Genomic DNA, 57,671 nt, shown 5'->3' with positions numbered 1-57,671 from the left:
GGTACGACCGAGTGGATTCGAACCACCGACCTCTACCATGTCAAGGTAGCGCTCTAACCAACTGAGCTACGGTCGTACTGGGATGTTAAAATCAAGATTGGTACAACCGAGTGGATTCGAACCACCGACCTTTGGACCGGGCCGTTAAGAGTGGTAGTGCTCTTTCCTTTGGTTATACCTAAATCGTGGTACAACCGAGTGGATTCGAACCACCGACCCCTACCATGTCAAGGTAGTGCTCTAACCAACTGAGCTACGGTTGTATTTTGATTTAAAACTGTTGTTAGCGTGGCTAATCAACGGAGGCTAATATATAGCGACTGGTTGTGTGAATCAAGCAGCTTTAGCTATTTTTATGCTAAATGCTGGTTTTTTATTCATAACGGACTAATTTCGCACGTTCTGTAAAAACCTTGCCACCAAGTGACATGGCTTTTAGCAGAGCGCTTAAGACTTTGTAAAATTGCGGCATTACTGTCGCTATCTACAAACTGGGCCATTTCGGTGTCATGCCATATTTGCTGGTAAAGAGGTTGTAGGGTTTCTAATCGACCCACTAAGAATGATTGATAGGGCTGTAATTGCTCTAAATAAAACTTTTTAAACACATTACTTAGCGTTTGTGCCTTTTGTTTATTCTTGTTCGCAGGGCAGAGCTCCTCTTTTGAGTACTGCTTGAGCAGCGCTGTTATTTGTTGATTGTAATGTGTTTGCACCCTTGCCGCAGAAATGAGTAGCTTGTTGTATTTAAAACGGTTTAATACTTCGAGTTGGTTGATGATTTGCTCAGGGTCTACAGCGTTTATTTTGCCGTTATTAATATGGTTGTTTAATTTAGCAATTTGCTCCATCGCGCTCACGGTTTCGCTAAAACCTGCGGTGTTTTCATCAATGTGAGTCGAACTTAGCTGCCAGCTTTGCTTAAACTCGCTTTCGTTGAACAGCATAGCTTTAAAGTAGTTAGGAAGGTTTGCTTGCTTTTGTACTGCGGTGAGTTTTATTTTTTCAAACAGATCATCCTGATCTTCAAAGCTTTCTAAGCACTCATTTGCGCTTTGAATAAACTTAATTTGATAACTAAGAATGTTAGCAGGCGTTGCTGTTTTGCCGAGCTGATTATTGTGCTCAGCAATAAGAGTTGCGAGTTTACATTGGCGTAATTGGGCAAGCTCGATCATGCCAATGGTTGCTTTATCTTCAGTATTTTCAGTGAAGTGGTTAACAGCTAGTGTACTTGGTTTAGAGAGTTTAAAACTTTCAGTTTTAAGCACGTTTTCTAATCGTTGCGCGTAGGTGTGATTTACATCACCCGAAGAGGGCGTGCAGGCAATAAGTGCCACGCACGCTGTTGCGATGATAGAGTTTAAAAGGCTATTGGTTTTGCAAAAAAGGTGCATGTTTAAATCGCCTATGAACCGTGAACATCAACATAATTGCTGCGGCACTTAACCCCACAATAATGCCTATCCAAAAGCCATGAGGGCCCATTGCTGGAACAATTAAATCTGTACGAGCAAGTACGAAGCCAAGCGCAAAGCCGATCAACCAATACGATACAAAGGTGATATAACCAATCGGTGCCGTGTATTTTAATCCCCGTAAAATACCATTGGCTGAAACTTGCAGGGCATCTGGTAACTGGTAGATACAAGCCAGTACCATGATTGAAGAAGCTAGCGCCAATACTTCAGGGTTGTCAGAATACAATTGGCTTATTATATCTCGAGCAAAAAAGGTCACACTTGCCAGTAAAAAAGCAATAATTGCCGCGAGAATATAACTCGTTTTAACGGCATTTTTTAACTGCTGATAATGTTGTTGGCCAAACAAATTGCCTATTCGAATGCTAATGGCAATTGAGAGGCTCAACGGCATCATAAACAATAGTGTCGTTACACTGGCCGCAATTTGGTGACCCGCAACGGCAACTGCACCTAAGTGCGCTATAAACAAAGGAATACAAGCAAATAGCGTGACTTCAAAAAAGGTAGCTAATGAAATTGGAATACCCACTTTGGTGATAGTCCATAAAGTAGCGGGCTTTGGCGCTTCGAAATTTGCTAATAATGCTTTGGCATCAATCTTTTTATTAAAGTGGCAATAAATAACCTGAGTTAACGCCATTGCAGTAAATACAAGTGCGGTGGCAATACCACAGCCCGCGCCACCGTATGCTTGAAAACCTAATTTACCATGTATAAATACGTAGTTGGCTGGAATATTGACCGCTAAGCCAATTAAGCTAATGTAAAAAGCAGGTTTGGTCATTCCCATACCTTCAGTGATATTGCGATACACACTGAAAAGTAAAAAACCAAAAATACCCCATTTAACAAAATGAATGTATTGCTCAGCTAAGTGGGTAATAGACTGTGAGGTGTCTAATTGACTAAGCACAGTATCAGCAAGGCTTGCCAGCCCTAAACCGATTATGGCAAGTACTAACGCCAGATACAGGCCCTGTTGAAAATAATGACTAATACCTTGTTTATCGTTTGAACCAGCAAACTGCGCTATGATACCCGTCAACGCCAATAATATGCCTTGCAATGCAAGCATTAACGGATTCCAAATACCCGTTGCAATAGAAAGTGCTGCCAAGTCTGTTGCACTCACTTGGCCTGCCATCACGGTATCTACAACCGTCATTAAAATAAGGGTTACCTGTGCCAAAAAAACAGGAATGGCTAACGAAATTAACCTTTTGGCTTCCCAACTACAAAAAGACATAAATTACACGACTAAATAAACAGACAGCCATTGTAATCTATTCATAGATCAATAAAAATCGCAGTTATCTATTTAATAAAGAAAAGAGAAAGCGATGTTCACTGGAATTGTGCAAACGCAAGCCGTTGTGGTTGACGCTACTAACCAAGGCGGTGTATTGAGGCTAGCTTTAAAAGTAGAGCAGCAATATGCTGAAAACTTGAATATCGGCGCGAGCATAGCCATTAATGGTTGTTGTTTAACCGTGGTGAAGTTTGCATCAGACACTCAAGGGTGCTGTGTTATAAATTTTGATGTGATTGATGAAACATTGAAGTTAACCAACCTAGGTATGCTGGCTGTCAATGATACGGTAAATTTTGAACGTTCAGTGACTTTTGGTACTGAACTAGGTGGGCATATCGTGTCGGGTCACATTCATTGTATGGCCGAGATACTTTCAATTAACCATTTTCAAGATAACTGTAAGATGCAATTAGCATTAGCAAAAGAGTGGCAAAAATACGTTTTGTATAAGGGATTTGTGAGCGTTAACGGGGCAAGCCTCACTGTAGGTGAAGTTGATGAGCAGGGCTTTTGGCTACACCTGATCCCTGAAACACTCTCTATTACCAATCTCGATAACTACCGCGAAGGTGATAAGTTAAATATCGAAGTTGATCAGCAAACTTATACCATTATCAACACGGTCGAAAATTATCTTTCGCAACAAGCAAAATAAATACATCAAACGAGCAAATTAAAAAATTTGCTCGTCGTCACTATCGACATGTAATTCGAGTTTGTTATGTGCGTAATCTATATGCATATTTAAATGAATGGGATTGCAACATGCTGCGCAATCTTCATAGTAATCTTGGTCACCGTCGCTTGCATCAAGTGCAACATGAATGTGGTGGCCACAGTGAGGGCATGAAATCCGTTGTGTGTATTGGTCTTTCATCAGCTTTTACCTTAATCAGGCATGCCTGAGTTCGTTAAATTGCAATCTTCGTTAAACTCTAACTCATCAAAAATGAATCTAGATTTAATTAGATTGATATAACTCACTAACCGAATAGATGTAAGCGTAGTGCTACCAATTCGGTTAGCATCTTTATTAATACGCTTTATAAGCTAAATATAGCTGTGTTTAGCGGTTTGTGACATTCCTTTTACAGTGAATTCTTGCTTATTTCAGTAGCTGATCAATTTGTTGTTTTGCTTCAGTAAGATAGTGCCCTGCAAAGATATTGGCATTATTGAGCATAGGGTATAGTTGATAGATGGCTCTACGTTGCTCGTAACCTACCTGCAATGGGTAGATATCGTTATAGGCATCATAAAAGCTATCAGGCAATGGCGCATAAAGCTCACTCATTGCTATATCGCATTCCCGATCACCATAATAACAAGCAGGGTCAAATACACTGGGTACATTATTATAAAAGCCCATATTTCGACGCCAAAAATCACCGTGCAATAACGAAGGCTCTACAACATGGCTATGCAGTGCGTCTTTAACAAAAGTGATGAAGGAGTCTTGGTTGACAAGCTCAATACCTTTTTCTTGTAATAATTGTAATTGCCAACCAATGCGCTCTTCAGCAAAAAATACATCCCATTTTTTGTGCCAACGATTTGGTTGTAGAGTAGGGCCAAGGAAGTTGTCGTTATCTAAGCCGAACATAGCTTGGGTATGCTTTTGGTGTAAATGGGCAAGGTGCTCCCCCATTTCATGCCAATTGGTATGGGGCTGTTTATCAAGCTCTAACCATTCAAGCACGATAAATGAAAACTCAATATTGCAACCTGTGGTGATGCAATCTGGGATCATAAATAAGCTTTCTTGGGTTAATAGCTCAAGATTAAAGGCTTCGCACTCTAGGCGCTCAAGATCACTCAAGTGAGCAACTTTCACAAAGAAGTGGTGTAGATCATCACCAATTTGGAAGTATTTGTCGTTATTGGGTGATTGTAATTGGCGCTTAAAGGTATGCTTAAAATCAAAGTGCATCGCTTGGCTAATCTGTTCATTCACCGAATTCCACATAATTTTGTTCACCTTTTAACCATATAATTAAACTATGGCAAAAAGACGATGAATTAACAAACCCATAGCGTTAATATTGTTAAAGTTTATCGAAGTATTTATGAGGGGTCAGATGAATAAAAGTCTCATTACTAATTTAGTGGCGCTTGCCTTAGTATTAGTCGGATTTTTATTTGAACAAGCAATTGTGCTTTCTGTTGGTTTATTTGCGTTATCGGGCGCAGTAACTAACTGGCTTGCTATTCACATGCTATTCGAAAAAGTACCATTTTTATACGGCTCTGGGGTTATAACTTTAAAGTTTGCGTCTTTTAAGGTGGCTATTCGTAACTTGGTAATGACCGAGTTCTTCGCCGAAGAGAAAATAGATCAGGTTATGGCGCTCGCTAAGCCAAATATTGATTTAGATCCAGTGATCAGTGAAGTTAATTTAAGTCCGGCTTATGATTCATTAATTGAGGTTATCGAAAACTCACAATTTGGTGGCATGTTGTCGATGTTTGGTGGCCGTGATGCGCTTGAGCCGATGCGTGAACCTTTCATTGAAAAAATGAAAGCAGCGGTGATTGATATTTCAAAGAGCGACGAATTTAAAACGATTCTAGATGAAAAGCTATTTGCCAACTCTCATCTTGGTGGCTCATTGCACAGTACTGTTGAGCGTTTAGTTGATGAGCGTTTGAATGAGCTTACGCCAACCATGGTGAAAGATATTATTCAAACCATGATCAAAGAACATTTAGGTTGGTTAGTGATTTGGGGCGGAGTATTTGGTGGCCTATTTGGCCTGATCGCTGCGCTAGTTTAACGAAGAAGGAATTTGTAGCAGGCCTTTAAAGACCTGCTACAGTGAATTCATCATTATTTAGAACCAGCAATAACAATCACTGTGTCATTAGATACTTTAGCAATATCTTGAATACTTGTTTTTGTTGCTGTTTCAAAATTTAAGTATTTCGCAGAGTTATGAAAACCATAAGTGCTTGCAAACTTATCAGTCGTCATATCATTGCAAAGTAGTTTTTCTGTCATTACTCGTTTGCTTAAGCGTAGATCGCGCATTGTGCTTGATACGTTTAATGGTTTGTTAGAAGCAATGGCCATGCAAGCTTGCGTGCCTACAGAGTCATCTGCTGCGACAAATTGTGCTGCAGTTGCATCAGTTGCTGCTAATGAAGAACCTAAAATTAATGCTGTACCTAGTGCTGTAGTTAACGTATTCATCTTTCTCTCCAGTTGTTGTCCGTATTACGTTTAGTATGTGCGACCTCGCTTTTATGGATACTTCACACTTCCTGTTTGCTGGGCACATTTAAAGTATTACGCTAAACAAGAACAATTGCTGTTAATGAAAATCGACAAGATGTAAGTAAGTATGTAGATGTGAACAAGTAAAACTAACCGCTTGATAAGTGCTATTTTAAAGTGTGAATTTTGACACAAATAGGCTGAATTTTTTTTCATTTATTTTTTTAAAACATGTTTTGGCTCGTATTAAAGGCTTAATTTTTACGTAGCTGTTACATTTAAGTATTAACTCTAGCTTTTCTTAAAAAGGCTAATCAGAGTATAAGGAGCATGAGTGACCACAAAATTAGCAGGCTATTATCAACAAGCCTATGCATCTGAATCAAAACACTTTAATCAATGTTTTTATTGTGGTTGTGAAGCAACTGAGCGAGATTTTTGTCCGCCACTGCATATGCTGCAAAGCATTATAGATTTAGGCGAAGAGGCTGAATTTATATCAATTCCAGCATGTTATGAGTGCTTTGCATTACTGCATAACGAACGAGTGCTGACTATTGATGGGCGAGTTACAAAGCTTAAAAAGAAACTTTCAACAAAGTATGCAAAAGCGCTGAGAATTTATCACATGTGGCATGAGAGTGAACTTCACGATATGAGTGATGAGTTTGTGCACAGTATTAAAGCAGGCATGAAGTTAGGTGCAGAGGCAGCAGAGCGAGTAGCATTTCAAGGTTATAGCTATGCAACTGAAGATGCCAGTGTCACTATTCGTGAGAAGCGTGCCGAATTTGATGTGCAAGGCAAAGTCTTTTATGACTTTAAAGACGCGCTTAATTACTGCATTAATGATTTACAAGTCGACAGAACAGAATTCTATAAGCTGGTGGTAGAAGATTACAATGGCGATTTTAACCGTGCATTGAGTCAATACCGCCATCGACACGAAAAAGTAACCGCAGCAAACGATGCAGATTCACTAATTAAAAGTTTTGCCAAGCAGCATAAGCAAAACTCAGACTTTGTAACTCGAACTGTGAAACATTTTATCAACAAAGATCCGAGCTTAACGACCGAAGGTGCGTTAGAGCAGCTATATAACAACTATATAAAGAAATAGTGCTCTATGAGGCTGGTTGTTCGTCTTGAATATTGGTGACTGGCCTCGTTTACTCGCATTAGAATTAACAATTAGTTAAAGTAATTAAATAATAAAAAAGAGGAACGTAAGAATGCAAAAATTTGCACCATCCTTGTTGGTTATGGCGCTTGGTGTCGCGTTAGCGGGTTGCCAAGACAATGGCCCACAAGATCCAAAAGTCTCAATTAACAAAAACCCATACCCAAGCACTTATCAACCACTTGCATCACAAAGTACGTTAATCACTAATGCCACTGTTTTAACCGGCACAGGCGAGCGTTTAGATGACGCAGATGTATTCTTTGTTGATGGCAAAGTACAACAAGTAGGTAAAGACCTTTCTGTACAAGCTGATAAAACAATTGATGCACAAGGCAAATGGGTAACACCGGGTATTATTGACGTGCACTCACATTTAGGTGCATACCCAACTCCATCGGTGGCATCTCACCAAGATGGTAACGAAATGACCAGCCCAGTGACTGCAGAAGTATGGGTTGAGCATTCAGTATGGCCACAAGACCCTGGCTTTAACCGCGCTCGTGAGGGCGGCATTACGTCATTACAAATTCTACCAGGTTCAGCAAACTTAATTGGTGGCCGTGGTGTAACGCTTAAAAACATTCCTTCGCACACGATGCAAGGTATGAAGTTTCCTGAAGCACCGTATGGTTTAAAAATGGCATGTGGTGAAAACCCTAAACGTGTTTATGGCCGTAAAGGTGTTTTACCATCAACACGTATGGGTAACATGGCGGGCTATCGCACAGCTTGGATTGAAGCGACTGAGTACAAACGCGAGTGGGATAAATACGAAAGTGATTATGCCGCGGGTAAAAACCCTGCAGCACCTCATCGCGACATTAAGCTAGATACGCTAGCTGGTGTGTTAGAAGGTGACATTTTAATCCATAACCACTGTTATAAAGCAGAAGAAATGGCCATGATGATCGACCTTGGTAAAGAGTTCGGTTATCACTCAGGTACTTTCCATCACGGTGTTGAAGCATACAAAATTGCTGACTTACTTGCCCAGAACGGTAACTGTGCGGCACTTTGGCCAGATTGGTGGGGCTTTAAAATGGAAGCCTACGACATGGTTCAAGAGAACGTAGCAATTGTAGATGCTGTTAAAAATTCATGTGCCGTTGTTCACTCTGATTCAGATACAACTATCCAACGCTTAAACCAAGAAGCCGGTAAAGTTATGTATCGCGCGAATGATGTGGGCTATGACATCTCTGAGCAACACGCAATCAAGTGGATCACTTCAAACGCGGCTAAATCGCTAGGTATTGATGATAAAACAGGTTCACTTGAAGCAGGTAAGCAAGCTGATGTGGTTATTTGGAACCAAAACCCATTCAGTGTTTATGCGAAAGCTGAACAAGTATTTATCGATGGTGCCAAAGTTTATGATCGTAACGATGATAAATACCAAGCACAAAGTGATTTCATGCTAGGTCAAAAATAGGAGTAACATTGATGACAAAATTAACTAAATCATTAAAGCTGTCACTTGTTGCTGCTGGCTTATTTTCTGCGACAGCAAGTGCTGCATCGGTAGCGATTGTAAATGCAACACTACACACTTCAACAGAGCAAGGCGTACTTGAAGGCGCAAGCGTTGTTATTGAAGATGGCAAAATTGTTGCTATTAACCCAGCGTCTATCAACGCGGATACAACCATTGATGCAAAAGGCCAAATCGTGACTGCTGGCTTTATTGGTACTATGAACCAATTAGGCTTAGTCGAAGTGGGTGCTGTTGCAGGGTCACGCGATGGTGGTGACGACAAAGCGGGCATTGATTTTGATCCAAGCCTTGCATTCAACCCACGCAGTAGCTTAATTCCTTATGCTCGCAAAGGCGGCATTACTCAAGACGTGATTGTACCAAACGGCGGTGACAGTATCTTTGCGGGTCTTGCATCTGTAGTTGATCTATCAGGTAGCTTTGAAAGCGTAAATAAAAAGCAAGTTGCACTTGTTGTTCATTTAGGTGAAAAGAGTAAAGGCTCACGTGCTATGTCGATGAAAACACTTATCGACAAGCTTGAAGGCGAAAAGTCAGCTAAAAAAGATGACAAAAAAGAGCCATCAACAGAGCAAAAAGTTTTAGCAGCTGTTCTTGCTGGTGATATGCCACTGATTGCGAGTGTTCAACGCGCATCTGACATCTATGAACTTGTTAAGTTAAAAGAAACCTATGGCATCAATTTAGTGATTCATGGCGGTGATGATGCTGTTGTGGTTGCGGATGCTCTAGCTAAAGCGGATGTTCCTGTGATCATCAGCTCGATGGCTAACTTACCGGGTAGCTTTGACTCATTACATGCAAACCTTGCTAACGCAGGTAAGCTTGAAAAAGCCGGTGTAAAAGTCATTATTGGTGTTGCTGGTGATTCAAGCCACAATGTATACCAATTACGTTTTGATGCAGGTAATGCTGTGTCATACGGTATGAGCCAACAAGGTGCACTTAGCGCAGTAACTAGCAATATTGCTGAAGTTTTTGGTTTAAACTCAGGCGCAATTGCCAAAGGTAAACGTGCAAACCTAGTTATGTGGTCTGCAGATCCATTTGAGCTTAACTCACACGTAAGCAAAATGTGGATCAACGGTGAAGAGGTTTCAACCGAAGCGCGTCAAGACAAACTACGCGACCGTTATACAACTGATTCAGCAATGCCACGCGCTTATACTAAATAAGCGTTTAAGCATTAAAAAGGCCGCAAATTTGCGGCCTTTATTTTCAAACTAAAAGCTAAAAAATTAGATTGCTTAGTTTATAAAGGCTAAGGCCAAATATAAGCAGTATTACTGGCACAATTACAAGGTTAAGTAAAAGCGAATTAGTGTAGCCTTTCATCACCGATTTTTGATTTACCAACCAAACAAGGTAACAGGTTACAATTGGAAGTAATAAACCATTGGCAGCTTGCGCAAAGATGATGACCGCAACCGGGTCAAGCCCAAGTGATGCGACCAGTGCACCAAAAACAAGGATAGTGATAGCAACCAGTTTAAAACGTGTATCACTCATTTGTGTTGACCAACCAAGCATGCCGCAAACAGCGTAAGCACCCGCAAGAGGTGCAGTTATTGCGCTAGTAAGCCCGGCAGCACATAAACCGATAGCAAAGAAATAATGAGCCATACCACCTAGAAGTGGCTCAAGCTGCACAGCCATATTGGCCGCTGAAATTTTACCTGCATCAGTACCGTAAAATGCCACAGAGGCTGTTGATAAGATAGCTAACGTGATTATGCCACCTAAAGTTATCGAAATACCGGTATCAAGGTTTGTTTCTTTGATTACTTTGTCGATATTTTTTGAACTATCGTGTTTTTCTGCAAGTACCCCGGAGTGTAAAAACAGGTTGTAGGGCACAATTGTTGTGCCTATCAATGCAAGTACCGTGGTAATTGAATTATCAGGTAAGCTAGGTATAAATCCTTTTAGCACTTCACCAAGTGGCGGAGCTGCCATCACCAGCGTTGAAATAAACACTAAACTCATCAACACCACTAAAACAATTAACGCACCCTCAATGACTTTATGTTTGCCAGTGTACAAAAGTACTGCACTTAAAATTGCAATAAGGGGAGTCCAGAGTAGTGGGCTTACAGAAGGTAGTATTTCTTGCAGTCCTAAACTTGCACCAGTCAGATTGCCTGCTTCATAAGCTGCACTGCCAATGCCAATCGCACTTATTACTAATATTACAGCCAGGGCTTTAAATACCGGTGTTTGAATGGTGGTTCTAAGTGCTGAGGCTAAATCTAGCCCTGTAGCCACACCAAGACGAGCTGCCATAGATTGCAACAAAATAGTCGCTATGACAGAGAACAATAAAGTCCAAATAAGAGCAAAGCCAAAATTAGCACCAGCAACACTTGCCGTGGTGATGGTACCTGGGCCAATAAAAGCAGCGGTGACCAGAAGTCCGGGACCTAAACGCATAAAAAACCTTTATTATTAGAGTTTTAGTATTTTTGTGGGGAAATATTATTCATACCACAAAATGATCAATAGGTAAGGGTAAAGGCTCTTAAGGCTGCGGTAAAGTAGAAATAGCAACAAGGCTAACCTGAATCGAAATTTAAGAAAGTTGAATAATGCTAATTGCAAGTAAATCTTATTTAAGTTATTTTGTTGTATATGCAACTATATGTGGTGAACGCTTTTGGAAAACAATAAACACCAATTAGAAGTGCCTTTAACGGTCTCTATGGGACATTTAACAGGTTTAGCGAGCCGTTTATTTAATCGGCTTTTAACTTCTCGGTTTAAGCAGGCAGGTATAAATATCACTGCGGAACAATGGGGAGTGATCTTAACTTTAAAGCAATATGGCTCCATATCACAGAGCCAAATCTGTGACATTTTGTATCTTGAAAAATCAAGCGTAAGCCGCTCAGTAGAAGTATTAGAGAAAAATGGCTGGATTGTGCGAGTTAAGTCGGAAGCAGATAGCCGTACTAAATTGGTTAACCTGACAGAGCAGTCACTCGATGTTGTAAGCGAATGCACAAAAATTGCTCAGGGTGTATTAGATGATTCTCAAAATCATATTGATCTTAAAGGTTTAAATGAATCGCAAGAGCTATTAGTTAAGGTTGTCTCAAATCTTCGATCTTTGCTCAAATCTTAAATTATATTTTTTATTAATAAGGAATTAGTATGTCTAAAAGAAATGCATTAATTACAGGTGGTGCGCGTGGTATTGGTGCAGCTTGCGCAAAGGCGTTGGCTGCTGAGGGTTACCGAGTATTTATTAATTATGTAAATAGTTCAGAAGTTGCAAACAAGCTTGCTGATGAAATTATCGAAAATGGTGGTGAGGCTTTTGCTGTTAAAGCAGACGTCCGAGATCCGCTTCAAGTTGAAGAAATGATCAACAATATTAGCCAGCATGGCGGAGTTGATGCACTTATCTCAAATGCGAATATGAGTTTTACTTCTAAGCCATTTCTTGATCAAACTTGGCAAGAATTTTCTCAAAAATTAAATGATGAAATGTTTGCGGCTTACAACACAGCTCAACTTGCAGCTAAAGTAATGAAAGAAAAGCAGTTTGGTCGATTAATATTTATTTCAAGTACTTTATCAGAAATGCCAGCACCCGCTTTTATTGCTCACGGTACTGCAAAAGGCGCGCTTGATAGTTTCAATAAATATTTGGCTCAAGAGCTTGGCCCTTATGGGATCACTTCAAATATTGTCGCGCCTGGTCTTGTAGAAACAGATGCAACAAAAGAAGCGCCAGAAGAGTTTAAAGAAATGATTAGGCAACACACTCCAACTCAAAAAATTGCTCAACCTGAAGATGTTGCGAATACAGTACGCTATTTTGCAAGCGAGAAAAGTGGCCATATCACAGGCACTTACAACCCTGTTTGTGGTGGTGCTTATATTCAATAATTTGAATAAACGTACAGCAAAACTAACGGTGCTTTTTAAAGCACCGTCTTAGTTTAGCGACCTGTTAAAATAAATTTAGTTTTCTTAAGTTTCAAATAATACTCACATTTATTATTACTTCATAAATTGCTCAGCAACGCTGTAAAATTTATACACTTTGCGAACAATTGGTACTGCAAAAGCTAAATCATATAAATAACCAATTATAAATCAGTGCTTTAAATTGGTTGGTTTTTTGCAAGGAATAGGCATTCATGTTGTTATAGAAAAGGAAATGAAGATGCCTGAACTTACTTTTTCAGCTTATGCGGCTGTGTATGTTTTTCTAATTATGCTTACTATTCAGTGGATAGTTGCAGCTGTCACAAAAGCCAAACAACCCAATGCGGTGCCTGGTAAACTCGATAATTCATTAAGTCATGACAGCTTTGTGTTTCGTTCACATCGCACATTTATGAATACCTTAGAAAATAGCCCGTTATTTTTAGGTACCGTATTTCTGGGGTTCTTTTTAAACTTGAACAGCAGCGCATTTGCACTGTGTATTTGGATGTATGTGATAGCCAGAATCATTCATATGCTGCTGTATTATGGTGTGGCTACTGAGAAGAACCCAAGCCCACGCAGCTATTTCTTTTTAATCGCTGCTTTGGCAAATATTGTGATGCTCATTCTGATTGGTTTACGTTTGATTTAAACAGCATTGCTAACAATAAAAAAGGCATTGAACGAAAATTCATTCAATGCCTTTTTTAATAATGAAAACCTAGCTACTCAACGCCGATAAAGCCACCGGTTTGATGTGACCACAGGGCAGCATAGATGCCACCTTGTGCGATTAATTGCTCATGAGAGCCTTGTTCAACCACGCCACCTTCATCAAGTACAATGAGCCTATCCATTTGCGCAATAGTTGATAAACGGTGTGCAATGGCAATTACAGTTTTGCCAGTCATTAAATCGTCTAGGCTAGTTTGAATCGCGGCTTCAACTTCAGAATCAAGAGCACTGGTTGCTTCATCCAATATAAGAATTGGCGCATCTTTTAGAAGGACTCGTGCAATAGCAATACGTTGACGTTGACCACCAGAAAGCTTCACACCGCGTTCACCAACTTGTGCGGCAAAGCCTTTATTGCCTTTGCTGTCTTCAAGGTCTTCGATGAACTCAATTGCTTCTGCTTGCTTTGCGGCCGCAAGCATTTCATCTTCAGTTGCATCGGGTCTACCATAAAGAATGTTATCTTTTACTGAGCGGTGTAACAGTGAGGTATCTTGCGTCACCATCGCAATGTGCTTACGTAAGCTTTCTTGGCTTACCTCAGCGATGTTTTGACCATCAATACGAATTGTGCCCGAGTCAACATCATAAAAACGCAGTAATAAATTCACTAAGGTAGATTTACCCGCACCAGAGCGACCCACTAAACCTATTTTTTCACCCGGTTTGATGTCTAGATTTAAGCCATTGATAACAGGGCCGCGATGGGTCTCGTTGGCAGCTTTACCATAGTTAAATTGCACATTCTCAAAGCTTATCGACCCTTCATTAACTGCAAGGGTACTCGCATTTTCTTTATCATCCACTTCAATCGGCGTTGATAGTGTTTTCATACCATCAGCAACAGTACCAATGTTTTCAAATAGGCTACTTATCTCCCACATGATCCACTGTGCCATACCGTTTAATCTCAGTGATAAACTCACCGCAATGGCGATAGCACCAACACTGATGGCGCTAATTGACCATAGATATAAAGAGAGGGCAGCAATACTAAATACCAATAAGTAATTTAGCGTGTTGATAGAGAAGTTTAGGCTAGTAACTAAGCGCATTTGCTTATATACCGGTTGTAAAAACACATCCATGCTGTCTTTTGCATATTGTTCTTCTCGCTGTGTGTAGGAGAACAATTTGATAGTAGAAATGTTAGTGTAGCTATCAACTACACGTCCGGTCATTTCTGAGCGTGCATCAGCTTGCGAGCTGGCTACTTTTTTTAGCTTAGGAACAAAATACATTTGAATTACTGCGTATAAAACTAGCCAAATCAATAATGGCAACATCAAACGCCAGTCAGATTCTGCGACCAAAAACACCATGGCGCCAAAGTAGACAACGATATACATTAATACATCGAGCAATTTCATCACTGATTCACGAACAGCTAATGAGGTTTGCATGACTTTTGTCGCAATACGGCCGGCAAATTCGTTTTGATAAAAACTAACACTCTGACGAAGCAAATAACGGTGTGCTAACCAACGGATAGACATAGGATAGTTGCCAAGCAGCGCTTGATGTAACACCGCTGAGTGAAAGAACACGACAATAGGTAACACCACCAGCAACATAACCGCCATTTTTGTAAGCTCAGCCTGCTGTTCAACAAACAAGGTATCTGGGGTGTATTGACCAAGCCAATCGACCAGTTGCCCCATGTAACTAAATAGCGATACTTCTAAAATTGCGAGTGCAGCGGCGCTTAACGACATCAGCAGCAATGAAAGCTCCATGCCACGGGTGTAATGACGGCAAAAAGCAAATAAGCTATTAGGTGGCTGAGAGGGTTGTTCTTTAGGAAACGGATTAGTCATCCGCTCAAATAAACGATACATAGACGACGCTTTTTAAAAATCAAAGTGGCGTTACTATACCATTTGAGTGGTTTTTTATCAGTTCATTTAATTTAAAAACTAAGATTAAAATCTATCAACTATTCAGTTATTTACATCTAGTGTGAGAAATGAAAATATAATAAGAAAAAGGAATTAATGATGAAAAAGTTGCTTTGTACGCTGTCCCTCGTTTTTAGCTTACCGCTTTGTGCCTACCAAACCGACACCCACATATTTAAGGGCAAAAAAACCGCCATCGAGAAACCTGTAACGGTGACATTACCTGATGGCTATCAGGACTCAAAAAAGTACAATGTTATCTATGTATTACATGGCTATAGTGGAAATCACAGCGATTGGACTAAGCTGACAAACATTGAAAAACTGGCAGACCAATATGATGTCATCATTGTTAACCCTGATGGCAATTTTGGTTCGTGGTATCTCGATTCTGATATCGACAAAAGCTCGCAATACGAAACCTACATCGCAGACGATTTACTAAATTATATTGATTCTAAATATTCGACCAATCGGTCTAAAAGTGGCCGTGCAATCACAGGCTTATCAATGGGGGGCTTTGGTGCCTTGCACATTGCAATAAATCACCCAAACCTGTTTGCAGCAGTTTCAGGAATATCTGCTGGGGTTGATGTTAGGCCCTTTAGTGCAGAGTTTGACCTTGCAAAAGTACTCGGCAGTTACGCTGAAAACAAAGAAAAATGGGATAGCATTGCCATTATTAATAACCTTCATAAAATTGCTGCTGGCAATACGGCATGGAAAAAAGGCGCTGATACTTTACCGATTATGCTTGATATAGGCGTTGATGACTTTTTTATTGAGCAAAACCGAGCGCTACATCAGGCGATGTTGAAAATGCGCATCCGCCATGATTATGTTGAACGTCCGGGCATTCATGACTGGCACTATTGGAATAAAGTGATTGCCTATCAATTTTTATTTTTAACCTCTCATATGGCGCCATAAAAGATGTTTCAACGTATTCTTGTGTTAATTGCTATCGGCTTTTTTGGTTTTATTGGTTGGGTTATCTATCTTGCCAATACTGGGCAAAAGTCGGTGTTTTTCGAACTCGTTGCGGCAATTCCTTACGGTGATAAGTTGGGGCATTTTTGCTTATTTGGACTACTTACGCTATTCATCAACCTTGCCTTTAAGTTTAAAACAATGAACGTTGCTGGGCGGCCTATTTATTTAGCTGTGCTGATTGTTAGTACATTTGTGATTTTAGAAGAGCTAAGCCAGTATTTTGTAGAATCTCGAACGCTAGACTTTGTCGATTTAATTGCTGACTTTGCGGGTATTGCGGTATTTAGCGCTATTTCAGCTTGGCTTTGCAAAAAGTTATATCCAATTAAGGTCTAAACTTTCAGTGACTTGTTAGGTTTCGTCTATAATCAGTGTAGACCTAGCTTAAAAGTTGCGTATGAACAAAGATACCTCGGATTACTTGTCAGACATTATTGAGCTTCTACTCGATGCAGTATGCGTAGTTGATGCCAAAGGCACGTTACTTTTTACTAATCCAGCCTTTGAAACAATTTTCGGATACGCGCCAGAAGAAGCCATCAATAGAAACATGCTCGACTTTGTCTACCCAGAAGACAGAGCCAAAACCATCAATGCCATTAATCAAATTGTGGTCAATGATCAGCACCCACGATTTGAAAACCGCTGGGTTAGAAAAGATGGCAGAGTAGTGCATGTTTTGTGGTCTGTTTATTGGTCAAAAGAAAAGCAAGTTAGAGTAGCTATTGCTTATGACATTACAGAGCAAAAAAAGCTCGAACAAAAACTGATTTATATGGCAGGGCATGACCCTCTGACCGATCTTCCCAACCGCAGTTTCTTAACCACCCAGCTCGAGGAATCATTGTCAATTGCGAACACCATTTCAACCGTGATTGCAGTACTGTTTATCGATATTGATGGCTTTAAGCAAGTAAATGATATTCATGGTCATGGCGCTGGCGACAAGCTCTTAAAAACTATTGCTATGCGTATTCGTCATGTCTTAAAAAAAGAAGACAGTGTAGGGCGCTTAGGGGGCGATGAATTTGTGGTGATCCTCAATAGCATTAAACACAAAAAAGACGTCATCGAAATGGTTGATGAATTGATAGCAGAGATTTGCCAACCCTTAATTTATAACGATGCAGAGCTTATTTACTCGCCAAGTATTGGGGCCGTATTGTTCCCCGAGCATTATGGTGACGCAGAATATCTCATTCAGTGTGCCGATAAAGCCATGTACAAAGCAAAGTATGAAGGGGGTAATCGCATGGTGTTTTATAATGAAGGAATAAAGTTACCCGGCGCTAAAAGCACAGGGTAACTTTGGAGTGAACGCAGTGTTATTTACAATAAGTACTTGGCACGCAGGATTTGAATGTCTTCATCGCTTACGTCTAATTCAGCTTGAATGTAATTAAGTACACTTCCGTGTTGCTGCTCCATGCTCTCAATTGCAGATTCAAGTAAAGGCTGAGTGACCCCTTTAAGTGGCATCGCTACTTCTTTTGGTAGGCTGGCAAAAAACTGCATCATTGCTGCATATTTTGGGTCCATTTTGCCAGTGTCTTTAGCCAGCATATTTTCAAAATCGAGGTAGTCGTTTGATGCAAGATAGTCATTCATAATTGTCTGTTGCTCAACGCCTAGAACAGTTAAAATCAATGCAGCACTGATACCTGTACGGTCTTTTCCTGCCGTACAATGGAACAATAAACCGCCGTCTTTATTTACTAAGCGGTCGAACATTTGTGTGTAGTTTTGCTTTTGGTCTTCTACAATTCGCGGGTACATTTGTACCATCACATTTTCGAGCTTTTCACGGCTTAGGTTAGGGTCACGAAGCACTTTGCCGATTTGTCCCATATCAAAGTCCATTTCGTAATCACGGTCGATGATTTCAACCTTATCAGCAGCCCACACTGTGACTTCTGAATCTCGCTCTGAATTAGCACGAAAATCAACAAGGGTATCGATATTTAAGCTATTGATAAGCGCATAGTCGTCGTTTGTTAGATTCGCTAAAACCCCAGAACGGTAAATTTTTCCCCATTTTACAGTGCGGCCATCTTGGGTTTTGTAGCCGCCTAAGTCGCGGAAGTTACGGCCACCTTCAAGTGGAATTAGTCGCGTTGTGGTCATAGTTACTTCACCATTTTCTGGTTTTACAAAAAAGTAATAACGCTGATGCTTATCACTTGGTGACCAATTAAATACATTGGTAGTAATATCATCAGCAATGAGTGTTGCATTCGTTAAATCTGGTGTTGTTGATACCAGAACATCAACAGCTGCAGGGACATCTTGCTGCCAGCTAATTTGGTAGTTTTCATTATTAAAATTAGTTTGTGCAGATTCAATAGCGACTTTAGGCGCAGTTGCTGTGCAAGCTGCAAGTGTTGATGAGACTAAAGCAGCAATGGCAATCTTTTTAAATATTGTTTTCATGGTTATTCCTTAGTTATTACTCGGCTCAGAGCGATTAAACTCTGAGCGGTAAATTCAAAAGTAAGTTAGAAGTTGATGCGAACACCCGCCATATAGCGGCGACCATAGCGTTCAATTTGGTTAGGAGTGGCTTCTGTGCCGATGTAACGCACGTCAATTTCATCGGTAAGGTTGTTGATGTTGGCGTAAAAACTCACATCTGAGCCATACACAGGCTCTGCTAATGTGTAACTCAGTGAAAGGTCTAAACGGGTTTGTGCAGCCCAATATTCACCCATGCTGTCGTTTTCTGTGGTTGATAACCAATCATCACGATACTGATAATTTAATCGCGCGGAGAATAGGTCGTTTTCATAGTAAACAGAGCTGTTGAAAATCATGTCTGATGTGCCTGGTAAACTAAAGCTGCTACCTGAAAGCGTGGTAAATTCACTGTCTAAGAGGGTTAGGTTGGCAGAGAAACCAAAACCATCCCAACTCTCAGAAATAAAATCGCTGGCTTGGCCAATAAAGTTAAGCTCGATACCTTGGAAGTGACCTTCGTCACCATTGATAAACCCCGTGTATTTCCATTGTTCGCCGGCAAATTCACTGACGTAGTTACCTGCATCTACATAGGTCGTATCCGCATAAATGACATCATCAATGTGTCGGTAGAAAGCGCCTACTGCAACAAGGCTTGCATCGCCTGCATACCACTCTAATGACATATCAGCACCACATGAAGACTCTGCCTCTAAGAACGGATTACCCCCTGAGATGGTTTGCTCTGTGGTATCAATCGATGCTGATGCGCGCCATTCATTGTAAGTAGGGCGGCTCATACCCGTTGAAAGTGCGGCTCTGAATTTAACTTGATCAGATAAATCAATATTTAAATTCACACTCGGTAATACTTCGGTGAAGGTATCAGAATGTTCTCCTTCTGGACCACTGCTGGTGTAGTCAGTACTTTCAATACGTACCCCACTGACTAAAGAACCCCATTTGAATTGATTGGTCACCATGGCATAGGCGGTAGTGATGTTTTCATCAATATTTATTTTGCTGGCGTTATCTGGGGTGACTGCAAGTCCACCTGATGCGCTTTCTAAATCTGCTCTAAGCTGTTTATTGTCGAAGTAAGTGCCGTTAATGCTGTTTGTGAAATCCGTATGCCACGCTTGATCAGTTACATAGTCACTTGGATTGATCCCATATAGTGATCCCATGCCACCATTTGTGCCATAGCCCTGTGCTTCACGCTGGTCATGGCCTAGCCCCATTTTAAAGGTGTTGTTAAGCCCTGCGAAAGCAAAGTCAGTTTCTGCGTCTAGCTTAAATTGCAGGCTATCAATCGATAACGCACTGCCGTAAACCAGCAGCATTTCATAGCCATAGTCTATATCGTTAAGTGAAGTGCCTGGTGCAAGTGTGACAAGAGGGTCGTTAATATCGGATACATCGTAGCTTGCGACCGCTGCGCCATATAAACTATAAGGCAGGGGTAAAAACACATCGTTTTCGGTTTTTGTGAAGTTTGTACGCGCTTCTAAAAACCAATCACCTAACTGGAGATCAGCACCAAGTGTGTTGGTCCATGTTGAGTTCTCATACAAACCATACTCTAAAGAGCGGCTTACCATGGCAAGGCCTGTGCCTGTTTCACCTGCAGCTAGGTTGCTGCCCGCAGCTTCTGCACCGCCTGCAAAATCAAACACATACTGGTTGCGCTCTTCATGATCTTGGAATTTACTGTATAGCGTGCTGAAGAAAAAACGGTTCATTGAATCGCTCGGACGATATTCAAATCGGCCACCATAGGCTTCGTCTTCACGTTTTACTTTATAGCTACGCATATCAAGTTCGTTAACTAGAAGCTCTGAATCCACTTGTTCTAAGTCGAATTCGCGGTTATCCGTGATTTGTTCACGGCTGTTTTGTGATGCGAATAAACTAATGCCTACATTTTCGCCTGACCATGACGTTCGCACTGAAAACTTACTAATATCACCATCCCCTAATGCTTGATTACCTAAACCTACATCAGTGGCTAGTGAGAAACCTTCAACATCAAACGGGTTAAAAGTTTCGATATTAATAAAACCAGCAATCGATTCGCCTGGCATATCAGGCATAATTGCTTTATTGGCAGATAAACGACTAGTAATAACGGACGGGAAGCTGTCAAAACGCGGAATACGGCCATTTTCAGCGCCAGGAATGGTCATGCCATCAATTGCAATTGTCGTGTAACGAAATGGTGCACCGCGAAAGTTTATATAGCGTGCTTGGCCTTGATCGCGTTCGATAGCAAGGCCCGGAACGCGACCTAATGAATCTGCTAAGTTTTGGTCAGGAAAGCGGCCAATGGTATCAGCAGCAACAATATCAACAAAGTTAGAGGCAGATTGCTTTGCCATAATAGCTGCTTTTTGGCTGTCTTTGATAGGGGATGCAACAGCAACGACTTCTTCTATTTCGTTATAGTCGTTTGTTTGTGCTGCATAACTATACGACGATGAACAGGCAAGTACTACGCAAGCCGCTAATCGATTTCGAGCAAATGGTGTCACTTGAATACTCCGGGTTATTTTGGATGTTTTAAAAAGTTGGGCAAAGAATGGAATAGAAATATTGCAGTTTGGTTAAACCGTCATCGATATAAAATACAGGGATATCTTTTAAATTTTTGTGCTTATTAAACAATGAGTTGGTAATTTTTAGAGATGTCTTTTTGATTAATTTACTTAACCAAATAAGGGGACATGAAAAGTTAAATTTGATGTTTTTATGACAAATAAACTAACCCAAACGCTTTTCATAAGTTTGTAATACAAATGCTATAAATTAGTCATTTAAAAGACACTTTTAACAATAAAAAATGCCACGTAATTTTGTTTTCACTATTTTAAGATTGCTTATTGCCACACTGGTTTTATTGCCTGCCATGGTGTTTTTAAGCCAGCAAACAATTGAACCTGTGGTTTTAAAAGAGCAATACAGTTACAGCTGCAAAGTAAAAAATACGAGCGGTAAAAAGCATTTTCATATTTATATGCCGACTAATTGGCAGGTTGAAGAGTTTGCGCAGACCTTATGCGATGCGTTGCTCGCTAAGCAGAGTTTTGAAACTGTCAATGTGTCTTGGCAACCCAGAGAAATGCTAAGTACAGAACAATTACTCAGTGACAATTATGCGCTTTTTCTAAATCGTGATTATGCCTTAAGTGGTCTACTGCCAAATTGGGATGATTTTTACACAGCAATATTAAGCTTGCCTAGTTATCAGATTTCGTGGTTTTCACATCAAGACAATATGCAGCTTTCTGCAAATTCATTAAAAAATAAACGAATAGGTTTACTCGAAGACAAGCGCAGTGAGTCTGGTTATTTAGCCCCAATGAGTGAATTAAAAGAGTTTGGTCACGGGCTTGAAAATGCGCAATTGGTTTTTTACCCGAATAGAGAAAGTTTGGTTAATGATTTCTTGGCAGAAAAACTCGATATTATTCCGAGTGTCGGTCACCATGGGCAATTAAAGCGTTGGCCAGCCTCAAAAACACAACCTTTACAGCATGTTTCATCAACCTTATCTTGGTACCTTAATGATCAATATGCTGATTTAACGCCGTCGCTTGTAACCTATTTACAGCAATATCAGTCAAGGTTATTAAAGGTTCATACCACGCATCCGTATAGTCTTGATAAGGGGTTAAGATGAATTACTTTAAAGCCCTTGTATTATTTTTACTTATTTTTGTTGGGCTGATTTATTTATCTGGCCAAAATGCTAAACAGCAACTAATGATGACACTTGCAGAGCAGCTTCCTCAGGTTGTTAACCCTTCACTCAATAATGCCATAGATGAAAGCCAAGAACTTTCGCGCATGAGCCACTCACTATTAGATGATTTGCATGACATTACTTTTGTATCAAAGCTACCGGTTGACTTAGTGGCCTCTTTGACTGTGACTGAATTAAACCTAAGTAAAATACAGCTCTCAGGAAGTGACACACTTAACTGGCAATTTGGTAATCACGCACTCTATGCAAGCATTGATAGTTCAGTTAACTTTAACTATTGGCTGGTGGCTTTTTGGGCATGCGCATTTACTGCAGTAGGTCTACTTATTGATTATTTGTTCAAGTTTATATTCAAGCTCCAGACTAACAGGCAAAAAGTACCTATACCCGATCAATTAATGACTGCGGAAGATAAGTTAAGCACTGCTATTGAAGAGTTACGCTGGTTTGATGGTTTAAAGCAACAGGGTTTAATAAAGGGTTTAACGGCACAGCAAGAATTACAATTGGCATCGCTTAAAGAGCAGCAACAATGTTGGTTTAGCATAGCCCTAAAGCAAGGTTTAAACATTGAACAAGCATTAAAAGCAGCAGAGGCTGATGATGCGTTATGCTTTGACTTAGCAAATCAACAAGTGATTATCCATGGAGTGCCTATCCGGCTTTCAAAGACACCTTTACTTTATTATTTTTGGTATGCAAAAAGAAAGTTTGAAGCCGAGCCTGCTTATTTAAATCCGCCACAGGGTAAACCTGATCATAAAAATGGCCAGCAGCTAGCCAAATTAATGCAGCAGTATGGTGGTCACCAAAAAGCGATACGTGATCTTGATGAAGGCTTAAAAGGCAAAACCTTAGATCAAAACCGCAATAAAATTAAAACTGAGCTGCAACGCGTGCTTGAAGGATTGGCATGTGATTATCTTTTTGATAATGAAAGGGACGAGCGAACTGCTCGCTATCGTTATAGCTTGAAGTTACCAGCGTCTAAATTAAAGCTTGGCCCGTAGTTTTAACCTAGTAATTTGTTTTCTAACTCATAACTATTGCGCGAAATGAAATATTAGTTAGCCTTTAATGATTCATTGAAGGAGTGAAACTATGTTTAAGCGTAAAAAAATAACAACAACGGGTGCTTTGTTTAGCTCATCGCTGTTATTGATCTCGGCAGCTCATGCCACAACACCTCAATATAAAGATCAACAAGCTTTGCATGATATTGCAAATGCCGTTTCTAAAGCACGTATAGAGCAAGATATTCAAACGCTGGTTGATTTTGGCACTCGCCATACTCTATCTGAGACGAAATCAAATACGCGTGGTATTGGTGCTGCAAGACGTTGGATCAAGTCTGAGTTTGAGGCGATTTCTAAAGCCTGCGGTAACTGCCTAGAAATCATCGAAGTAAAAGACACTATTTCTGGTGAAAAGCGTATTCCAAACCCTGTTGAAGTTGTCAATATTGTGGCTATTCAGCGCGGTCAAGTTGATGCGGATCGTATGGTTATGATGTCGGGTGATATTGACTCGAGAGTGTCTGATGTAATGGACTATACCTCAGATGCGCCAGGGGCTAATGATAATGCATCTGGTGTGGCTGGCGTGCTGGAATCGGCGCGTGTTTTATCAAAGTATAAATTTAATGGCTCAATTGTTTATGCAGCTTTATCTGGTGAAGAGCAAGGCTTGTTTGGCGGTAAAATTTTAGCTAAATATGCACAAGAGCATAATTGGCGTGTTCATGGTGTTTTAAACAACGACATGATTGGTAATTCAACCGGCATTAATGGGGTAACAGATAACACAACTGCACGTATCTTCTCTGAAGGTACTCGCGTTATTGAAACCAAAGAGCAAGCCCATAAACGCCGTTTTACGGGTGGTGAAGTTGACTCTGCAAGTCGTAACCTTGCACGTTACATTGATACAATCGCAGATCGCTACATTGAAAATCTGGATACCATGTTGGTATATCGACTCGATCGTTTTGGTCGAGGAGGGCATCACCGTCCATTTAACGATGTTGGCTTTGCAGCTGTGCGTATAATGGAAACCAACGAAAACTATAATCAACAGCATCAAGACTTGCGTACTGAAAATGGTATTACCTACGGTGACACCATTGACCATGTTGATTTTGCCTATGCGGCGAAGTTAACGTCACTTAATGCAGTGACAATGGCTTCAATGGCATGGGCTCCAGTGCCACCAACGGGCGTTAGTATTTCAGGTGCAGTAAAACCAAGTACAACATTAGCGTGGCATAAAAGCGATGATCCAACGGTGGTCAGTTATAAAATCTATTGGCGTTACACAAGTGAGCCACAATGGCAATTTAGCCGGGATGTTGGCAACGTAACCGAAGCAACCCTTAAAAATGTTGTTATCGATAACTACTATTTTGGTGTTGCCGCTGTAAACAAAGACGGTATTGAATCACCAGTTGTCTTTCCTGGTGATGTTGGCGCGTTCGAATGGCCAGAAAAATCAACTAAATAGGAATTGTAAGGTCATAGCGGACACCTCCCAGTTCGCTATGAGCAGCTGTAATATGCCAGTTATGGGCTTCGACAATTTGTTTTACTATCGCAAGCCCAATTCCTGAACCCGATTGTTTCACTGTTTTTAAGTCTGGCACTCTATAAAGATGGTCAAAAATCTTTGCTAAACTTTCATCGCTGACACCAGGGGCTGAATCTTCATAGCAGATTAAGAGCTGAGTTTGGTTTTGGCTAATCGTCAAATTAATCTTACCAGGGTGATTTGTGTACTTAAGTGAATTACTGATTAAGTTTGCAAATAACTGTGAAAGCCGTGTTGCATCGCACTCAAAGTTTAATTCATCAGCAACATTTTGTGAGAATCTCACTTCAAATTTATCAAGCTGGATTGCCATATCTGCGTGCAAGATTTGGAAATACTCAGCTGCATTAAGTGTTGTTACGTTGAGCTGAAAGCTGCTTTGCTCTAAAAGTGAAATTTTATTTAAATCAGTGACTAAAGTTGCCATATCGGTGATTTTTTGGTTGAGTTTTTCGTATGTAAGCTCATTAAATTGAGTTAAGCCTGCTTGGAGCGTTTCAAGGTGTAAGCGCAACCCGGTTAATGGACCACTTAACTCGTGAGCAACTTGTGATAATAACTTACTACGTTGACTGATTTGTTTATCGAGATAATTTCGGCGCTGTTCAATAAGCTGTTTTCTCTGTCTTATTCTTAATAAAGCAATGCCCATTACAGCTAAAAGCAGGCTAAATAATAAAATGCTGTATAAGATAGTTTGGCGCTGTGAAGCAATTGCTTGGCTTTTTTCATTGTCTTGGAGCTTTAAATCTTGAATGGCCAAATCGCGGTCGCGCATCGCAATGGAGTTTTGCAGCTCCGCTAAACGTTGATTGTAGTTGTTGCGGGCAAAGCCTTTTTCAAGCTCTGTAATAGTCCGTTGGTACGACAATGCCTGTTTGTAATCAGCTTGTTGTACTGCCACAGTGATCAAATGTTCTAGGGCTGTGATTTGCTTTTGCAGCTTATTTTTTTGGTTGCTTAACTTGTAGGCCTGCTCAGCAAAATGTTTAGCTTGTTCGTGCTCAGTAGAGCCAATGTATAGCTTTGCTAATGTGAGTAATACATCAATATATAAGTGATCGTCTTGCTTGAGTTCAGTGATCACTTGTTTTTCAATGGTTAATGCTTGAGTTGATTTATCGACTTCGAGCAAATTTATCGCAATATTATGGTTTGCCCAGGCAGTATTTCGTGCGCTGTTATAACTTGCGAACACCTGTTGAGCCTCTTGTGCGTATTCAAGTGCTGCATCGTAGTTTTTTAGCCCATATTCGCATTGGGATAGTTTAACTAAACTATGTCCGATATCAGAAAGTGAACCTGTTTGCCTATCAAAACTAAGGGCTATAATAAACTCGTTCTTTGCTTTTTCGTATTGTTCTAAATCTAAATAACTTTGGGCAATTGAATAACTTATGCCAGCTTGTAACGAGATAGACGGCGACATCTGTTGAATAACTTCACGGCGTTTTAGCTTATATTCGAGTGCAAGTGTTAAGCGGTCTAACTGTTCAAGATTACGCGAATAACCATGATAGAGCATTTCTTTTTGCTTTAAGGTTAATTCGCGATTGTTGTCGTGAATATAAACTTCAAGAAAGTTTAAGGCTGCTTGATACTCGCCAGCATTATGATAAGCACTGACAAGACTCGCCACGGCATCAATTTCATAATGGGTAAGTTGTAAGCGCTGAAATAGGGCGACATTTTGTTGCGATAAATAAATTGCGGTTTCTAAGTCACTTTTTCTATATGCCAACCGTGCTTTCGCTAGATACAACTCGCTGTAAATGGGGGAGTCTTTTTTGTATTTTGGGCCCGCTTCAAGTTCATCAATGATAGTTTGCGCTTGTTGAAATTGGCCGAGGTGTATGTGAACGTGAATTAATCTAACGTTATAACTTACTTGTTCTGCAAGGCTGGCAGACTCAATAAGCTTTTTATCGATGGTTTTTAAATAGTCATATCGTTTTTGGTAGTCACTGATTGTTCTGGCTTCATCAATGTTTTGTTGCAGTGTTGATGCAAAAGCACTGTTCATTGATAAGGCAAAGTACAGAATTACAGAGGCTTTAAGTTTCATAGTGGGGTTTATTATTATTTTTATTCCTAACTAGTCTAGCATGCCATTCTTTTAAGTGGGAATGATTTGCTTTTATAGCTAAAAAGAATTGCATTATGCAACTATGCCTCTTGCATCTTGCAAATACTCAGTCTGATTTTTCATAACACCTTGTTATAGCGTGAGTTATATTTTGGAATGGTTACTGCTTTGAGTAATAACACATCCACAGGAGAGTGTAATTATGAAAAGTAACATACCCGCTTACCTAATAACCGCACTTGCAACAGGCTTTGTAAGTGCTGCACCATTTGAACAGTGCCCGAGTAAGGCATTTTTGATTCAAGGTTCGCCTGCGCAAATGTTTGGCGTTGACCTAGTTTCTGCCAAAACCACCGTGCTTGCAGCGTCAATGGATTTTACAACAGAGGCGAATAACGACAGCGTAAATGCGGTTGGCTTTAATTATCAAGACCAGTACATGTATGGCTTTAGCAAACAAGCCCCAAGAAGTGTTGTACGTATTGGTGACGATTATGTTTTACAACGTTTGATTGTAAATGGTCTGCCAGATACCAATTTTTATGTTGGTGATATTCATGTGAATAGTGAAACTAATCAGGCGGTTTACTATTTATACCACCCTAAATTTGGTTTATATGGCATTGATTTAACTGAAGAGGCCGACGAGTACCAGGCTCAATTAGTTGCAGGCTCAGCAAGCTGGAATTTAGCTATTTATGATTTTGCTTTTCACCCACATAGCAATCTTTTGTATGCGGTTGAGTCAAACGGCGACCTTTATGAAATAAATTTAGATAACCAGACACCCACTTTTGTCGCTAACCTCGACATAGCCGGCGATACTGGCGCTAATGGTGCAGGTTACTTTGATGTACAAGGTCAGTTTTATTTTAGTAATAACCGCAGCGGTAAAATCCATAAAGTAGATTTAAGCACCAGCCCTGTGGTTGGTTATACACCTACCGCAGCAGTTTTTACCTTAGGGCCAACATCGAATCAAAATGATGGTGCACGCTGTGCTATTGCGGAAGTAAAAGTAACTGATAACTCAATCGACTTTGGTGATGCACCTATGCCATATAAAACAGCGCTTGCTGATAGTGGTGCCCGCCATCTGTTTGACCCTAATGAAGACCAATCAAATTTAGTTTATTTAGGAGCCGTTGTTGATGGTGAAAACATTAACACTCCGGCAGATTTACAGGCTTCACCCGTCGATAGCTCAGATGATGGGGTTAAATTTGTCACTGATTTTGTTGCAGGCTCTACCAGCCAGATAATTGTGACCGCTCCTAATGATAATGGTTATTTATATGCTTGGTTCGATTGGGATCAAAATTTCCAGTTTGATCCAGACGAAATCACAGTAAGTAAATACAGCTTAAATCAAGGTGATAACAGTGTGCTGGTTGATGTACCGAGTGATGCTGTGATGGGAGCAACATGGGCACGCTTTCGTGTAACCGATGGCAGCGAGGCTAACCCAATTACCGCAAGTGGTGGGGTAACAGGCGGCGAAGTCGAGGATTACCCGGTAACAACATATGGAAGTTTGGTATATCCAAGTGAGAATGGCTGGGTAACCCTTGCCTATGAAGATCAATGGCCTTTTGCTGGTGATTATGACTTTAATGATTTAGTTGTGAACTACCGTACTACATTGATTGATAAAGAAGGCCAGGCCATTGGTTACAAAATAGAAGGTGAGTTGGTTGGAATTGGTGCTGATTTTCATAATGGCTTTGCAGTTCGTTTGTATCAAACGATAGCCGATGATGTTGATAAACGAATATTAAGAAGTCAGATAGATACAAGTTCAATTAATTTAACGATAAATGGCGAAACACAATCACATTCTATATTAGAACAAGGGGTTGAAGATGCTATTTTCATTATCATGCCAGACACTTGGGATTATGCAGATAAGCAGTCAAGTTGTAGTTATTTTAGAACTGAAACAGGCTGTGATACCAACAGCAAAGTTTCGTTTAGTTTAACCGTTTCACTTCAAAGTGGAGTGACCACAATTGAAGCGCCAAAATATACTTTAGACCCATTTATTTTCGCGGCTCAAGATCACTATCATGGTGAGTTTTTAGTTGGACAAAACCCACGTGGTTGGGAAGTTCATATTAAGAATCAACAACCAACCGAAAAATTCAATTCACAGTTATTTTCAATCACTGACTCTGATGATGCCAGTAATAGTGCTCAAAGTTATTATTTCCAAACTGAAACTGGTCTACCTTGGGCAATGGAGATTGGCAGTTCATGGGCGCATCCAAAAGAGAGTGTTGATATAACACATGCGTATAGTGACTTTAGGGCATTTGCTGAATCAGAGGGACGGGAAAAGCCGCTTTGGTTTAATAATGCAAAACTTGCAAATGTTATTCTACGAGGAGAATAGTCATGAAACATTATACTTTATTAATCATTAGCTTATTCTTATCTGCGTGTGGTGGCGGTGGAGAAGGTAGCTCTTCAACTGAAGCGGTAAGTACAACTGTTACACAGACACCCACCACAAGCACGCCGCCACCAGAAACAACACCTCCTGACACGAGTGTGGAAACAGAGACAATGGCTGACCTAACGATTGCTCCTCAATTTGATTTAAGTAGCAAGATAGAACTAAACATAGATGTTGATTTGAACATGGGTGATAGCAGAGCGTATTTAAATATCTGCTTGAAAGGCGATGATAATAAGGCTGATTACGATCAATGCTTATTGCGGGCACCTCTAAAACAAAGCAAATTAACGTCGACTGTGATGCTGGCAAATAGTGCCTTAGAGCTTGTGGCAGAAGTTTGGTTTTATGATTCTCAAAATGAACCACTGCGTTTTGAGTGGCAATATGATGGGGAGCAATCAGCGGTGTTCACTATTCGTTAAACATGAGTGATCGATATTATGTCTTAGTCAGTTTAATTCTAATAGACTGAATATTTTCAACAGCTTGAAAGAGGATTTTGTAATGCAATATATCGAAGAGGTACTGCAATCAGTTAAAGAGTCTAATCCAAATGAGCCTGAGTTTTATCAAGCTGTTGAAGAAGTGCTTTCATCAATAAATCAGGTAGTAGAAGGTAACAGTGAATATCAACAGCAGGCAATTCTAGAGAGGTTAGTTGAGCCTGAAAGGCAAGCAATATTTAGGGTTCCTTGGCTTGATGATGACGGCAAAGTGCAAGTTAATCGTGGTTTTAGAATCGAATTTAGCTCAACTCTAGGCCCTTATAAAGGGGGCTTGAGGTTCCACCCGAGTGTCAATCAAAGTGTGGTGAAGTTTTTAGGCTTTGAGCAAGTTTTGAAGAATGCACTCACAGGGTTGCCATTAGGAGGCGCTAAAGGCGGTGCTGACTTTAACCCTAAAGGAAAAAGTGACAATGAAATTATGCGTTTTTGTCAGTCATATATGACTGAACTCTATCGTCACATAGGTGCTAACACAGATGTTCCTGCTGGTGATATTGGCGTTGGGGCGAGAGAAATTGGTTATCTATTTGGTCAATATAAACGGATTACTAATCAATTTGAAGGGGTACTAACTGGTAAGCCTGAGGTTATGGCGGGTTCTTCACTGAGAACCGAAGCTACTGGCTATGGTGTTGCATATTTTTTAAGTGCCATGCTAGATGCTAAAGGCGATTCTTTAAGAGGTAAGCGATGCCTAGTGTCTGGTGCTGGTAATGTAGCATTGTATTTGATGGAAAAGCTTGACCAATACGATGCTGTTATTCTTAGCTGTAGTGATTCAAAAGGGACCTTGTATTGTAAAGATGGGCTTGATGTGGCTCTTGTAAAACACTTAAAAAATGAACGAGGTGCTGAGCTTAGGGATTATTTGAACGAGCACAAAGATGCTGAGTTTACGCCTGTAAATCAATATCCTAGCGACGGACATCATGTATGGCGATATGAGGCAGATATTGCACTTCCTTGTGCAACTCAAAATGAAATTACCGAAAAAGATGCTGAAGCTTTGGTTGAAAATGGCTGCTCTGTTGTATGCGAGGGGGCAAACATGCCGACCACAGCTGATGCGTTAAAAGTATTTAAAGACAATGATGTATTTTTAGGGCCAAGTAAGGCTGCAAATGCTGGTGGAGTTGCTACCAGTCAATTTGAAATGGCTCAAAATGCCAGTATGCAAAAGTGGCGAGCTGAGCAAGTTGATGAGAAACTTCAACAAGTTATGAAGTCTATTTTCGATACAATTTCAGCTACCGCCAAGCAGTACTCCCATGAACACGACTTGGTACTTGGTGCGAATATAGCGGGTTTTGAACGAGTTGCAGATGCTATGTTAAAACAAGGAGTTGTGTAATAAATAAAAGACATCCATTTTTTTAAAACGAATTAAGGAGACATCCATTTTTATAAAAAGACACCCAATTTTGGTAGTTAAAAGCTAGATAGCCACAGCTTTTGGTTGACTTCATTTATGTACAAATTATGTTTAGTTCTTTGTTGTTATTTAAATTTAAAAATTAGTTATTTAATTCTAGATGAAATTAAATTCAGTACGTAGAAATTTTCTATTTTTTAAAATAGATGAATAAAAGTAGTAAATGAAAAGTTTAAGTGTTTAGCAAAACAAAGCTTGGCTATTAGTTATTGAGCTTCTTCTCTTTCGTTTCATGTGTTTTGCATACTCAGTTATAGCTTGCTCTTTACCCGCTGTATTTTTAAACGAGCGGGTAAAGGAAGTGGTGAGTGTGAGCCAGTTTTCAGTACAGATGTTTAATCTTTCAAGTATTGGTAATGTCACTTTTGGGATGTTCCCAGGTTTATCTATTCGCATAGAGCGCCCAGTCCAATCAACAAGTTGCAGATATGTCTTGAGCTCAAATGGTAGTCCCTTAGGCATATGTTCACGAGGTTTACCTGCAAAGCGCATAAGCGATTTCGGTTGCTTTTTATTTTGAGCTAACTGAATTCGGGCTTTAATACTGGTGTAGTCAGATTGCTCAGGTAAATCGGCCGCTTTTGCTCTTACTGGGTTTAAATCAACATAAGCAAGGCATGCAGCAAGTGCAGCGTCATCGAGCAAGGCTTGCGATTTAAAGCGACCTTCCCAAAAACGTCCTTTACATTCATCTTCTTGATTCGCTTTTCGTGCAATACCCTCGTTAAGAACTCGCATAAACCAACTAATGCTGCAGAGCCGTTCTCGATATAAATTTACTCTGGTATTAACCGCAGCGAGCTCTGCTTGTGTTAGCAATTCGCCATTTAAGAATCGTTGGCATAGGAATGTACTTTTGAATAACTTGTGCCACCTAATTAGAATCGCTTTATTATTTAGACGCTTAGCTTTTGCTATATCAATGTGAAGAACCAGATGAGTGTGATTACTCATAACCGCATAGGCACAAATATCAATACAAAATATTCGTCCAAGTTGAAGTAATTTCTTTTCAACCCAATCTCGCCGGTGTTCATATGAACGACCCGTTAGTGGATCTTGCCCGCACAAATAAGCGCGACGAACGCAGCGTGAAATGCAGTGATAGTAAGGCGTGTTTGAAACGCTAATCAAGTTTCTACGTGGGGTTGCCATGCTCTTCTCCTCCATGAGTTGAACAATTTAAGTTTAGTCATAATTTTGTGAAGTGAGAAATATTAAGTTGGGTGTCTTCTTAAATTTATTCTTTAGATATGAAGCTAGGTTAACTCCTTAAATAAATATGGGCGTCTTTATTTAATATGGATGTCTAAATATCTTTTCATAATATGGGTGTCTTAATAAATTAAAAAGCTCAGCGGTGCTGAGCTTGTTTGAAATTTGAGAGTATTTTTCAAGTAAATGATTACGAAAAGGCTTTTTCGCTTAGGAGTTCTTGCATTTGTTCACGCATTTTGAACTTTTGAAGTTTGCCTGTTACTGTCATAGGGTATTCTTCAACAAAGCGGATGTGCTTTGGTACTTTGAAATAGGCTAGTTTGTCTTTTAAGAAATCACGAATGGCATTTTCATCAAGTACTGCATCATCTTTAGGTTGGATCCAAGCGCATACTTCTTCACCGTATTTTTCATCGCTAATGCCAAATATGGCTGCATCTTGAATACCAGGGTAGGTGTAGAGAACTTCTTCTATTTCTCTTGGGTAAATGTTTTCACCACCACGGATGATCATGTCTTTTATTCGGCCAACAATAGCAACAAAGCCATCTTCGTCCATCACACCTAAGTCACCAGAGTGTAACCAACCGTCTTGATCAATTGTTGCTTTCGTTTTCTCTTCATCATTCCAATAGCAGCGCATAATTCCAGCACCACGACTACATACTTCACCCGGTATGCCGACTTTTTGAACATCACCCAGCTCGTCGATAATTTTCACTTCAGTATGGGCTAATGCACGGCCCACTGTGGTGACTTGTTTTTCAAGAGGCGAGTCTGTTTCGGTCACGTTATTGATAGGGCTACACTCAGTTTGGCCATAACCAATCACAACTTCTTTCATATGCATTAATGAGTGTACTTTTCGCATGACTTGTTCAGGGCAGGTTGAGCCGGCCATCACGCCTGTTCGTAGGCTAGTTAAGTCATAGTTTGCAAAGTCTTTAAGCTCTAACTCAGCGATAAACATCGTTGGAACACCATGCAGGCCTGTACAGCGTTCCTTTTCAACAACTTCTAGGGTTGTTTTAGGGTCGAATGAATCACCCGGAAAAACTGCGGTGGCGCCTTTACTTATACATACTAAATTGCCAAGCACCATACCAAAGCAGTGATATAGCGGTACAGGAATACAGAGTTTATCCTCATGTGTCAGCTTCATCGCTTGGGCCATCAAAAATCCGTTATTGAGGATGTTTTTATGCGATAAGGTCGCTCCCTTTGGATTACCCGTAGTACCAGAAGTAAATTGAATATTGATATCTTGGTCACAGCTTAAAGTAGCAGCTATTGCATCAAGCTCTAGCTTATGGGCATCTGTTGCGCGCTGCATGATATCGTTGAAGCTAAACATGCCAGTAGCAGGCTCATCACCAATACGAATTATATTTTTTAGATGTGGCAGGGCGTTTAAATTTAATTCACCTGCTTGTGAATCTTTAAGTTCCGGTGCGAGCTCATAGAGCATGCTTATATAATTACTGGCTTTAAATTCACTTGCTGTGATAAGTGTTGAACACTCAACACTATTGAGTGCGTATTTTAATTCGCTTGGTCGGTATGCAGGGTTGATGCACACCATAATTGCACCAATCTTGGCTGTAGCAAATTGGGTTAAGCACCATTCAATATTGTTAGGAGACCAAATACCAACCCGGTCGCCAGGTTTTACGCCAAGTGATAATAATCCCATTGCTAACTGGTTAATCTGCTGCTGGTATTGTCTATAGGTTAATCGGATCTGTTGATGATGAACCACAATTGCGGGGTGATTAGGGTGATTGTCGACAATATTGTCAAGGTACTGTCCAATTGTTTGTTCTATCAATGGAATGTCTGTACGGCCTTGATAATAGCTTTGAGTAAGTGGAAGCGCATTACAGTGTGTGTTCTTTGTCTGCATTGTATTCTCCGTGTCCGGTTAATTTGTTGTCATGGACTTGATGCAAAAGAATTGAAACAATCAATTAGGATGATTTCAAAACATGCGTACCTGATTAACTAAACATAGATTGTCGACAAAGAAAAGCTTTATAAGACTAATGTACAGAGTGTAATTTTAATAAAGCAGAATAAAGAATGGGTTTTGAGGTATAAAAAAACGTGCCGTAGCACGTTTTTTTAAGAATAAGCAGCAATTAAGCTTTTGGCTCATCTTGCTTATAAGTTTTACGCATGATGTACACGTAAGCACTAATGAATGCGTTTTCTTGGAATTTTTTTAGGCCTGTGTCTTCAAAATCAATAGGCACTGGGTTGCGCTTAAGCTGCTCTTTGATTTCAGTTGCAGATAAAACTTGCACATCTAAACGCTCAATTAACTGAATAGCCGTTTCCATTTTGAAACCTTTCGCACTACCAGCGAACTTACCTTTTGCTTGACGCTCTTTGATTGCTACAGAGTCAATTTGGTAATCTTCCATTAATTTTTTGAAATCAAATTGGAATTTACGCATTACTTCTGTGTCATTACCGTTACCTAAGGTAAAACGTGTTTGTCTGACATCACGGATATCAAATACGTCATTGTCTTTGGTTAAAATACACAGTAGTACGTCGCTACCTGTAATTTCTACACCGCATGTTCTCATGGTCATTCTCTAAATAACTTAATTTGCGCAATTATAGCAAGTAACGTTATGAAAATCAGTTGCTTTAAAAATGAATTTTTATAGCGATAACACTATGGTCACTTACACTAATGTCTTCGGTCAGTTGTGTAGGGGAAATATGCTTGTCATAACTTTCATAGTCGAGCGCTTTCACCTTTGAAACTTGGCAGTCGGGATTAAAATGTGCAGAGGCAAGAATATAATCTAGTACATTACCTTTACCTTGGTAATAATGGCTAAAGGGTTTGTTTTTCTCATCATAAAACGACCGACTAAACTCGTAGCTGTCGGTTAGGCCAACAACGGGTTCGTTATGTTCTATGCAGGGCTCACAGCGTGTAGGATGAAACCCTTGTGTCATAAACGATAAAGTAGGGCTAGTAAGTACATCGTTAAAGTCACCCATAACGAGCGTTGCACATTGCTTTTCGCGTTGGGTTTTTAGCGCATCATAATAAACAATAGATGCTTCCAATGAACGCGATATTTGCGACTGCATGGTACCCACCGTCTGGTGTAACAACTGCAGCAACGGATCTTCAAGGTTATGAATATTAAGAATATGCGCCATTGATTGCACACGTTGTGACTTAAAGTGAACAACATAAAAGCAGACTTCACCAAAATCAGGTAAATCAATCATGCATTTAATCGGGGTGCGGTTAAATTTGAACTCATTTTGATTGTTTAAGTACTCAAGTAATTCAGGGCATGGTGTCAATGCATCGGCCGATTTAAACGGGTATTTACTGGCAATCGCAACCACAGGATTGAATAACACTTGCGGATAAAGGCTATCATGGGACGGGCTATCGACCGTTTTAAAATAATCATATCCCGCTTCTTTGCATTGCACTTCTAGAGCATGCTGACTAAACACTTCTTGAAACGCCACCACATCAGGGTTTGCCTCATTTAAGAAATTAGCTACAAACAATTGTTTTTGCTGCCATTGCGTATTGTTATAGCGTTCATGTAACTGGTAAAACGAGTAGGGGGGCGCGGTGTAATTTAATAAATTAAACGTTGCGAATTTGAACGTACGCGTGTTTGGCATTTTCATCACTCTAAAAGTACTGACTCACTAAGTATGAAATGACTTAACTAATTGTCAATTTAGTCTTCTAACTACTTGTATTTGAGAACGTGAGCGGCGACAATAGCTGCTTGTATTTGCGAAGACTCAGTAAATACAAGCTTAAATAGCAATGCTTATTCGTAAAAGCGTTGCAGAGTTACATAAAATTTTTTTAAAAATATTACATGTGATGCATTGTAGGCATCACCACTGTATTAAGGATTTATAATGCCAGTTATTACCCTCCCTGACGGCAGTCAGCGTAGTTTTGAAAACCCAGTAAGTACATATGACGTAGCGAGCGATATCGGTCCAGGTCTTGCCAAGGCAACGATTGCAGGCCGTGTTAATGGTACTCGTGTTGATGCATGTGACTTAATCACTGAAGATGCGCGTTTAGAAATTATCACAGCAAAAGATGATGATGGTTTAGAGATTATCCGTCACTCATGTGCGCACCTTATTGGTCATGCAGTTAAGCAGCTTTTCCCTGAAGCAAAAATGGCAATCGGTCCGACCATCGATAACGGTTTCTATTACGATATCGATATGGAACATTCTTTAAGCCAAGATGATTTAGATGCTATCGAAAAGCGCATGCTTGAGCTTGCTAAAACAAACTACGACGTTGTTAAAAAGACCGTAAGCTGGCAAGAAGCACGCGATACTTTTGAAGCGCGTGGTGAAACATATAAAATGGAAATCCTAGACGAGAACATCGCGAAAGATGATCGTCCAGGCTTATACCATCACGAAGAATACATCGACATGTGTCGTGGGCCACACGTTCCAAACATGAAGTTCTGTCAACATTTCAAAATCATGAAAGTGGCAGGTGCTTATTGGCGCGGTGATTCTGAAAACAAGATGCTGCAACGTATCTACGGCACTGCATGGGCAGATAAAAAGCAACTTAAAGCGTATTTAAAACGCTTAGAAGAAGCTGAAAAACGTGATCACCGTCGTATTGGTAAAGCGCTTGATTTATGGCACTGGCAAGAAGAAGCACCAGGCATGGTGTTTTGGCACAATGATGGCTGGAGCATTTACCGTGAACTAGAAGACTTCGTTCGTGAAAAATTACGTGAGTACGATTACGAAGAAGTTAAAGGCCCATTAATGATGGACCGTGGTTTATGGGAAAAATCAGGTCACTGGGACAAATACGCAGATGCGATGTTCACAACTGAATCTGAAAAGCGTGAATACGCAATCAAACCAATGAACTGTCCGGGTCACGTACAAATCTTTAACCAAGGTTTAAAATCATACCGTGATCTTCCATTACGTATGGCTGAGTTTGGTTGTTGTCACCGTAACGAACCATCAGGTGCATTACACGGCTTAATGCGTGTACGTGGCTTTACTCAAGATGATGCGCATATCTTCTGTACTGAAGAGCAAATCATGGATGAAGTTTCTGCATGTATCAAAATGGTTTACGACACATACGAAACGTTTGGTTTTGAGAAGATCGTTGTAAAACTATCTACTCGTCCAGAAAAGCGTATCGGTGAAGATGAAATGTGGGATAAAGCTGAGCTTGCGCTAGCTGATGCATTAAAAGTAAACGACATTGAGTTTGATTACCTACCAGGTGAAGGTGCATTCTACGGTCCTAAGATTGAGTTTACACTTTATGACTGTTTAGACCGTGCATGGCAATGTGGTACTGTACAGCTAGACTTTGCATTACCAGGTCGTTTAGGTGCAACTTATGTTGCTGAAAATAACGAACGTCGTACACCAGTTATGATCCACCGCGCAATTTTAGGTTCAATTGAGCGTTTCATCGGTATTTTAACTGAAGAATACGCTGGTTTGTTCCCAACGTGGCTTGCTCCTAAGCAAGTTGTGATCATGAACATCACGGATAAACAAGCAGATTATGTGCAAGAAATTGTACAAAAATTAAATAAACTTGGAATTAGAGCCGCTGCTGACTTGAGAAATGAGAAGATTGGCTTTAAAATCCGTGAACATACGTTAAAACGTATTCCATATTTACTTGTTGTTGGCGATAAAGAAGTTGAACAACAAGAAGTGGCAGTACGCACTCGCACAGGTGAAGACCTAGGCAAATTTAGTGTTGATGATTTCGTTGCTAAAGTAAGCGAAGAAATTAAAAATCGACAATAAATCATGAGCGTGTAGGGCAAAACAAACAGCCAACTACACGCTTTTTATTTTATATTCTTGGAGGATCGTACCATTAGAGGCGGCAAGAAAGGGCAACAAACAGCTCAAAAAAATCGTATCAACGAAGATATTACAGCTAAAGAAGTTCGTTTAATTGGCATCGACGGCGAGCAAGCTGGCATCGTGTCATTAAAAGAGGCGCAAGCTATCGCTGATGATGCGGGTGTAGATCTTGTAGAAATCAGTCCTAATGCTGAGCCACCTGTTTGTAAGGTTATGGACTACGGTAAGTTCATCTTTGAAAAAAGCAAAGAACTAAAAGAACAAAAGAAAAAGCAAAAGCAAATCCAGGTTAAAGAAATCAAATTCCGTCCAGGTACGGATGAAGGTGACTACCAGGTTAAGCTACGCAACTTACGCAAGTTCTTAGAAGCGGGTGATAAAGCTAAAATCACTATCCGTTTCCGTGGTCGTGAAATGGCTCACCAAGAAATTGGTATCGAATTATTAAACCGTGTTAAAGCCGATTTAGAAGATGTTTCACAAGTTGAATCATTCCCAAATCGTGTTGAAGGTCGCCAGATGGTTATGATGATGGCACCTATTGCTAAAAAGCAATAAACAGGGTATATTACGCACCGATTTTATTTCAGGTCTGCAAGTAACAGTTTACTGTTCACCTGAAATAACCGGTTATAAGTAAGGTTGCACTGCTTTTGTAGTGAGCCTTCACCGGACTATGGCAGTAAGTTAGGCCTTAAAAGTAGAGCTATTTTTATATCTCTCGCCTGCTTGCTAATTTTTAAGCAATACATTTGGAGTTATTGCAATGGCTTACAAGCTAAAAACTCACAGAGGCGCGGCTAAGCGTTTCAAGAAAACTGCTTCTGGCGGTTTCAAGCGTAAACAAGCGCATCTTCGTCACATTCTGACTAAGAAAACTTCTAAGCGTAAATTACACTTACGTCCTAAGATGATGGTTCATAAGAATGACCATGGTCTAGTTTCACGTATGTTACCATTCGCTTAATAGGAGTCTTCAGAAATGGCAAGAGTTAAACGCGGTGTTATCGCACGTGCACGTCACAAAAAAGTTTTAAAGCAAGCTAAAGGTTACTACGGAGCACGTTCACGTGTTTACCGCGTAGCTTTCCAGGCAGTTACTAAAGCGGGTCAATACGCTTACCGTGACCGTCGTGCTAAGAAACGTACTTTCCGTCAACTTTGGATTGCACGTATCAATGCAGCAGCTCGTCAAAACGGTCTTTCATACAGCCGTTTTATCAATGGTCTTAAAAAGACTTCTGTAGAAATCGATCGTAAGATCCTTGCAGATATCGCTGTTTATGACCAAGTTGCATTCGCAGCGCTTGTTGCAAAAGCAAAAGAAGGCCTAGCGGCTTAATTTCGCTTTTCATAAAGTTTAAAAAGGAGCCTAGTGCTCCTTTTTTTGATCTTAATTAATATTCATAACTAACAACGATTTTGCATAGCGTATGTCGTTTGCTCCATTTTTTTGTTGAATCACCGCAGTTTACGCAATCCATTCAGATTAGTTGTTATAATTTCCCCAATATAGAATAAGTACCGCACTTGAGAGTGATATGTTTGCGAGTTTAGTGTTTTTATCTGCTGCAGTAACTTTAGACAGCCACTTACCCCCACTGTTGCCATGGCAAGGCGATAGTGTGTCTTTAATGCAAGAAAAAGGACCTTTAACCACAGATTTTGAATTAAGCGAAGGCACTTTATCGCCTGATTATGCAGACACTATGGCGTTTGTAGATCGCCTTGTTGCCGCAAACCCAACACAATTCAAAGTAACGACTATTACGACAAGCAGTTCGGGTCGTGCGGTTAAGATGTTAGTGGCGAATGAGCAAGGTTTGTTTGATGCAAAACAACTTGTTGCTGATACAAAACCAACCATCTTCATTCAAGCAGGCATTCACAGTGGTGAAATTGATGGCAAAGACGCCATGTTTATGTTGCTACGCGATATTGCAACAGGTAAACGCCGCGATATTCTGAGCAAAGTCAATATTCTGTTTATTCCTATTTTAAATGTTGATGGTCACGAGCGCAGTAGCCAATACAACCGTATTAATCAGCGTGGCCCGATAGAAATGGGCTTTAGAACGAATGGTCTAAATTTAAATTTAAATCGTGATTACACTAAGCTTGATACACCCGAAGTACGCGGTGTGATGCAGGTTATTAATCAATTTAAGCCAGATTTATACGTGGATGTCCATGTAACCGATGGCGCTGATTACCAATATGATGTTACCTACGGCTATAATCCGGTTTTTTCTAGTGAATCACCAAGTGTGTCACAAGCGTTAGATAATCTATTTAAACCTGTTATTGATGCCAAACTCGAAAAAGCAGGGCATATACCAGGTCCACTGGTTTTTGTAATGGACAAGCGCGAATTTAAAAAAGGTTTAGCGGGGTGGGTGGCAACACCACGTTTTTCAAATGGTTGGGGTGATTTACGTTCATTACCAACAATATTAGTTGAGAACCACTCTTTAAAACCTTATAAGCAGCGCGTATTAGGTACTTATGTATTTATTGATGGTGCTATTGACGCTTTAGCTGCAAACGATAAAGCCCTTAATGAAGCGGTTCAAAAAGAGCTCGATTTTAAACCGACACAATTAGTTGTTGAACGCGGTTATGCTAAAGAGCCAGATACCATCGAATTTAAAGGGATCGCTTATTCAAGAACTGAAAGCGCATTGTCAGGGCAACCTGAAGTTAAATATTTAGGTGAAGCTAAAAACTATGACGCATTACCGGTTTTTTGGCAAAAAGAAGTTAAAAAGACCGTTAACGTTCCTGCTGCGTTTTATATTCCGCCGGCGTACAGCCAATTGGTAAGTAAGCTTAAATTACACGGCGTAGAGGTAACGACGTTGAATGGTTCTGTTTCTGAGCCATTAACCCAAGCAAGCGTTGCTGATTACTCATTTGCAAAAGCACCTTTTGAAGGACGTTTTCGTGTAGAGGCGACATTTGATTACAACACCGTAGAAAATGTCGATATGACCGGCTGGTACAGAGTCTCAACTGAGCAGCCATACTCAGAACTGGCTACACACTTACTACACCCAGAAGCGCCAGATTCATTCTTTGCTTGGGGCGAGTTTAATACTATTTTTCAGCGCACTGAATACGTTGAGAATTACGCTTTAATGCCTTATGCACGACAAATGCTTAAAGAAAAACCTGCATTGGCTTTAGAGTTCGATAAAAAAATTCGTGAAGATAAAAGCTTTGCAAAAGATGCTGATGCTCGCTTGCATTGGCTCTATGAGCGTACACCGTTTTATGATCAAGGCTATTTAAAATACCCAATTTTAATGGCGTTTGAACAGTTACAAAAAGGACAATAACATGAAAGTGATTGCTGTTCCTGTTACTGGCTTTGCGCAAAATTGCCGCATTATCATTTGCGAGCAAACGAATAAAGCGGCCTTGGTTGACCCAGGTGGCGATGCAGACAAACTTCAAGCAGAACTTGCTGCTTTAAATTGCCAATTAGAGGCAATTTACTTAACACATGGTCACTTAGACCATGTGGGCGCTGCAAAGCAACTCGCAGAGCATTTTAGCGTTGATATCATTGGCCCACATTTAGATGATAAATTTTGGTTTGATGCCTTGCCAATGCAAGCGCAAATGTTTGGTTTTGCACCAATTACACCATTTTATCCAACGAAGTGGCTAAATCATGGCGATACAATCACCGTAGGTGAACTTGAACTATCTGTACGCCATTGCCCAGGGCATACGCCTGGTCATGTTGTTTTTTACCACCAAGGTTCAGAACAGGTGATAGTGGGTGACGTGATTTTTCAAGGCTCTGTTGGTCGTACTGACTTCCCGAAAGGGGATAGTGCGCAATTACTCGAATCAATTAAGTCGGAGATTTTATCATTCTCTGATGAAGTTGCTATTTTGCCAGGCCACGGTCCGAATACCACCGTAGGGCATGAGCGAAAAACAAATCCATTTATTAGCGGACGTTTTGGTTAATGCCAACGTGTAACAATAGTTAAGTAGTTTGTAAGTGGAACGGTATAAAATTGCAATTTTTTTGCATAAATAGTAGAAAATAGGCAGACTGATTTTTAAATCAGTTATATAATTTAACCAGTATTTTTACAGAAAAAGAAATAAAATGTCTCTGAACCAAGTAGATCGCCAAATTTTGGCATTATTACAGCAGGATGCTAGCTTATCTACGGCAGAAATTGCCGATAAAGTTGGTTTATCTCAATCTCCATGTTGGCGTCGTATTGCTAAGCTTGAGCAAGATGGCTATATCAAAGGTAAAGTTGCTTTGCTTGACGAGAAAAAGCTTGGCTTTGATATGTTGGTCTATGCCCATGTTCGTCTATCTAACCACGGTAGAACGAATCTAGCTGAGTTTGAGCGTTTAATTATGAGCTATGATGAAGTAACCGAGTGTTACAGCATGGCGGGTACCATGGACTTCATGCTTCGAATTATTTCAAAAGGTATTGAAGGGTATGAGCAGTTTGTTCGTGATAACCTACTAAACCTTGAGTTTGTTCAAGAAGTTCACTCAAATGTGACCATGACATGCGTTAAGCGTAGTACGTCTTTACCTCTTTAATCTTTTTCTACTACGTTTTATTTTTTCGAAAACGGTTAGTGCTTTTAGGTACTAGCCGTTTTGTTGTTAATAATTGTTAACTTTTGCGGATTTTGCTAGAATTCTGCGCCTTGCCGAAATGCATTCACTATAAAGAGGATCTTAATGTTTAACTTACTCAGCAAAGCGCCAAGCTCTGCTAAAAACGATATTCTATCAGGCTTGACCGTTGCGTTGGCATTGGTACCAGAAGCGGTTGCGTTTGCTTTTGTTGCTAATGTTGAGCCTTTGGTTGGTTTATATGCCGCATTTATTGTTGGCTTAATTACGGCTATTTTTGGTGGTCGTCCAGGTATGATTTCTGGTGCTACCGGTGCACTAGCCGTTGTAATGGTAAGTTTAGTTTTAGATCATGGTGTAGAGTATTTATTTGCTACCGTGTTATTGATGGGGATACTGCAAGTACTCGCAGGTATCTTCAAGCTCGGCAAGTTTATTCGCATGGTTCCGCACCCAGTAATGCTGGGCTTTGTAAATGGTCTTGCGATTGTTATTTTCTTAGCTCAACTTGGGCAATTTAAAGTACCAGACGGGATGGGCGGCCAACAGTGGATGGAAGGGCAAGCACTTTATATTATGCTTGGCTTAGTAGCGTTAACTATGGCTATTATTCATTTCTTACCTAAGCTAACCACTGCTGTACCTTCATCGTTAGCTGCCATTGTTACTGTAACAGCGATTGTGATTGGCTTTGATTTAGAAGCGCGCACTGTACTTGATTTCTTAAAAGGAATGACAGGCAATGAGCAAGCAACAATTGCCGGTGGCTTGCCGGAGTTCCATATTCCAATGGTGCCATTTAATCTTGAAACATTAAAAATTATCTTCCCTTATGCGTTAGTTTTAGCGGCAATTGGTTTAATTGAATCGTTATTAACACTGACCTTAATTGACGAAATTACTGAAACCCGTGGTCACAGTAATAAAGAGTGTATTGGTCAAGGCGCTGCAAATATTACCTGTGGTTTCTTTGGTGCAATGGGTGGTTGTGCGATGATTGGTCAATCTATGATCAATATTAATTCAGGTGGTCGCTCACGTTTATCTGGTATTAGTGCAGCATTAATACTGCTAGCATTCATTATTTTTGCAGCCAGCCTCATTGAGATGATCCCACTAGCTGCTTTAGTTGGCGTTATGTTCATGGTTGTACTTGGTACCTTCGAGTGGGCAAGCTTCAAAATGATGAAGCGTGTACCTAAGTCTGATGCTTTTGTTATTGTGCTTGTTTCAGGTGTAACCGTAGTAACAGACCTTGCGATCGCAGTATGTGTGGGTGTCATTGTTTCGGCTTTAGTTTTTGCTTGGCAGCATGCGAAACACATTTACACAAGCAATTACATCGATGAGCAAGGCTCTAAAGTGTATGAGCTTCATGGTCCTTTATTCTTTGGTTCGGTTAAGAACTTTGCCGAGCTATTTGATGTTAAAAATGACCCAGAAGACGTGATCATTGAATTCAAACATAGCCGTGTTGCTGATCACAGTGCGATTGAAGCGATTGACAGTCTTGCAGACAAATACGCAAAAGTGGGTAAGAAACTGCATTTACGTCATTTAAGCCCTGATTGTATTCAACTATTACACAATGCGCGTGATTTAGTTGAAGTGAATGTGATTGAAGATCCAAATTATAAAGTGGCTTCAGATAAACTAGCTTAAAAATAAAGCAGAGAAAAAGCGAAGGCTGTTGTGGCCTTCGCTTTTTTAATGTCTGAAGAATGCGGTAAGGCTATAAAAAATTAAGATAGGCGGCAGTGCTTTGTTCTCGTGACTATCGGTATAATAAAAATAATTATGAAAGGTAATCTGATATTTTGAATTGGCAATCATTAGTTGATAATCGACAACGCTTTTTCTGGGTTTTGCAAATTGCAGGCTGGATAGGTTATGCGTTAGTTAATTATATCGGCTCAAAAGTCTTTGAAATGCGTGATATTTACGTATTTGTTATTGTACTAAACGCTTATGCAGGCTGTTTAATGACAGTACCTTTACGTTATATGTATCGTAAAGTTTGGAATGCCTCACCTTGGGTATTAATGCTTGTCGTTTTTGGTGCTTCCTATGTCACAGGCACATTATGGGCCGTTGTACAAAAATTCAATTTATGGGAAATCTACCGTCACGGTTACCGTCCAAATGAATGGTTTTATTACTTTCAACAAGGGTTAGATTCGGTTTATATCATTCTTTGTTGGAGTGGTTTGTATTTTGGTATTAAGTATTACCAGCTATTGCAAAGTGAGCGACAAAAGGCCCTCAAAGCAACCACTATGGCTCACGAAGCTCAGCTGAAAATGCTGCGCTATCAACTTAATCCGCACTTTTTATTTAATACCCTAAATGCAATCTCAACCTTAATTTTGGTAAAAGAGAACAAAGATGCAAATTTAATGGTGTCAAAATTGAGTGACTTCTTACGATACACACTCAATACAGACCCAATAAAAAAGGTGCCATTAGAGCAAGAAATTCATGCCCTCATGCTGTACTTAGAAATTGAAAAAGTACGCTTTGATGAACGTTTACAAGTTAATGTAGATGTAAGCGAGCAGGCAAAAGAAGCCTTGGTACCAAGCTTGATCCTCCAACCTATTATCGAAAACTCGATAAAGTATGCGATAGCGCAACTAAATGAAGGTGGTGTGATTGATATTAAAGCACAAGTTTTTGCAAATGAACTATTATTGGAAGTAGGCGATAATGGTCCTGGTACTGAGCTTAAAAATGGCCAACTGGTTAATTCTCAAGGCGTTGGCATAGCTAATACACAGGACCGCTTAAAAACACTTTATGAGAACAACTACTCGTTTGTTCTCTCTGACAATACGCCAAGTGGATTAAAAGTTAATCTGCGCGTTCCGTTTGAAAAGGCTGTTAAGAAATGAGCAAAATTAGAACTTTGATCGTTGATGATGAACCGCTAGCAAGAAAAGGCTTAGCAGTTCGACTTTCTGAGTTTGACGATTTAGAAGTCATTCGTTTATGTAGCAATGGTCAAGAAGCAATTGATGAATGCTTATCGGGCAATATTCAATTGGTTTTCTTAGATATTCAAATGCCAAATATGAACGGTTTTGAAGTTGCAAGAGCACTTAGTGAGAGCGTAAATCCATTACCTGCTATTGTGTTTGTAACGGCTTTTGACCAGTTTGCAGTTAAAGCATTCGAGATTCATGCGTTGGATTATATTCTTAAACCAGTCGATGACAACAGACTAAAACAGGCGGTAGAAAAAGTGCATACCTATTTAAAAACGCAACAAGATAACGCCCATAAGAAAAAACTAGCGAGCTTTGTTGCAGGTATTACAGGCAATAATTGCGAAGAAATTTTAAAGAAGTTAGCAACTGGCGATAGCCTTGCTGACCGTCGTTATCCAGAATCATTAGCTGTAAAAGAGCAGGGCGAGATTGTTCGTGTGCCTGTTATTACAATTCAATGGGTTGATGCGGCTGGTGACTATATGTGTCTTCATTGCCAAGATGGGCAAACGCATATCCTTCGTAAAACAATGAAAGAGCTTGAACAAGAGCTTGATCCACAACTATTTGTGAGAGTTCATCGCAGTGCCATTGTTAATACTAAGCAAATTAGCAAACTTGTAACTCAAGTAAGTGGTGAATACCTGTTAGTGTTAGATAATGGCCAAGAACTAAAAGTAAGCCGTAGCTATCGCGATAAAGTGAAAGCAGCGCTCGCGAGCTAATACCAACCCGCAATAATACTTAATCATTTTGAGGGATCAAACCTGTCGCTAACTGCGTTAAAAATTTCTCATTTAGAACAACTAAATAACGAAATTTTTGCCTTGTAATCAACGAGGTTTTATTGCCTCAAAATAGACTACTTAATTAAGCGGATTGGTATAATAGCTATTCAAAATTTAATAAGTTAAAACAAAAAAGGCGCAATTATTAATTGCGCCTTTTTTTATGAAAGTTCGTAACAGATTAAACAGTTACAATCTTCATAGTGTTTGTTGCACCAATAGTTTCCATTGCATCACCGTGAGTTAAAATCACAGTATCACCAGCTACTAGTGAGCCTTGCTCAACAAGCGTGTTTAATGCATCACGTACCATGCTTTCGTCTTCACACTTCGTTGAATCAAAGAATACAGGATAAACACCACGGTAAAGTGCTGTTTGGCCCAGCGTGCTTGGATGACGTGATAATGAATAAATTGGTAAACCAGAGCTGATGCGCGACATCAATTTAGCTGTGCTACCTGATTCAGTCAGAGTCACTATAGCTTTAACAGAATCTAAGTGGTTAGCTGCATACATCGCAGATAATGCAATTGATTCAGCATTTGATGAAAAACGGCTGTCTAAACGGTGCTTAGAAACGTGCGTTTCTTTTTGTGATTCAGCACCTAAACAAACGCGAGCCATAGTCGCTACGGTTTCTTCAGGGTAGTCACCAGCAGCTGTTTCAGCAGATAACATAACTGCATCAGTACCATCTAATACAGCGTTTGCTACGTCCATAACCTCTGCACGTGTTGGCATTGGGTTATCGATCATTGATTCCATCATTTGTGTTGCAGTAACAACAGTACGGTTAAGTGAACGAGCACGGCTAATGATAAGCTTTTGCTTACCAACTAGGGCTGCATCACCAATTTCAACACCTAGGTCACCACGAGCAACCATTACAGCGTCAGAAGCAAGTACGATATCGTCAATTGCTTCAACAGTTTCAACTGCTTCTGCACGTTCGATTTTTGCTAATAGTTGTGCGTTTGAGCCAGCAGCTTCTGCTAAAGAGCGAACATAACGCATGTCATCACCACTGCGTGGGAATGAAACAGCAATATAATCAACACCAATCTCAGTAGCAGTGATTAAATCTTCTTTATCTTTATCAGTGAAAGCAGGGGCTGTTAAACCACCGCCTAAACGGTTGATACCTTTGTTATTTGAAAGTACGCCACCAACAGTAACAGTCGTGTGAACTAGGTCACCGTCAACGTTATCTACTGTTAATTGAATTAATCCGTCGTTTAATAACAGTAAGTCGCCTGTTTTAACGTCGTTAGGTAGCTCTTTATAGTCGATACCTACCGCATTAACGTCGCCTTGGCCTTTTTCCATTTTTGCATCAAGGGTAAATTTTGCGCCAACTTCTAGGTTTACTTTACCGTCTTTAAACGTTGATACACGAATTTTAGGACCTTGTAAGTCAGCAAGGATAGCAACGTGTTTGCCTAAACGCTTAGCAATGCTGCGTACCGCTTCTGCACGGTCTTTGTGATCTTGTGCTACGCCATGTGAGAAGTTCAAACGAACCACATTTGCACCTGCACGAATAATTTTTTCTAGGTTGTTATCGCGATCGGTTGCTGGTCCAAGGGTCGCAACAATTTTTGTGCGTCTTAGCATCAAATTCTCCTGTGCGCTCAAATATATTAAGCGAATTGATGGTTATCTATTAAAATGTCGTGCTATAAACCTTTAATATAGGCTTATACATAAGCACAATGTAGAACTCATAAGTAAAAAATGATTGTTTTTACTTATGAGAATCTGGCTCTTTGTATTAATTATAGAGTATACAAAGGGTGAATGACGTTATTATGACACCGGTGTCAGGTAGCGTCAATACACATACCTTTTTAAAGGGTATTATAAAAATCTGGTCCGATGCCTTGGTTATTTTGATATACTGAGGGCAACGTCGCTTCATGATTTCGATGATTTATCTCAAGTTGGCTGTCAAGCTCGCATTTTTGGGCTGCTTGGGTATAATGCGCGCGTAATTATTTTGATTAACTAACCAATAGTTGTTACCGAGGAGGACACTAAATGCAAGTTGCATTAGTAGGGTTAGGCGTTATGGGTAAAAATCTTGCCCTCAACCTGATTGAAAAAGGGCTGACATTAGTAGCTTATGATAAAAACCCAGATGCGGGTGCCGAGTTACTAAGCTGTGCGAAAGCACTAGGTTTGGCAGACCGTTTACATATTGTGTCTGATTTAAATGATATGGTTAGACGCTTAGAGCCGCCTCGTTCGATTCTTCTTTTAGTTCCTGCTGGTGAATTGGTTGATAAAGTATGTACAGAGCTTGCAGAAGCAGGTGTTGACTGTGATGACATTATCGTAGATTGCGGCAACAGTAACTACAAAGATGGCATTAGCCGTAAACTTAAATATCAAAACAAATTTGAATTTGCCACTATGGGTATTTCTGGCGGTGCAGAAGGCGCACGTCACGGTCCTGCAATGATGGCAAGTGGTTCAGAAGGCGGCTGGGAGCGTGTTGAGCCGTGGTTTGAAAAAGTAGCGGCAAGCTACAAAGGTGAGTCGTGTTTTGCACGTGTAGGCCAATCTGCAAGTGGTCACTTTGTGAAAATGGTGCATAACGGTATCGAATATGCGTTAATGCAATTAATTGCAGAAATGTATCAACTATTACGTTTAGGTACTAATCGTTCACCAAAAGAAGTGGCTGACATTTTCAATGAATGGTCTGAAGGCACTTTAAATAGCTACTTATTGTCAATTTCAAGCCATATCTTAAGCCTTGAAACGACAGAAGGTGAGCCGCTAGTTGATTTAATCGACAATAAAGTTGGCGCGAAAGGTACAGGTTTATGGACTGCACAAAATGCCTTAGAGCTTGGTATTGCAGTGCCATCACTAGTTGCAGCTGTTCAAGCACGTCACTTAACAAATACTTGTGATACGCATGCTGCTAAAGAAATGACTTACGCTGCTAAAGCAACTGATACCGTTGATTTAGACTTAGCAGAGCTAAAAGATGCATTCACATTGGCAAGTTTACTTGCTTACCGTCAAGGTTTAGCGCTTATCAAAGGTGCGTCTCGTGCTCATCAGTGGAAAGTAGATCTTTCTAAAACGCTACAAACGTGGCGCGCAGGTTGTATCATCCGTGCTGATTACTTAGACAATGTAGCTGAAGGTGTAGAATTTATTGATTCTATGCAGCGTGAATCAGCAGCATTACGTAAGGTAACGGGTGCAGCAGTTGCATCTGGTCTTGCATTCCCAGTGTTAACTGCAACGCAAACTTACATTGCGACGTTAACAACACCAAGTAATGGTCACCTTGTTCAAGCACAACGTGACTACTTCGGTGAGCATGGTATTAAAACTCATAGTGGTGAGATTTGCCATTTAACAGACTTAGTTGAGATTGACGAAAAAGTTCGTTAATTATCAAAAAGCATAAAAAAGGCACCAATTGGTGCCTTTTTTGTATTTGCTGTATTAACGACTTAGCTCACCGCGCAGGTTGTCTTGCATCAAGTGACGAATTGTTTCTACTTCTAGCTTTTGACTAAATAAGTAGTGTAACTTGGTCAAACAGGCTTCTAATGTCATATCGTAGCCACTGATCACACCACAATTTAATAAGGCATTACCGGTTGCATAACCGCCCATATTAACTTGGCCTTTTAAGCACTGCGTTAGATTAACAATTACCATACCGCGTTTACTTGCATCATTAAGAATATCTAAGAACGCCGGATCTTGCGGGGCATTACCCACGCCAAAACTTAATAACACAAGTGCTTTGATGTCGTCATTAACTAAACTTTTAACCACTTTTGGACTGATCCCAGGATAGAGATAAAGCACACCAATTGGCTGTGGTGTAATATTTGACACCTGTAGTTCGTTATCAACATAAGGGCTTAATTGCCCTTTGATCAGTTGAATATTAATTCCAGACAGTGCTAATGGTTCAAGGTTCGGTGATGCAAAGGCATCAAAGCCATCAGCATGGGCTTTTGTTGCACGGTTACCGCGGAATAATTGGTTATTAAAAAACAGGCTTACTTCAGCAATTGGGTAATTAGCGGCTAAATACATGGCATTAAGTAAGTTTACTTGGCCATCAGAACGAAGTTGCGACAATGGAATTTGTGAGCCTGTCACAATCACAGGTTTTGTTAGGTTTTCGAACATGAAAGACAAAGCAGAAGCTGTGTAGGCCATGGTATCGGTACCATGCAAAACCACAAAGCCATCATAGTCTTGGTATTTACTCTTAATATCGTCAGCAATTAATTGCCAGTGGGCAGGGGACATATCTGAAGAATCAATGAGCGGGCAATATTCGTGAATATCAAACAAAGGCATTTCATCACGATTAAACTCTGCATTATTGACCACTGTTTCGGTTAAAAAACCTTCTGCCGGAACATAGCCACGGCTCGATTTTTTCATACCGATAGTACCACCCGTATAGGCGATATATATACGTTTACGTTTCATAAAAAAAGCCCAGTTAAATAACTGGGCTTAGTATACCTAAAATCGCTTAGCTAAGTAACTTATTGAATTACATTACACACTAAACAACGAGCGTAAACGCCTTGTGGATCGTTGTAATCTTTTAGGTTATCAATTTCACTACTTAACTGATTAATAAGGCTTTGTAAGTTGGCTTGTGTTGCTAGTACTGATTGTGATGAATCAGACTTAGCAAAGAAGCTCTTAACAGCCGCAGTACCAAAGATATCTTGTAGCATTTGCTCTTGTGGTGTTAGCGACTGCTTGATGGTTTTAACATCATAATGATTAAGCTTAGCAAGCTCAGCTGCTGCCTTAATTGCATCTTGCTTATCACCAAGTTTATCAACTAAACCTAGTTCTTTTGCTTGAGTTGCAATCCATACACGGCCTTGGGCAATTTTATCAACTTGCTCAGGGGTCATGTTACGCGCTTCAGCCACTACATTTAAAAAACGTTTGTATGCATTTTCAACGCTCATTTGAATGATATCTGACATCTTCTCATCAAGTGGGCGTGCAATAGAGAAGCCAGCAAGGTCTGTTGTAGCAACGCCATCTGAGTAAATACCTAATTCAGCCATTGTGTTTTCAAATGTCATGAAAGTACCGAATACACCGATTGAACCTGTAATTGTGCTAGGGGCTGCCCAAATTTCATTGGCTGCAGATGCAATCCAGTAACCACCTGATGCTGCCACTGAGCTCATTGAAGCGATAACCGGTTTACCCGCTGCCTTAAGAGCTAATACTTCAGCACGGATAACTTCAGAAGCAAACATACTACCACCACCTGAATCGATGCGTAGTACTACGGCTTTTACTTTGTCGTCAAGACGCGCTTTGCGAAGTAGGGCTGCTGTAGAGTCACCACCAATTTCACCTGCTTTACGCTCGCCATCAACAATGGTGCCTTTCGCAACAACCACAGCTACTTTTTCAGTGATTGGGTTATCGAACTCAACAGGCGGTTTTACCAGCGATAAATACTCACGGAAGCTTACTTGCTTAAAGGTTTTGCCTGTTTCTTCTGCACCAACTAACTCAATAAGCTGTTGGCGAATTTGTTGTGAGGTTTTTAAAGAATCAACCCACTGATTATTTAACGCGTACTGACCCGAGTTACCGTCAACTGCTTGCATTTTTGCAAGGTAAACATCCATATCTTCATCGAAATTACTTTCATCGAATGGACGGCTTGCAGCAACGTCAGTTTTATACTCGTTCCAAAGTGCAGTTAACCAAACGCTATTCGCTTCTTTTGCCGCATCTGACATGTCATTACGAATAAATGGCTCAACCGCTGACTTGTAAGTACCCACACGGAAAATATGTTGAGTTACTTTTAATTTTTCAAGCGCATCTTTGAAGTAAAGCGGGAACATACCGTAGCCTTCAATGCTCACACCACCATAAGGGTGCATAGACACTTCATTTGCGTGGGCTGCAATATAGTATTGAGCTTGTGTATAGTAATAGCCTGTTGCGATAACTTGCTTGCCTGCATCTTTAAAGGCATCAATTGCTTTGGTTATTTGTTTTAGCTTATTGATGTGTGCACTTGGCATTTTTTGTAGATCAAGAAGCATTACACTGATGCGATCATCTTTAGTTGCTTGGTTGATCACTTCAACAACATCATCAAGAAGAATTTCTGATGGTGCTTCTTTACCCATAGTTGCATCGTTGATTGCTGCTTCTACAGGATCAACATACGTTTTTTCTTCAACAATAGGGCCATTTAAGTTTAGGCGTAGCACGGTTCCGTCTGCTACTTTTACTTGGTCTTCTTCACCTGTGATGGCAACAAAGAAGAGTATTACTAGTAATAGAAATAATATGTTTAGGACCAAACGGCGGGAGAAATTAATCCCGGTCCAAATGCCTTTAAATATCTTTGCTAGCAAAATAAATCCTTAATTCAGTACAGCTTAGTAGTGATCTCATCTTAGCTTAGAATAACTTTAAAATTAACTGTTAAATAGTAACAGAGTGTTTAAAACGACAATTTGCTACAGAATAATTACCAGTGAAAAGTTGATTATTCTAAGTTATTGCCGCAGAATCTATTTCAAATAGAGGTTCGACCAGTTAACGGGGCACACAATGTTAGAACAAAAATTACAATTACCGCATACCGAACTTCGTAATCGTTTGGTTATGGGCTCAATGCATACCGGCTTAGAAGAAGGCTGGCATAACCGTAAACGCTTACGTGCATTCTACGAAGCACGTGCCAAAGGCGGCACGGGTTTAATCATTACAGGTGGTTATAGCCCAAATATTCGTGGCAAGCTATCTCCGTTCGCATCAACATTTAACTCATTTTATGATGTGATCAAACACAAAGCATATACTGATGCAGTGCATCAGCATGGCGGAAAAATTTGCTTACAATTATTGCACGCAGGTCGCTATGCTTATCATCCATTCAATCAAGCGCCAAGCTCAATTCAGGCACCTATTAATCCGTATAAACCTAAAGAAATGTCGTTAGGTTCAATTAAAAAAACCATCAAAGACTTTGCTAACTCTGCAAAATTGGCTGAAAAAGCAGGTTATGACGGTGTTGAAATCATGGGTTCTGAAGGTTATTTGATTAATGAATTCATGGCTAACCACACTAATAAAAGAACAGACAACTATGGCGGTAGTTTAGAAAACCGCATGCGCTTGGCGGTAGATATTGTTAAAGCTGTACGCGCTAAAGTAAGTCAAAAGTTTATTATTGTATTTCGTTTGTCTGTGATGGATTTAATTCCTAATGGATCAACGCCTGATGAAGTAAAACAACAAGCCCTAGCACTTGAACAAGCAGGCGTTGATATCTTTAACACCGGTATTGGTTGGCACGAAGCTCGTGTACCAACGATTGCCAGTATGGTACCACCAGGTGCATTTAAAGAAGCATCAAAACGCTTGAAAGAAACGGTGTCTGTGCCTGTTATCGCGGTCAACCGTATTAATACTCCAGAAATTGCCAATGGAATTTTAGAAGCAGGCGAGTCTGATTTAATTTCGATGGCACGTCCTTTATTAGCAGACCCTGAGTTTTTCAATAAATACGTTAATAATAAGTCTGAGCAAATCAATATTTGTATTGGTTGTAATCAGGGCTGTTTAGACCATGTGTTTAAAAACAAACGTGCAACCTGTTTGGTTAACCCACAAGCGGCTTTTGAGTTAGATTATAGTCTTGAAAAAGCACCATCGTCTCGATTAGTACTGGTTGTAGGGGCTGGCCCTGCTGGCCTTGCTGCAAGTTGTTACTTAGCAGAGAAAGGTCATAAAGTGACTTTAATTGAACGTAAAGAACAAATGGGTGGCCAATTTAATTTAGCCATGCAAGTGCCGGGTAAAGAAGACTTTAACCATACCCTTAACTACTTTACTAATGAATTAAAGCGTTTAAATGTCGATTTACAGCTCGGTACTGAGTTTACTGACAATATGCTCAATCAATACGATGATGTGGTTTTTGCAACAGGCGTACGTCCGCGTGAAGCCAAAATAGAATGCAGTGATGGCAAACGTGTATTCGCTTATGATGAAGTAATTCGTGGTGAAGTAGAACTAGGCGAGAAAATTGCGATTCTAGGTGCCGGTGGTATCGGTTTTGATATGGTTGCCTTTTTAAGTGAACACAAAGGCCAAACAATTGAGCAATTCAAAACTCAATGGGGTATTGAATGCGAAGCTGCGCCTGAAAAAGACAATCGCCAAATTTACATGCTGAAGCGAAGTGCAGGGCGCTTTGGTAGTGAACTGGGTAAAACAACGGGGTGGATCCATCGTCAAGTTGCTAAACAACACGGTGTTAAACAAATAGCTGAGTGTCAGTATCTAAGCTTTGATAAGCAAGGTTTGAAAATTACTGTAAAAGGTGAAGAGCAAATCCTCGATGTTGATACTGTGATTGCCTGTATTGGTCAGGTGTCAAATACTGAAACGTTCGACAATCAAACCGAAAACGCGAAAGTACACGTTATTGGTGGCGCAAAACTAGCTGCTGCTATTGATGCAAAACGTGCGATTTTTGAAGCGCTACAAGTTGCTCGTAAAATTTAATTGAAAGTAAACTAGAAAACGTGCGGTCTGTGTGATTAATCTATTTAGTCACGAGACCGCTATGTTGAACACACACCTAATACCCCTTTACCATCGCATTTTAAATAAACTGCAGTTTTTAGACGGGCTACCGAGTCTATTAATTCGCTTGATCTTAGCACCAGTGATGATCATTGCCGGCTTTAATAAACTAGCTTTAAGCGGTGATGTAACTCATTTTTATCAATACTTTTTAGCATCAGATGATATTGTTGCTTGGTTTGGAAATAGTGACTGGGGTTTAGGCCTACCAATGCCCTCTGTATTAGCCTTTTTAGCTGCATGGACTGAGTTTTTAGGGGGGATCTTTATATTATTGGGTGTATTTACTCGTTTAACAGCTATTCCTTTGATGATCACCATGCTGGTTGCAGCGACAACAGTACATGCCAGTAATGGCTGGTTTGCTGTAACACCCACAGATGCCAGTACCAGCCCTGCGAGAGTACTGAATTGGCTAGCAATACCAGGAAGTGAAGCCAGTTTAGTTAATTCCAGTGAAGCCAGTGAGCGATTAACGAAAATGCGCGAGTTGCTAGAAACGCATGGTTATACAGAGTACCTCTATGCGAAAGGAAAACCTGTGATTTTAAATAATGGTATTGAGTTTTCCGCAATATACTTTGTTATGCTCTTAAGTTTATTTTTTGTAGGGGGCGGTCGTTACGTTAGTTTAGATTATTGGTTAACTAGAAAAGCATCGAATAGCTTTATTGCTATTAAAGATAAATGATAAGCTTGGGTTTTCTGCCCCGATTATTCAGGGGAATCGTACTTAAGCATTTACGGAATATTCATGGACGCTTTAACGCTATTACAAACTCGACAATCAGATCCTCGCCTTACCGCACCAGGACCAACTGCAGAACAACTTGAAATTATTAAGCGAGCGGCCATAAAAGTGCCTGATCATGGCTGTATTGCGCCTTGGCGGTTTATTGTGGTTGAAGGCGAAGCTCGTAATAAATTAGGCGATATCTACCATCAAGCCGCAGTCGCTGAAAATCAAGATGAAAGAACCATTGAGCGCGCTAAAGAGCTACCGCTGCGTTCGCCTATGATGATCATTGCCATTGCTGATGTAACTGAAAACCCAAAAGTGCCACGTATTGAACAAGTACAAAGTGCAGGCTGCGCTGTACTTGCAATGCAACAAGCGGCCTTTGCGCAAGGTTTAGGGGGCATTTGGCGCACAGGTTATTTTGCACAGAGCCCTGCTGTTAAAGCGGCACTAGGTTGTAAAGAACAAGATGAGATAGTTGGCTACTTATATCTAGGTACACCAGAAGTAGACATTAAAAAACCAATCAGACACAAGCCAGAGACGTTTTTTGAGAATTTATAAATATTAGGAACTTTTTTGCAGTTAAGCAGTCAGACACTATTAAGCTTACTTATGTTAGTTTTTTTAGATTTAGCTTAGCTGTAAGAAGCGCACGGATGCAAAAAACGAAATAATTCTTCTTCAGTGTGTTTTTTAATCGGTTATTTTTTGTTAACGTATGGATAGTCTTAAAAAAATAACGATAAAGAAGACGAGAACGATGGGAAACTTATTTTTACGTGAAAAAGAAAATTGGTTCGCTTGGTCAATTTGGGGCTTAGTTGGCGCCGTGTTCACTTTTTTTGTTGCCATGTCTACGAAGCAACCTCATTACCTTGGCTTGTCTGCTGTAGTGGTATTACTCCTACTGACTTGGTGGATGCAAAGCACTAAACGTTTCGATTTCGGCCGCGCTTTTAAAATTTGTTGCTACGTTTTAACGATCACCTGCTTACCAGCCTTTGCATTAGTCATTATACCTAGCTATAACCTCAATAAAATTGACGTAATAGTGCAGGGTTCAGGCTTTGCAATTGTTAGTTTAATTGTTTGTTTAGTTTGCTCTTTAATCGCAAAGCGCCCTAAGCAGTACTATTAAAATTACTTTTTTAAAGTTTTTTACATTAAAGGCTTTACAACGAACGCAGTAAACACTATTATGCGCGCCGTACGGAGAGATGGCAGAGTGGTCGAATGCACCGGTC

49 protein-coding genes and 3 tRNA genes (2 of these 52 cut by a window edge) are annotated in these 57,671 nt (G+C 40.2%); 33 read left to right on the top strand and 19 right to left on the bottom strand.

Annotated features, from left to right (window positions below):
* From EXT43_RS04145 to EXT43_RS04130, 4 genes are all read right to left on the bottom strand, one after another.
* Positions 1 to 76: transfer RNA gene (locus tag EXT43_RS04145), tRNA-Val, on the bottom strand (it extends 1 nt beyond the left edge of the window).
* Between the two features lie 110 nt (positions 77 to 186).
* Positions 187 to 263, bottom strand: a tRNA-Val gene (locus EXT43_RS04140).
* Positions 264 to 377: 114 nt separating this feature from the next.
* Positions 378 to 1,397, bottom strand: coding sequence for a DUF3080 family protein (locus EXT43_RS04135; RefSeq protein ID WP_130166403.1), 1,020 nt, complete (start codon positions 1,395 to 1,397; stop codon positions 378 to 380).
* Complete coding sequence (locus EXT43_RS04130; protein WP_130166402.1) at positions 1,372 to 2,730, bottom strand: MATE family efflux transporter; 1,359 nt, start codon at positions 2,728 to 2,730, stop codon at positions 1,372 to 1,374. Before EXT43_RS04130 ends, EXT43_RS04135 begins: the two co-directional genes overlap by 26 nt.
* A gap of 94 nt (positions 2,731 to 2,824) precedes the next feature.
* Between EXT43_RS04130 and EXT43_RS04125 the strand changes: the two genes are divergently transcribed.
* The gene (locus tag EXT43_RS04125; protein WP_130166401.1) at positions 2,825 to 3,451 is read left to right on the top strand and encodes a riboflavin synthase subunit alpha; all 627 of its coding nucleotides are present in this window, start codon (positions 2,825 to 2,827) and stop codon (positions 3,449 to 3,451) included.
* A gap of 18 nt (positions 3,452 to 3,469) precedes the next feature.
* On the opposite strand, the gene EXT43_RS04120 is transcribed toward EXT43_RS04125, so the two are convergent.
* Positions 3,470 to 3,673, bottom strand: coding sequence for a CPXCG motif-containing cysteine-rich protein (locus tag EXT43_RS04120; protein WP_054561385.1), 204 nt, complete (start codon positions 3,671 to 3,673; stop codon positions 3,470 to 3,472).
* A 228-nt stretch (positions 3,674 to 3,901) separates the two neighbouring features.
* Positions 3,902 to 4,762, bottom strand: a complete 861-nt coding sequence (locus EXT43_RS04115) for a fructosamine kinase family protein (protein WP_130166400.1) — start codon at positions 4,760 to 4,762, stop codon at positions 3,902 to 3,904.
* Positions 4,763 to 4,874: 112 nt separating this feature from the next.
* On the opposite strand from EXT43_RS04115, the gene EXT43_RS04110 reads away from it, so the two are divergent.
* On the top strand, positions 4,875 to 5,570 hold the full coding sequence (locus tag EXT43_RS04110; protein ID WP_130166399.1) for a DUF445 domain-containing protein: 696 nt from the start codon (positions 4,875 to 4,877) through the stop codon (positions 5,568 to 5,570).
* Between the two features lie 53 nt (positions 5,571 to 5,623).
* Here the strand turns inward: EXT43_RS04110 and EXT43_RS04105 are convergent, their stop codons facing one another.
* Positions 5,624 to 5,986 carry a DUF3718 domain-containing protein gene (locus EXT43_RS04105; RefSeq protein ID WP_130166398.1) on the bottom strand — a complete coding sequence of 121 codons (363 nt, stop codon included), beginning with the start codon at positions 5,984 to 5,986 and terminating at the stop codon, positions 5,624 to 5,626.
* A 358-nt stretch (positions 5,987 to 6,344) separates the two neighbouring features.
* Here EXT43_RS04105 and EXT43_RS04100 point away from each other — a divergent pair, with 358 nt between their 5' ends.
* The 3 genes from EXT43_RS04100 to EXT43_RS04090 all read left to right on the top strand — a co-directional run bounded on the left by EXT43_RS04100 (position 6,345) and on the right by EXT43_RS04090 (position 9,863).
* Positions 6,345 to 7,130, top strand: coding sequence for a hypothetical protein (locus EXT43_RS04100; RefSeq protein ID WP_058584922.1), 786 nt, complete (start codon positions 6,345 to 6,347; stop codon positions 7,128 to 7,130).
* 112 nt (positions 7,131 to 7,242) lie between these two features.
* A complete protein-coding gene (locus EXT43_RS04095; RefSeq protein WP_062565285.1) occupies positions 7,243 to 8,625 on the top strand; it encodes an amidohydrolase in 1,383 nt (460 codons plus the stop codon).
* An 11-nt stretch (positions 8,626 to 8,636) separates the two neighbouring features.
* Complete coding sequence (locus EXT43_RS04090; RefSeq protein ID WP_063528159.1) at positions 8,637 to 9,863, top strand: amidohydrolase family protein; 1,227 nt, start codon at positions 8,637 to 8,639, stop codon at positions 9,861 to 9,863.
* Positions 9,864 to 9,918: 55 nt separating this feature from the next.
* Here the strand turns inward: EXT43_RS04090 and EXT43_RS04085 are convergent, their stop codons facing one another.
* Positions 9,919 to 11,118 (bottom strand): Nramp family divalent metal transporter, encoded by a 1,200-nt coding sequence (locus EXT43_RS04085; RefSeq protein WP_130166397.1) that lies wholly within the window; start codon positions 11,116 to 11,118, stop codon positions 9,919 to 9,921.
* 223 nt (positions 11,119 to 11,341) lie between these two features.
* Between EXT43_RS04085 and EXT43_RS04080 the strand changes: the two genes are divergently transcribed.
* The 3 genes from EXT43_RS04080 to EXT43_RS04070 all read left to right on the top strand — a co-directional run bounded on the left by EXT43_RS04080 (position 11,342) and on the right by EXT43_RS04070 (position 13,276).
* Positions 11,342 to 11,809, top strand: coding sequence for a MarR family transcriptional regulator (locus EXT43_RS04080; RefSeq protein WP_205990950.1), 468 nt, complete (start codon positions 11,342 to 11,344; stop codon positions 11,807 to 11,809).
* A gap of 29 nt (positions 11,810 to 11,838) precedes the next feature.
* Positions 11,839 to 12,579 carry an SDR family oxidoreductase gene (locus EXT43_RS04075; protein ID WP_130166396.1) on the top strand — a complete coding sequence of 247 codons (741 nt, stop codon included), beginning with the start codon at positions 11,839 to 11,841 and terminating at the stop codon, positions 12,577 to 12,579.
* Positions 12,580 to 12,859: 280 nt separating this feature from the next.
* The gene (locus EXT43_RS04070) at positions 12,860 to 13,276 is read left to right on the top strand and encodes an MAPEG family protein (RefSeq protein WP_130166395.1); all 417 of its coding nucleotides are present in this window, start codon (positions 12,860 to 12,862) and stop codon (positions 13,274 to 13,276) included.
* A gap of 73 nt (positions 13,277 to 13,349) precedes the next feature.
* Here the strand turns inward: EXT43_RS04070 and EXT43_RS04065 are convergent, their stop codons facing one another.
* Positions 13,350 to 15,197, bottom strand: coding sequence for an ABC transporter ATP-binding protein (locus EXT43_RS04065; protein ID WP_130166394.1), 1,848 nt, complete (start codon positions 15,195 to 15,197; stop codon positions 13,350 to 13,352).
* Positions 15,198 to 15,356: 159 nt separating this feature from the next.
* On the opposite strand from EXT43_RS04065, the gene EXT43_RS04060 reads away from it, so the two are divergent.
* The 3 genes from EXT43_RS04060 to EXT43_RS04050 all read left to right on the top strand — a co-directional run bounded on the left by EXT43_RS04060 (position 15,357) and on the right by EXT43_RS04050 (position 17,556).
* Positions 15,357 to 16,187, top strand: coding sequence for an alpha/beta hydrolase family protein (locus EXT43_RS04060; protein WP_063528240.1), 831 nt, complete (start codon positions 15,357 to 15,359; stop codon positions 16,185 to 16,187).
* A 3-nt stretch (positions 16,188 to 16,190) separates the two neighbouring features.
* A complete protein-coding gene (locus tag EXT43_RS04055; protein ID WP_130166393.1) occupies positions 16,191 to 16,586 on the top strand; it encodes a VanZ family protein in 396 nt (131 codons plus the stop codon).
* A 61-nt stretch (positions 16,587 to 16,647) separates the two neighbouring features.
* Positions 16,648 to 17,556, top strand: a complete 909-nt coding sequence (locus EXT43_RS04050) for a GGDEF domain-containing protein (protein WP_130166392.1) — start codon at positions 16,648 to 16,650, stop codon at positions 17,554 to 17,556.
* Positions 17,557 to 17,579: 23 nt separating this feature from the next.
* Here the strand turns inward: EXT43_RS04050 and EXT43_RS04045 are convergent, their stop codons facing one another.
* Positions 17,580 to 18,680 (bottom strand): tyrosine-protein phosphatase, encoded by a 1,101-nt coding sequence (locus EXT43_RS04045; protein WP_130166391.1) that lies wholly within the window; start codon positions 18,678 to 18,680, stop codon positions 17,580 to 17,582.
* A 65-nt stretch (positions 18,681 to 18,745) separates the two neighbouring features.
* Entirely contained in the window at positions 18,746 to 21,235 is a 2,490-nt protein-coding gene (locus EXT43_RS04040) for a TonB-dependent receptor (RefSeq protein ID WP_130166390.1), read from the bottom strand.
* 308 nt (positions 21,236 to 21,543) lie between these two features.
* Here EXT43_RS04040 and EXT43_RS04035 point away from each other — a divergent pair, with 308 nt between their 5' ends.
* The 3 genes from EXT43_RS04035 (at position 21,544) to EXT43_RS04025 (ending at position 24,966) form a co-directional block, all read left to right on the top strand.
* Positions 21,544 to 22,383 carry a hypothetical protein gene (locus EXT43_RS04035; protein ID WP_130166389.1) on the top strand — a complete coding sequence of 280 codons (840 nt, stop codon included), beginning with the start codon at positions 21,544 to 21,546 and terminating at the stop codon, positions 22,381 to 22,383.
* Complete coding sequence (locus tag EXT43_RS04030; protein ID WP_130166388.1) at positions 22,380 to 23,477, top strand: hypothetical protein; 1,098 nt, start codon at positions 22,380 to 22,382, stop codon at positions 23,475 to 23,477. The genes EXT43_RS04035 and EXT43_RS04030 overlap by 4 nt, the downstream gene beginning before the upstream one ends.
* A 91-nt stretch (positions 23,478 to 23,568) precedes the next feature.
* Positions 23,569 to 24,966 carry a M28 family metallopeptidase gene (locus EXT43_RS04025; protein ID WP_130166387.1) on the top strand — a complete coding sequence of 466 codons (1,398 nt, stop codon included), beginning with the start codon at positions 23,569 to 23,571 and terminating at the stop codon, positions 24,964 to 24,966.
* On the opposite strand, the gene EXT43_RS04020 is transcribed toward EXT43_RS04025, so the two are convergent.
* On the bottom strand, positions 24,959 to 27,115 hold the full coding sequence (locus EXT43_RS04020) for an ATP-binding protein (protein ID WP_130166386.1): 2,157 nt from the start codon (positions 27,113 to 27,115) through the stop codon (positions 24,959 to 24,961). The two genes, EXT43_RS04025 and EXT43_RS04020, sit on opposite strands and share 8 nt — an antisense overlap.
* A gap of 223 nt (positions 27,116 to 27,338) precedes the next feature.
* Between EXT43_RS04020 and EXT43_RS04015 the strand changes: the two genes are divergently transcribed.
* The 3 genes from EXT43_RS04015 to gdhA all read left to right on the top strand — a co-directional run bounded on the left by EXT43_RS04015 (position 27,339) and on the right by gdhA (position 31,451).
* On the top strand, positions 27,339 to 29,528 hold the full coding sequence (locus tag EXT43_RS04015; RefSeq protein ID WP_130166385.1) for an LruC domain-containing protein: 2,190 nt from the start codon (positions 27,339 to 27,341) through the stop codon (positions 29,526 to 29,528).
* Positions 29,529 to 29,530: 2 nt separating this feature from the next.
* A complete protein-coding gene (locus EXT43_RS04010) occupies positions 29,531 to 30,016 on the top strand; it encodes a hypothetical protein (RefSeq protein WP_063530509.1) in 486 nt (161 codons plus the stop codon).
* Positions 30,017 to 30,098: 82 nt separating this feature from the next.
* Positions 30,099 to 31,451 (top strand): NADP-specific glutamate dehydrogenase, encoded by a 1,353-nt coding sequence (gene gdhA / locus EXT43_RS04005; protein ID WP_130166384.1) that lies wholly within the window; start codon positions 30,099 to 30,101, stop codon positions 31,449 to 31,451.
* A 261-nt stretch (positions 31,452 to 31,712) separates the two neighbouring features.
* Here gdhA and EXT43_RS04000 read toward each other — a convergent pair whose 3' ends face one another.
* The 4 genes from EXT43_RS04000 to EXT43_RS03985 all read right to left on the bottom strand — a co-directional run bounded on the left by EXT43_RS04000 (position 31,713) and on the right by EXT43_RS03985 (position 36,419).
* Positions 31,713 to 32,687 carry a transposase gene (locus tag EXT43_RS04000; protein WP_130166383.1) on the bottom strand — a complete coding sequence of 325 codons (975 nt, stop codon included), beginning with the start codon at positions 32,685 to 32,687 and terminating at the stop codon, positions 31,713 to 31,715.
* A 250-nt stretch (positions 32,688 to 32,937) separates the two neighbouring features.
* Positions 32,938 to 34,653 carry an AMP-binding protein gene (locus EXT43_RS03995; RefSeq protein WP_062565303.1) on the bottom strand — a complete coding sequence of 572 codons (1,716 nt, stop codon included), beginning with the start codon at positions 34,651 to 34,653 and terminating at the stop codon, positions 32,938 to 32,940.
* A 235-nt stretch (positions 34,654 to 34,888) separates the two neighbouring features.
* The gene (locus tag EXT43_RS03990; RefSeq protein ID WP_054561405.1) at positions 34,889 to 35,341 is read right to left on the bottom strand and encodes a DUF3010 family protein; all 453 of its coding nucleotides are present in this window, start codon (positions 35,339 to 35,341) and stop codon (positions 34,889 to 34,891) included.
* Positions 35,342 to 35,405: 64 nt separating this feature from the next.
* Positions 35,406 to 36,419 carry an endonuclease/exonuclease/phosphatase family protein gene (locus tag EXT43_RS03985; RefSeq protein ID WP_062565304.1) on the bottom strand — a complete coding sequence of 338 codons (1,014 nt, stop codon included), beginning with the start codon at positions 36,417 to 36,419 and terminating at the stop codon, positions 35,406 to 35,408.
* Between the two features lie 249 nt (positions 36,420 to 36,668).
* Between EXT43_RS03985 and thrS the strand changes: the two genes are divergently transcribed.
* The 10 genes from thrS (at position 36,669) to EXT43_RS03935 (ending at position 46,978) form a co-directional block, all read left to right on the top strand.
* Positions 36,669 to 38,579 (top strand): threonine--tRNA ligase, encoded by a 1,911-nt coding sequence (thrS, locus tag EXT43_RS03980; protein WP_130166382.1) that lies wholly within the window; start codon positions 36,669 to 36,671, stop codon positions 38,577 to 38,579.
* A 57-nt stretch (positions 38,580 to 38,636) separates the two neighbouring features.
* Complete coding sequence (gene infC / locus EXT43_RS03975; protein ID WP_082389338.1) at positions 38,637 to 39,200, top strand: translation initiation factor IF-3; 564 nt, start codon at positions 38,637 to 38,639, stop codon at positions 39,198 to 39,200.
* Between the two features lie 208 nt (positions 39,201 to 39,408).
* Positions 39,409 to 39,609 carry a 50S ribosomal protein L35 gene (gene rpmI / locus EXT43_RS03970; RefSeq protein WP_054554888.1) on the top strand — a complete coding sequence of 67 codons (201 nt, stop codon included), beginning with the start codon at positions 39,409 to 39,411 and terminating at the stop codon, positions 39,607 to 39,609.
* Positions 39,610 to 39,624: 15 nt separating this feature from the next.
* On the top strand, positions 39,625 to 39,984 hold the full coding sequence (gene rplT, locus EXT43_RS03965; RefSeq protein ID WP_036968189.1) for a 50S ribosomal protein L20: 360 nt from the start codon (positions 39,625 to 39,627) through the stop codon (positions 39,982 to 39,984).
* A 199-nt stretch (positions 39,985 to 40,183) separates the two neighbouring features.
* Positions 40,184 to 41,980 (top strand): M14 family metallopeptidase, encoded by a 1,797-nt coding sequence (locus EXT43_RS03960; protein ID WP_130166381.1) that lies wholly within the window; start codon positions 40,184 to 40,186, stop codon positions 41,978 to 41,980.
* Position 41,981: 1 nt separating this feature from the next.
* The gene (locus EXT43_RS03955) at positions 41,982 to 42,623 is read left to right on the top strand and encodes an MBL fold metallo-hydrolase (RefSeq protein WP_062565306.1); all 642 of its coding nucleotides are present in this window, start codon (positions 41,982 to 41,984) and stop codon (positions 42,621 to 42,623) included.
* A gap of 145 nt (positions 42,624 to 42,768) precedes the next feature.
* Positions 42,769 to 43,227, top strand: a complete 459-nt coding sequence (locus EXT43_RS03950; protein WP_036968198.1) for an Lrp/AsnC family transcriptional regulator — start codon at positions 42,769 to 42,771, stop codon at positions 43,225 to 43,227.
* Between the two features lie 144 nt (positions 43,228 to 43,371).
* Entirely contained in the window at positions 43,372 to 44,928 is a 1,557-nt protein-coding gene (locus EXT43_RS03945; protein ID WP_062565307.1) for a SulP family inorganic anion transporter, read from the top strand.
* Between the two features lie 155 nt (positions 44,929 to 45,083).
* Positions 45,084 to 46,157 (top strand): histidine kinase, encoded by a 1,074-nt coding sequence (locus EXT43_RS03940; protein WP_054554884.1) that lies wholly within the window; start codon positions 45,084 to 45,086, stop codon positions 46,155 to 46,157.
* On the top strand, positions 46,154 to 46,978 hold the full coding sequence (locus EXT43_RS03935; RefSeq protein WP_054554883.1) for a LytTR family DNA-binding domain-containing protein: 825 nt from the start codon (positions 46,154 to 46,156) through the stop codon (positions 46,976 to 46,978). The genes EXT43_RS03940 and EXT43_RS03935 overlap by 4 nt, the downstream gene beginning before the upstream one ends.
* 244 nt (positions 46,979 to 47,222) lie before the next feature.
* On the opposite strand, the gene pyk is transcribed toward EXT43_RS03935, so the two are convergent.
* Entirely contained in the window at positions 47,223 to 48,656 is a 1,434-nt protein-coding gene (gene pyk, locus EXT43_RS03930) for a pyruvate kinase (protein ID WP_062565308.1), read from the bottom strand.
* A gap of 423 nt (positions 48,657 to 49,079) precedes the next feature.
* Here pyk and gndA point away from each other — a divergent pair, with 423 nt between their 5' ends.
* A complete protein-coding gene (gndA, locus tag EXT43_RS03925; protein ID WP_054553937.1) occupies positions 49,080 to 50,453 on the top strand; it encodes an NADP-dependent phosphogluconate dehydrogenase in 1,374 nt (457 codons plus the stop codon).
* 54 nt (positions 50,454 to 50,507) lie between these two features.
* Here gndA and ansA read toward each other — a convergent pair whose 3' ends face one another.
* Both ansA and sppA read right to left on the bottom strand, forming a co-directional pair.
* Complete coding sequence (gene ansA, locus EXT43_RS03920; protein WP_054561413.1) at positions 50,508 to 51,518, bottom strand: asparaginase; 1,011 nt, start codon at positions 51,516 to 51,518, stop codon at positions 50,508 to 50,510.
* Between the two features lie 59 nt (positions 51,519 to 51,577).
* Positions 51,578 to 53,443 (bottom strand): signal peptide peptidase SppA, encoded by a 1,866-nt coding sequence (gene sppA / locus EXT43_RS03915; protein ID WP_063528446.1) that lies wholly within the window; start codon positions 53,441 to 53,443, stop codon positions 51,578 to 51,580.
* A 199-nt stretch (positions 53,444 to 53,642) separates the two neighbouring features.
* On the opposite strand from sppA, the gene EXT43_RS03910 reads away from it, so the two are divergent.
* The 5 genes from EXT43_RS03910 to EXT43_RS03890 all read left to right on the top strand — a co-directional run.
* Entirely contained in the window at positions 53,643 to 55,604 is a 1,962-nt protein-coding gene (locus EXT43_RS03910; RefSeq protein ID WP_130166380.1) for an NADPH-dependent 2,4-dienoyl-CoA reductase, read from the top strand.
* A gap of 61 nt (positions 55,605 to 55,665) precedes the next feature.
* Entirely contained in the window at positions 55,666 to 56,376 is a 711-nt protein-coding gene (locus EXT43_RS03905) for a DoxX family protein (protein WP_130166379.1), read from the top strand.
* A 63-nt stretch (positions 56,377 to 56,439) separates the two neighbouring features.
* A complete protein-coding gene (locus tag EXT43_RS03900; RefSeq protein ID WP_130166378.1) occupies positions 56,440 to 56,988 on the top strand; it encodes an NAD(P)H nitroreductase in 549 nt (182 codons plus the stop codon).
* 199 nt (positions 56,989 to 57,187) lie between these two features.
* Positions 57,188 to 57,565, top strand: coding sequence for a hypothetical protein (locus tag EXT43_RS03895; protein ID WP_130166377.1), 378 nt, complete (start codon positions 57,188 to 57,190; stop codon positions 57,563 to 57,565).
* A 73-nt stretch (positions 57,566 to 57,638) separates the two neighbouring features.
* Positions 57,639 to 57,671, top strand: a tRNA-Ser gene (locus EXT43_RS03890); it runs 58 nt beyond the window's last position.

Source organism: Pseudoalteromonas sp. CO109Y, from assembly GCF_004208935.1.
In the GTDB taxonomy this organism is placed as follows: domain Bacteria; phylum Pseudomonadota; class Gammaproteobacteria; order Enterobacterales; family Alteromonadaceae; genus Pseudoalteromonas; species Pseudoalteromonas shioyasakiensis.
The sequence above is the reverse complement of the archived record's forward strand: the minus strand, read 5'-3'. Positions and strand labels throughout refer to the sequence as shown.

Bases quoted from the DNA above. Each gene is read 5' to 3' on its own strand.
- EXT43_RS04135 (WP_130166403.1), bottom strand. From the start codon at position 1,397: ATGCACCTTTTTTGCAAAACCAATAGCCTTTTAAACTCTATCATCGCA.
- EXT43_RS04130 (WP_130166402.1), bottom strand. From the start codon at position 2,730: ATGTCTTTTTGTAGTTGGGAAGCCAAAAGGTTAATTTCGTTAGCCATT.
- EXT43_RS04125 (WP_130166401.1), top strand. From the start codon at position 2,825: ATGTTCACTGGAATTGTGCAAACGCAAGCCGTTGTGGTTGACGCTACT.
- EXT43_RS04120 (WP_054561385.1), bottom strand. From the start codon at position 3,673: ATGAAAGACCAATACACACAACGGATTTCATGCCCTCACTGTGGCCAC.
- EXT43_RS04115 (WP_130166400.1), bottom strand. From the start codon at position 4,762: ATGTGGAATTCGGTGAATGAACAGATTAGCCAAGCGATGCACTTTGAT.
- EXT43_RS04110 (WP_130166399.1), top strand. From the start codon at position 4,875: ATGAATAAAAGTCTCATTACTAATTTAGTGGCGCTTGCCTTAGTATTA.
- EXT43_RS04105 (WP_130166398.1), bottom strand. From the start codon at position 5,986: ATGAATACGTTAACTACAGCACTAGGTACAGCATTAATTTTAGGTTCT.
- EXT43_RS04095 (WP_062565285.1), top strand. From the start codon at position 7,243: ATGCAAAAATTTGCACCATCCTTGTTGGTTATGGCGCTTGGTGTCGCG.
- EXT43_RS04090 (WP_063528159.1), top strand. From the start codon at position 8,637: ATGACAAAATTAACTAAATCATTAAAGCTGTCACTTGTTGCTGCTGGC.
- EXT43_RS04085 (WP_130166397.1), bottom strand. From the start codon at position 11,118: ATGCGTTTAGGTCCCGGACTTCTGGTCACCGCTGCTTTTATTGGCCCA.
- EXT43_RS04075 (WP_130166396.1), top strand. From the start codon at position 11,839: ATGTCTAAAAGAAATGCATTAATTACAGGTGGTGCGCGTGGTATTGGT.
- EXT43_RS04070 (WP_130166395.1), top strand. From the start codon at position 12,860: ATGCCTGAACTTACTTTTTCAGCTTATGCGGCTGTGTATGTTTTTCTA.
- EXT43_RS04065 (WP_130166394.1), bottom strand. From the start codon at position 15,197: ATGTATCGTTTATTTGAGCGGATGACTAATCCGTTTCCTAAAGAACAA.
- EXT43_RS04060 (WP_063528240.1), top strand. From the start codon at position 15,357: ATGAAAAAGTTGCTTTGTACGCTGTCCCTCGTTTTTAGCTTACCGCTT.
- EXT43_RS04055 (WP_130166393.1), top strand. From the start codon at position 16,191: ATGTTTCAACGTATTCTTGTGTTAATTGCTATCGGCTTTTTTGGTTTT.
- EXT43_RS04050 (WP_130166392.1), top strand. From the start codon at position 16,648: ATGAACAAAGATACCTCGGATTACTTGTCAGACATTATTGAGCTTCTA.
- EXT43_RS04045 (WP_130166391.1), bottom strand. From the start codon at position 18,680: ATGAAAACAATATTTAAAAAGATTGCCATTGCTGCTTTAGTCTCATCA.
- EXT43_RS04035 (WP_130166389.1), top strand. From the start codon at position 21,544: ATGCCACGTAATTTTGTTTTCACTATTTTAAGATTGCTTATTGCCACA.
- EXT43_RS04030 (WP_130166388.1), top strand. From the start codon at position 22,380: ATGAATTACTTTAAAGCCCTTGTATTATTTTTACTTATTTTTGTTGGG.
- EXT43_RS04025 (WP_130166387.1), top strand. From the start codon at position 23,569: ATGTTTAAGCGTAAAAAAATAACAACAACGGGTGCTTTGTTTAGCTCA.
- EXT43_RS04020 (WP_130166386.1), bottom strand. From the start codon at position 27,115: ATGAAACTTAAAGCCTCTGTAATTCTGTACTTTGCCTTATCAATGAAC.
- EXT43_RS04015 (WP_130166385.1), top strand. From the start codon at position 27,339: ATGAAAAGTAACATACCCGCTTACCTAATAACCGCACTTGCAACAGGC.
- EXT43_RS04010 (WP_063530509.1), top strand. From the start codon at position 29,531: ATGAAACATTATACTTTATTAATCATTAGCTTATTCTTATCTGCGTGT.
- gdhA (WP_130166384.1), top strand. From the start codon at position 30,099: ATGCAATATATCGAAGAGGTACTGCAATCAGTTAAAGAGTCTAATCCA.
- EXT43_RS04000 (WP_130166383.1), bottom strand. From the start codon at position 32,687: ATGGCAACCCCACGTAGAAACTTGATTAGCGTTTCAAACACGCCTTAC.
- EXT43_RS03995 (WP_062565303.1), bottom strand. From the start codon at position 34,653: ATGCAGACAAAGAACACACACTGTAATGCGCTTCCACTTACTCAAAGC.
- EXT43_RS03990 (WP_054561405.1), bottom strand. From the start codon at position 35,341: ATGAGAACATGCGGTGTAGAAATTACAGGTAGCGACGTACTACTGTGT.
- EXT43_RS03985 (WP_062565304.1), bottom strand. From the start codon at position 36,419: ATGCCAAACACGCGTACGTTCAAATTCGCAACGTTTAATTTATTAAAT.
- thrS (WP_130166382.1), top strand. From the start codon at position 36,669: ATGCCAGTTATTACCCTCCCTGACGGCAGTCAGCGTAGTTTTGAAAAC.
- rpmI (WP_054554888.1), top strand. From the start codon at position 39,409: ATGGCTTACAAGCTAAAAACTCACAGAGGCGCGGCTAAGCGTTTCAAG.
- rplT (WP_036968189.1), top strand. From the start codon at position 39,625: ATGGCAAGAGTTAAACGCGGTGTTATCGCACGTGCACGTCACAAAAAA.
- EXT43_RS03960 (WP_130166381.1), top strand. From the start codon at position 40,184: ATGTTTGCGAGTTTAGTGTTTTTATCTGCTGCAGTAACTTTAGACAGC.
- EXT43_RS03955 (WP_062565306.1), top strand. From the start codon at position 41,982: ATGAAAGTGATTGCTGTTCCTGTTACTGGCTTTGCGCAAAATTGCCGC.
- EXT43_RS03950 (WP_036968198.1), top strand. From the start codon at position 42,769: ATGTCTCTGAACCAAGTAGATCGCCAAATTTTGGCATTATTACAGCAG.
- EXT43_RS03945 (WP_062565307.1), top strand. From the start codon at position 43,372: ATGTTTAACTTACTCAGCAAAGCGCCAAGCTCTGCTAAAAACGATATT.
- EXT43_RS03935 (WP_054554883.1), top strand. From the start codon at position 46,154: ATGAGCAAAATTAGAACTTTGATCGTTGATGATGAACCGCTAGCAAGA.
- pyk (WP_062565308.1), bottom strand. From the start codon at position 48,656: ATGCTAAGACGCACAAAAATTGTTGCGACCCTTGGACCAGCAACCGAT.
- gndA (WP_054553937.1), top strand. From the start codon at position 49,080: ATGCAAGTTGCATTAGTAGGGTTAGGCGTTATGGGTAAAAATCTTGCC.
- ansA (WP_054561413.1), bottom strand. From the start codon at position 51,518: ATGAAACGTAAACGTATATATATCGCCTATACGGGTGGTACTATCGGT.
- EXT43_RS03910 (WP_130166380.1), top strand. From the start codon at position 53,643: ATGTTAGAACAAAAATTACAATTACCGCATACCGAACTTCGTAATCGT.
- EXT43_RS03905 (WP_130166379.1), top strand. From the start codon at position 55,666: ATGTTGAACACACACCTAATACCCCTTTACCATCGCATTTTAAATAAA.
- EXT43_RS03900 (WP_130166378.1), top strand. From the start codon at position 56,440: ATGGACGCTTTAACGCTATTACAAACTCGACAATCAGATCCTCGCCTT.
- EXT43_RS03895 (WP_130166377.1), top strand. From the start codon at position 57,188: ATGGGAAACTTATTTTTACGTGAAAAAGAAAATTGGTTCGCTTGGTCA.